Annotated in this window: 38 protein-coding genes and 1 tRNA gene (1 of these 39 running past the window's edge); 14 read left to right on the forward strand and 25 right to left on the reverse strand. The window is 43.3% G+C overall.

Annotated elements, in window-relative coordinates:
* The 13 genes from RIH33_RS20750 to RIH33_RS20810 form a co-directional block, all read right to left on the reverse strand.
* A partial coding sequence (locus RIH33_RS20750; RefSeq protein WP_406658727.1) for a hypothetical protein occupies positions 1-350 on the reverse strand: 350 nt, incomplete at its 3' end.
* A 660-nt stretch (positions 351-1010) separates the two neighbouring features.
* Positions 1011-1673, reverse strand: a complete 663-nt coding sequence (locus tag RIH33_RS20755) for a hypothetical protein (protein WP_406650644.1) — start codon at positions 1671-1673, stop codon at positions 1011-1013.
* The gene (locus RIH33_RS20760) at positions 1670-5254 is read right to left on the reverse strand and encodes a DUF6443 domain-containing protein (protein WP_406650645.1); all 3585 of its coding nucleotides are present in this window, start codon (positions 5252-5254) and stop codon (positions 1670-1672) included. The genes RIH33_RS20755 and RIH33_RS20760 overlap by 4 nt, the downstream gene beginning before the upstream one ends.
* A gap of 1 nt (position 5255) precedes the next feature.
* Positions 5256-8723 carry a hypothetical protein gene (locus tag RIH33_RS20765; protein ID WP_406650646.1) on the reverse strand — a complete coding sequence of 1156 codons (3468 nt, stop codon included), beginning with the start codon at positions 8721-8723 and terminating at the stop codon, positions 5256-5258.
* 223 nt (positions 8724-8946) lie between these two features.
* A complete protein-coding gene (locus RIH33_RS20770) occupies positions 8947-9405 on the reverse strand; it encodes a hypothetical protein (protein ID WP_406650647.1) in 459 nt (152 codons plus the stop codon).
* Positions 9402-10583 carry a hypothetical protein gene (locus RIH33_RS20775; RefSeq protein ID WP_406650648.1) on the reverse strand — a complete coding sequence of 394 codons (1182 nt, stop codon included), beginning with the start codon at positions 10581-10583 and terminating at the stop codon, positions 9402-9404. Before RIH33_RS20775 ends, RIH33_RS20770 begins: the two co-directional genes overlap by 4 nt.
* A 52-nt stretch (positions 10584-10635) precedes the next feature.
* Positions 10636-11148 (reverse strand): hypothetical protein, encoded by a 513-nt coding sequence (locus tag RIH33_RS20780; RefSeq protein WP_406650649.1) that lies wholly within the window; start codon positions 11146-11148, stop codon positions 10636-10638.
* Positions 11138-12220 (reverse strand): hypothetical protein, encoded by a 1083-nt coding sequence (locus tag RIH33_RS20785; protein WP_406650650.1) that lies wholly within the window; start codon positions 12218-12220, stop codon positions 11138-11140. Before RIH33_RS20785 ends, RIH33_RS20780 begins: the two co-directional genes overlap by 11 nt.
* Positions 12221-12315: 95 nt before the next feature.
* Entirely contained in the window at positions 12316-14196 is a 1881-nt protein-coding gene (locus tag RIH33_RS20790; protein WP_406650651.1) for a type II secretion system protein GspD, read from the reverse strand.
* The gene (locus RIH33_RS20795) at positions 14193-15584 is read right to left on the reverse strand and encodes a GspE/PulE family protein (protein ID WP_406650652.1); all 1392 of its coding nucleotides are present in this window, start codon (positions 15582-15584) and stop codon (positions 14193-14195) included. The genes RIH33_RS20790 and RIH33_RS20795 overlap by 4 nt, the downstream gene beginning before the upstream one ends.
* Positions 15553-15999, reverse strand: a complete 447-nt coding sequence (locus RIH33_RS20800; RefSeq protein ID WP_406658728.1) for a hypothetical protein — start codon at positions 15997-15999, stop codon at positions 15553-15555. Before RIH33_RS20800 ends, RIH33_RS20795 begins: the two co-directional genes overlap by 32 nt.
* A gap of 41 nt (positions 16000-16040) precedes the next feature.
* The gene (locus RIH33_RS20805) at positions 16041-16454 is read right to left on the reverse strand and encodes a type IV pilin protein (protein WP_406650654.1); all 414 of its coding nucleotides are present in this window, start codon (positions 16452-16454) and stop codon (positions 16041-16043) included.
* A gap of 266 nt (positions 16455-16720) precedes the next feature.
* Positions 16721-17725: a hypothetical protein gene (locus tag RIH33_RS20810; RefSeq protein ID WP_406650655.1), complete on the reverse strand. Its 1005-nt coding sequence runs from the start codon at positions 17723-17725 to the stop codon at positions 16721-16723.
* Positions 17726-18242: 517 nt separating this feature from the next.
* Here RIH33_RS20810 and RIH33_RS20815 point away from each other — a divergent pair.
* Positions 18243-18665: a hypothetical protein gene (locus tag RIH33_RS20815; RefSeq protein WP_406650656.1), complete on the forward strand. Its 423-nt coding sequence runs from the start codon at positions 18243-18245 to the stop codon at positions 18663-18665.
* Positions 18666-18708: 43 nt separating this feature from the next.
* Here RIH33_RS20815 and RIH33_RS20820 read toward each other — a convergent pair whose 3' ends face one another.
* The 7 genes from RIH33_RS20820 to RIH33_RS20850 all read right to left on the reverse strand — a co-directional run bounded on the left by RIH33_RS20820 (position 18709) and on the right by RIH33_RS20850 (position 30210).
* Positions 18709-19011, reverse strand: coding sequence for a type II toxin-antitoxin system RelE/ParE family toxin (locus RIH33_RS20820; protein ID WP_406650657.1), 303 nt, complete (start codon positions 19009-19011; stop codon positions 18709-18711).
* Entirely contained in the window at positions 19005-19238 is a 234-nt protein-coding gene (locus tag RIH33_RS20825) for a hypothetical protein (protein ID WP_406650658.1), read from the reverse strand. Before RIH33_RS20825 ends, RIH33_RS20820 begins: the two co-directional genes overlap by 7 nt.
* A 631-nt stretch (positions 19239-19869) precedes the next feature.
* Complete coding sequence (locus tag RIH33_RS20830; RefSeq protein WP_406650659.1) at positions 19870-20208, reverse strand: transposase; 339 nt, start codon at positions 20206-20208, stop codon at positions 19870-19872.
* A 309-nt stretch (positions 20209-20517) separates the two neighbouring features.
* Positions 20518-21231, reverse strand: coding sequence for a hypothetical protein (locus tag RIH33_RS20835; RefSeq protein ID WP_406650660.1), 714 nt, complete (start codon positions 21229-21231; stop codon positions 20518-20520).
* A complete protein-coding gene (locus RIH33_RS20840; RefSeq protein WP_406650661.1) occupies positions 21221-26272 on the reverse strand; it encodes a DUF6443 domain-containing protein in 5052 nt (1683 codons plus the stop codon). Before RIH33_RS20840 ends, RIH33_RS20835 begins: the two co-directional genes overlap by 11 nt.
* Before the next feature lie 5 nt (positions 26273-26277).
* The gene (locus tag RIH33_RS20845) at positions 26278-29790 is read right to left on the reverse strand and encodes a hypothetical protein (RefSeq protein ID WP_406650662.1); all 3513 of its coding nucleotides are present in this window, start codon (positions 29788-29790) and stop codon (positions 26278-26280) included.
* A gap of 344 nt (positions 29791-30134) precedes the next feature.
* Positions 30135-30210 (reverse strand) — tRNA-Lys (locus RIH33_RS20850).
* Between the two features lie 82 nt (positions 30211-30292).
* Between RIH33_RS20850 and RIH33_RS20855 the strand changes: the two genes are divergently transcribed.
* Positions 30293-31012, forward strand: a complete 720-nt coding sequence (locus tag RIH33_RS20855) for a hypothetical protein (RefSeq protein ID WP_406650663.1) — start codon at positions 30293-30295, stop codon at positions 31010-31012.
* 64 nt (positions 31013-31076) lie between these two features.
* Here the strand turns inward: RIH33_RS20855 and RIH33_RS20860 are convergent, their stop codons facing one another.
* The 3 genes from RIH33_RS20860 to RIH33_RS20870 all read right to left on the reverse strand — a co-directional run bounded on the left by RIH33_RS20860 (position 31077) and on the right by RIH33_RS20870 (position 34827).
* A complete protein-coding gene (locus tag RIH33_RS20860; protein ID WP_406650664.1) occupies positions 31077-32087 on the reverse strand; it encodes a glutamine synthetase beta-grasp domain-containing protein in 1011 nt (336 codons plus the stop codon).
* A gap of 235 nt (positions 32088-32322) precedes the next feature.
* A complete protein-coding gene (locus RIH33_RS20865) occupies positions 32323-33366 on the reverse strand; it encodes an outer membrane beta-barrel protein (RefSeq protein WP_406650665.1) in 1044 nt (347 codons plus the stop codon).
* 123 nt (positions 33367-33489) lie between these two features.
* Positions 33490-34827 (reverse strand): ammonium transporter, encoded by a 1338-nt coding sequence (locus tag RIH33_RS20870; RefSeq protein ID WP_406650666.1) that lies wholly within the window; start codon positions 34825-34827, stop codon positions 33490-33492.
* A gap of 443 nt (positions 34828-35270) precedes the next feature.
* On the opposite strand from RIH33_RS20870, the gene RIH33_RS20875 reads away from it, so the two are divergent.
* Positions 35271-36434, forward strand: coding sequence for a trans-sulfuration enzyme family protein (locus RIH33_RS20875; RefSeq protein ID WP_406650667.1), 1164 nt, complete (start codon positions 35271-35273; stop codon positions 36432-36434).
* Positions 36412-38940 carry a DUF5686 and carboxypeptidase regulatory-like domain-containing protein gene (locus RIH33_RS20880; RefSeq protein WP_406650668.1) on the forward strand — a complete coding sequence of 843 codons (2529 nt, stop codon included), beginning with the start codon at positions 36412-36414 and terminating at the stop codon, positions 38938-38940. Before RIH33_RS20875 ends, RIH33_RS20880 begins: the two co-directional genes overlap by 23 nt.
* A gap of 2 nt (positions 38941-38942) precedes the next feature.
* Here RIH33_RS20880 and RIH33_RS20885 read toward each other — a convergent pair whose 3' ends face one another.
* On the reverse strand, positions 38943-41504 hold the full coding sequence (locus tag RIH33_RS20885) for a gliding motility-associated C-terminal domain-containing protein (RefSeq protein ID WP_406650669.1): 2562 nt from the start codon (positions 41502-41504) through the stop codon (positions 38943-38945).
* Positions 41505-41587: 83 nt separating this feature from the next.
* Here RIH33_RS20885 and rlmD point away from each other — a divergent pair, with 83 nt between their 5' ends.
* The 6 genes from rlmD to RIH33_RS20915 all read left to right on the forward strand — a co-directional run bounded on the left by rlmD (position 41588) and on the right by RIH33_RS20915 (position 52961).
* A complete protein-coding gene (gene rlmD / locus RIH33_RS20890; protein ID WP_406650670.1) occupies positions 41588-42982 on the forward strand; it encodes a 23S rRNA (uracil(1939)-C(5))-methyltransferase RlmD in 1395 nt (464 codons plus the stop codon).
* A 704-nt stretch (positions 42983-43686) separates the two neighbouring features.
* Positions 43687-46170 (forward strand): cellulase family glycosylhydrolase, encoded by a 2484-nt coding sequence (locus RIH33_RS20895; protein ID WP_406650671.1) that lies wholly within the window; start codon positions 43687-43689, stop codon positions 46168-46170.
* 267 nt (positions 46171-46437) lie between these two features.
* Entirely contained in the window at positions 46438-50649 is a 4212-nt protein-coding gene (locus RIH33_RS20900; RefSeq protein WP_406650672.1) for a two-component regulator propeller domain-containing protein, read from the forward strand.
* Positions 50650-50885: 236 nt separating this feature from the next.
* Complete coding sequence (locus RIH33_RS20905) at positions 50886-51248, forward strand: hypothetical protein (protein ID WP_406650673.1); 363 nt, start codon at positions 50886-50888, stop codon at positions 51246-51248.
* A 43-nt stretch (positions 51249-51291) separates the two neighbouring features.
* Positions 51292-52122, forward strand: a complete 831-nt coding sequence (locus RIH33_RS20910; protein ID WP_406650674.1) for a mechanosensitive ion channel family protein — start codon at positions 51292-51294, stop codon at positions 52120-52122.
* Positions 52123-52247: 125 nt separating this feature from the next.
* Complete coding sequence (locus tag RIH33_RS20915) at positions 52248-52961, forward strand: hypothetical protein (protein ID WP_406650675.1); 714 nt, start codon at positions 52248-52250, stop codon at positions 52959-52961.
* A gap of 3 nt (positions 52962-52964) precedes the next feature.
* On the opposite strand, the gene RIH33_RS20920 is transcribed toward RIH33_RS20915, so the two are convergent.
* On the reverse strand, positions 52965-54239 hold the full coding sequence (locus RIH33_RS20920; RefSeq protein ID WP_406650676.1) for an amidohydrolase family protein: 1275 nt from the start codon (positions 54237-54239) through the stop codon (positions 52965-52967).
* A 65-nt stretch (positions 54240-54304) separates the two neighbouring features.
* On the opposite strand from RIH33_RS20920, the gene pxpA reads away from it, so the two are divergent.
* The 4 genes from pxpA to RIH33_RS20940 form a co-directional block, all read left to right on the forward strand.
* Positions 54305-55006, forward strand: coding sequence for a 5-oxoprolinase subunit PxpA (pxpA, locus tag RIH33_RS20925; protein WP_406650677.1), 702 nt, complete (start codon positions 54305-54307; stop codon positions 55004-55006).
* Positions 55003-55728 carry a 5-oxoprolinase subunit PxpB gene (gene pxpB, locus RIH33_RS20930; RefSeq protein ID WP_406650678.1) on the forward strand — a complete coding sequence of 242 codons (726 nt, stop codon included), beginning with the start codon at positions 55003-55005 and terminating at the stop codon, positions 55726-55728. Before pxpA ends, pxpB begins: the two co-directional genes overlap by 4 nt.
* On the forward strand, positions 55721-56593 hold the full coding sequence (locus RIH33_RS20935; RefSeq protein ID WP_406650679.1) for a biotin-dependent carboxyltransferase family protein: 873 nt from the start codon (positions 55721-55723) through the stop codon (positions 56591-56593). Before pxpB ends, RIH33_RS20935 begins: the two co-directional genes overlap by 8 nt.
* Positions 56594-56956: 363 nt before the next feature.
* Positions 56957-57671, forward strand: the beginning of a protein-coding gene (locus tag RIH33_RS20940) for a M4 family metallopeptidase (protein ID WP_406650680.1). The gene runs 2564 nt beyond the window's last position; the window shows 715 of its 3279 coding nt (coding positions 1-715); it begins with the start codon at positions 56957-56959; the stop codon falls past the right edge of the window.

A 57671-nucleotide genomic window follows, 5' to 3' on the forward strand; every position in this document is an offset into this window, starting at 1 on the left:
CTTAACGTCCCCTCTGTGCCTCCCACTTTCAAATCAACCTTCACTGAATTCGCCGTGGCCTGAAACTTATACCACACGTTCGAGTACGGACCACTCGGCCAACCCGAAGGGCGATTCTTGTCTGGTGTGGCCCCGAGGTTATTATACTGGCCTTCGCCAGAGCAAAATCCTACCTGACTCGGTAAAACAATCGCATTCGCATAATGGTCGTTGCTCTGGGCACTGGAGATGGTACTCCCGGCTATCAGGCTGAGAAAACAAGCAAGGAATAGGATAAATCTGGAAGCGCTGCGAAAAAAAAGACTACAGCAAATGGCGCACTTTCTGCGCGAAAAAAATAAGGTCATCATGCGGTTAGGACGTTGGACTAAAAAACGTCACCAAAATCGGTTTTTTTTTTCTAAAAACCAACGCATTCAGTTGAATACAACGCACTTCAAATGGGTATATGCAAAAACCCTCCTCTGGCATCAGTTTGAAACTGAAGCCGACTGATTACAGGAACGCAACATTGAGTAGCCCTTTGGATCCAGCATAAGTGCCTGATGATCTGATATGGTGCACTTTGAGGGCATTCACCAAGTTATTAAACCTGATTAATTTCTCCTTTTCCTCAGGCCGCATTTACTGAAGCTTACTTTTTTATCCTTCTTATTTTGCCAGTTACAAACTGACCACTTATTTTTAGGCTTAAGTAAGCTGCGCTAAACTTAAGCCAGGGAGGGGCGGCCAAGAAGATCGCTGACGCTTTCGGGGTTTCCCTTGATTTCTTAGTGGGCGAAGGGCAGAACGCTTCTTTTGATAGAAAGATGGTTCAGCGTATGCAGGAGATTGAGAGCATGGAGCCTGAGTTCAAAGACAAGCTCTTTTCGGTGATCGATTCGGTGATCAGGGACTACAAAACTCAAAAGGCTTATTCATAAAAAAGCCCTCACATCGCTGCAAGGGCTTGCTATACTTTCTTTTCTTGGACACGAGCGACACGCTCGCGCCAGCTAGGGGATTAAAACTCACATAGACTTATACCAATTACCATCATCAGTAAAATAAGATTCAGTAACATTACTATCAACTTCAATTTTGCCTAATCTATCAATAGTATATTTCACTTTTGTTTCTCTGGCGTACATGTTGTAATTGGTCTTATCTGGGCCCTCAAGCAATTGATAACTATATGACAGTATATCAAAATTTTCATTTATTAACACAAATTGTTCGATTTGATCAAACAAATAGCCAGCAATAGTTACTCTTGACTGAATCTCTCCTGCATAATTATAAACTATTAACTCAAACCAAAATTCTTGTTCATCACTGTCTTCCTTATGATCTTTAATTACAATTACGGCAATCAATTCATCATTTATCTCATACTTTAAAAAGTAACGATAGTCATAAAAATCATTGTATGATTGAACAAAATTGAAAAACTGACTAGTTATATCTGCAAATCTATTTTTCTTATGTTCACCCGAAGATTCATCATAAATCATTCTGTAAAATGAAAAGAGGTTTTTTTTATTTATTACCAACGGCAATACACCTTTTTCAAAATTCCCTAAATATTCACTGAAAAGCTTCTCATTTGTCGGTTTGCACCCATTACATGACATAGCTGCAATTGATATCAATAAACCTAATATGGTCAATTTAATCTTCGAAGTTAATTTCATGGCAAGTTGACTTTGTTTTTTCTGACTTGTGTCAATGTATAAACCTTACCCGAATAATTTTTGCTCGTGAAGAACCCCGAACTATTTTTTACGAAATTATTTGAAGAAGCAGTTCCTTTAGACGACCATTTAGTTCCAGGATCATAAAATCGATAGGATTTACTACCTGTAGAAAGATTGGTTATTCTCGAAGAAATTGCTACCCAATGATCTGTAACTCCGTCACCTGTTTTTGAGGACTGTCCTTTTTTATAATCAATCCCAATTAAAACAGATTTCCCATTATCGATTTCCGAATCAAGATAGCTCATCGCATTATTTGCATCACCATGTTTCTCGATACTATAGCCTTTTTCAGTCGCTTTTTCAGTTGATACCTGTATACCTGAAAACCAAGGCCCAGGTGTACCCCCTTTTAAAGCTTCTGCACTCGATTTTGCTACCATTTGAGAAGAAGCATCGAAACATTGTAATGTCCTCTTTCCATTTTCATCATAAACTTGATCGGTAACAAAATCCCCTTCATCTAAAACATGTTCTTCCATAGTGGAAAGATTATTTTGATCATATGTGTAAGTCACATCTCCTTGGCGGTATGAGTGAGATGAACCAATATTGGTGTAACCTTCAATCTCATCGCTTCCTTCTCTCCACATGGTTGATGTTACGTTACCATCTTTATCATATGAAGAGTACCAATCCATACCTGTTGGATCTATCATAGAAATAGGATTATTACCTGCCCAACTATATGTTGACCAAGCGTAGAAGTTTTCTGAGTGAGGATCAATTTGCCAAGTTCGTCCTAACCACTGATCGTACATTCTGGCTTCAAAATCGTAGGTGGCCAGTTCCTCTTGTTCTTCTTTAGATTGGTAGAGATAAAGGTTTTTATCCCCAGAAGTATAGCTATTAAACGTGCCACCGAAAGGGTAATAATCATCCCGCTGGATTACATTTCCTCCATCGTCTACAGTCACCCGCACGTTGCCCAGGTGGTCGGTAAGGTTGTACTCATACGCAAAGCTGGCGCCACTCTTGCGCGCCCGGCCCTCCCCGTGCCGGATGAAATCAAGGGCTTCGCTATTATACTGAATGCCACCCACATAGTCGGTGGTCTCGTCAGCACCGCTGGTTTTGTCAAAGAACTTGCGCAGTTTTACACCCAGGGCATTGTAGGTATAATAGATCGTACCCTCAGGAACGACCACCTCCTCGGGTAGGTTCAGATAATTATAGCTGATGTTGGAAATTCCCTTGTTCGCATCGCTAGTCATGTTGCCATTGGCGTCATAGCGATATTCATTGGCCAGATTGCCTTCGCTGTCTTCTTCATCGAAGAGCGCATTACTCGCACTATCCCCCACACTGGTCAGTTGATTTCCGAGATATTCATAGGTCAGATTGTCTTCCAGGGTGCCCTGATACTTTCTGGTCAGTTTCTTAATGTTGCCATTCAGGTCATACCTGATCCCGTTATCATCGCCAGATACGGTATACTGATCTGAATAGCCAGGGTTAACCGAACTGTGCTCCGCCTGCTTCAGCCTGTTCAAACCATCATAGGTAAAATCATAATACTGAAGATCATCAAAAGTGGTAGGTTGCTGATCCAGACTTTTCCAAAGTATGCGCCCAATGTTACCATTGTACTGCTCATGGCCGGCAGGACTGTCATCGTACTTCAGCTCTAATCCAAACTTATCGTTACCGTCATCATGATCGAAAGTACCCCCATTAATGGTTGTCAGCCAACCCCGCTCGTTGTAGCGATAGTCCACGGACTGTGCGCTGCCACCCAGGTTTTTCTCTATCAGTTCACCTATGGCGTTATAGTCATTGGCCACCAGGGTCACAGGAGTCTGACCATTGATCTGATGGGTATGACTCAGCAACCTGTCCATGTGATCATAAGTAAATCCCTCTGTGATGGTGGTGGTATTGCCATTGCTCTCATGGGTGGTGACCGTGCCAGATAGCAGTGAGGAAACCTTGTTCTGGTAGGTATTGATCACCTTATTGTAGCCATTCAGGTGATGCTGGCTGATGGCGGCCTTCATCCGGTAGCGGGCATCATACCAGGTGCTGGAATAAAGGAAATCACTGGTTCCCAGTGTCTTGATCAAACTGCCTGTCTGATGCCCCCTGGCTTGTGGTCTGCCCCCGGCATATGCATACTCTGTCGGCCAGGACAGGTCCTCCAGAAACTCGTATGAATCATAATAGGAGACAGTGTACACCTCTACCTCCCCAGGAGTACTGGCATCCGGGAAAGCCGTGTTGGTATACCCGTAGAAATCACCCGAGCCATCATACATCTCCGGGAGATTCTCGTGCGCTTCCACTGCTGCAAGCATTTCCTCATATCCGTCTTCAGTGTACAATGCACCGGTGATGACCGGCCGGTTTTGGCCGTCATATTTGGTAAACATCCATTTATTGGCATTGACCTTAGCAGGATCAGTACTCACCAAAAGCGAACCATGCCCTGCGGTAGTAAAGTTGGGTTTGATGGTCACGGACCCGCCCTCACCGATCAAATAGGTACTCCTATCGTATGAGTTCAGGATCAGGTCACCTGTCACTATGTCATTGGCTCGCATATTGGCATCCTGGGTAAGCACCAGGCGATTAAATTTGTCGTAGATCATGAAAACCTCACCAGCACCGGGCACTTTTTTCGCAATCATTCTTCGCCGACTGTCATACCTGTACGTAAACAGCCATTGATCTCTAAACGTTGAATCATTGAGCATGGACCAATGTCCAGCTGCCACCATCAATCGGACCGCCTCTGGAGGGACAACCATGGTCAGCAAGCCAAACTGATCATATGCGTAAAGTGTTCGGACATCACCATACTCAGAGGTCAGCTGCTTGCAGACAACCTGACCATTCAGGTTGGTGTAAATAGTAGAAGTATTCCCATTTTCATCTGTGGTCCTCGTAAATCTCAATTCACTGATGGGATAAATGGATTTCGTGATCTGTTGATCTGATGTAAGGTCTACCTCCAGCTTGACCACTTCATGTCCACCTTCATCATTCACGCCATATTCATACCTCACCACGTGGGTACCGCCTTCAGCAGAAGGTTTCCAGGTCTCTCCGGGAGAAGACTGTTCCAGTACCCGCTGTAGTGGGGAGTTGTCGAAAGTCTGTTTGGTATAGGGATAGGTATTGTTGCTAACTGCTTCTGGAGGATCTGCATAAAACCCCTCCAAATCCAAGGTGAAATCTGTCTGAAAACTACCGTCAGTGGTTGAAGCCTCATACCCCAGTGGTTGCTTATCAGGCCTCCCGTAGTTATCATACAGTTTTCCCATGACCACATCCTTTGGAACCAATGAGCCGGATCCCTTCCTGATAAGGGTCTGAATGGGTCGACCAAGCCCATCAAAGTATGAGAATTCCGCGATGACCTCATTTTCATTGACATTCCCTGTTAAGGCAGTAGTTTGCTCTGTTCGGGCCGTGTACTTGGCTACAAAATTTTTGGTGGTGGTCTGTGCAAAAATCCCTCTCAATGGCACTAAAACCAGCAGCAATAGGATAAATCGAGTGTAGATAGTCTGGCGCATATCAGTTACCAATTAGGTTATAATCATAATTCTGAAGGTGGTAACCTTCCTGATCCTTCACTTCCTTGAGCCGTCCATTGGAGTCATACTGGTAGTTTATCACCGAGCCGTCAGGGCCAATCATCGATTCTGTACCGTAAAATACATGTTGTATATAGTTGGTAAAAGCTGCGTCATAAGGATAGATACGTACCACATCGATATGCGAATTACCCGAAAGGCGCACATTGAAAGTCGCCCCTTCGGCCAGGTGGCTCCAGTCCAGAATTCCAAATTTTCTACTCCAGGTACCATATGGCGGGTCATCTACAAAGGTCATGGTGACTTGTGCTCCGCCCGAAGAGGTAGAGGTAACCTGGGTGTTGGTGGTAAACGACTGGTCTTCCCAGTACTCAACGATGTATTTACCTTTTGCCAGGTCTTTTGAAATCAAATCTCCATACGCCAGGCCATAGGACCATCCGCCAGTAAACGGATTGTCATCTATGTGACTGCCTACACTATAGAAATTCGTGGGGGGACATCCAAAATCATAGAAAGCCACTTTATTGGATGCGTCGCAATTGGAAATAGTCGCAAGAAGTTGACTGGTATTGTTCCACAGATAAACCGTACTCAGGCCGCTTTCATCATGAACCACGCGTGGTTTGTAATTCACATAATCTACCACTATGTCCGGCTCTCCAGGATATCCATCATCCGAATTAACACCATCAAAATTCGAAAAACCCCCATCGGGCTCAGCGCCGCGCCACTGATAAACCCGCTGTGGCAATGAAAGGAGGTAGTCCATTCGCTTGGCTGCTATAACGTCCTCTCCCAACCTAACCCGGTTTTCTCGCATATTGGTAGGTATCCCCGGTCCTCCCAACTCATATTCATAGGTATATTCCTTTTGGTAAATCTGGGTCCCTTTCGTCGTTTTAACCGATTTTAGCAACCGATAGGTGTCATCCGATGTATATAAGTAGTCCTCTATGGTCGTATCAGACTCATTAAGAGCGAAATGTTCAATGGTCGTTTTTTTAGTGATTCTACTCCTGGATAATTCTCCAACATTGTAAGTAGCATATAAGAATCTCAGCATGTCTTCACCTGGCTGGCCACATCCATCCTGTGATGGGTCGTACGCTCTGTTTTTCATTACCACGGCACCATTCAGGGTTCTGGAGGTGCCCCATGAAGCATATTGGTAACTCACCTCACGCTGAAGACTACCTTCCGCATCATATATCCAGCTATTGGTAAGTTGCCCACGCTGATGGCTGCGGCTGATGGATGGTACCTGCGGGTGATCACCAAACTCAGGACGTGCAATATAACCTGAAAACACATCGGGAATCATGTAATACTTATTGACGGTTCTTCCCAGTGGGCCTCCACTTTTTGTACTTTCAGTATATTCGGTGACGTATTCATACCCTACGGGTGTTCCCGTGCTAAACCTTGACGAAGGGTTGTCGTGCACAATCACACGGTTCGGATATTCAAGTTCTTCACAAAGTTCATTGTAAGATCTCTCCACCATCCCATAGTAGCTGTAGTAGGCCGACTTATCAGTAGCGTCTTCGAGTCTTCCGTCCAGCAGCTCACCAGATTGCACTGTTGCACCTTTTAAGTTGGATGGCAACTCCTCATCCGGAATGACATATTTGTAAGTTTTCTTTGACAAAAGTGCACCTCCCTTGTCATAATTCTTGATCGCCTGAATGCGCAGGCCGCCCACCAGGATGGCAGAACCTTCCGTAGGCTTCTCATAATAATAGCCGGTGCGAGTGATGGTTGCCTTCACATAATTCTGAGGTCCTGAACCATTATAGTCACCAGAGGTTAACATAAACACCGTTCCATCCTTTTCATCATCCGTATAGCTAGCCGCACCAAAAGTTTCATGAAAGGTTTTATACCTGATGTCATAGGTCGGATCATTTACATCATCTATAAAATCATAGGTATTATAATTGGTATTGACCAGATCACTTCCATTCACCGTAAAGATAAACTTGGGTGTCTTTGGTAAAGTATACCCCTTCAGTACAGCATATTCTAATTTAATCTCCAGCTCTGGATACCAGCGAACAGTCGGAGAACCCGTACCTCCTGCACCTTGAGGATCGTCGAGTAAAACAGGTATTGGCCAGTCGTAATTTTCCTGCGTATCTACGCCATTCCCATCATGTGAAAGTTTCTTCACAAAGGAAGCATCAAATTCAACCCGCTGGCCACCTTCTGACCAGTTTACATCTGACACCCGATTGGATTCGTAGGTATATAATGAATATCCGCCAGTGGGGTAATCGACACGCTCGAGGATTCCAAACTTAGCAAAAGTCTCATTCACCTCTCTATCCGCTCCGCCCCCTAGCGTCTGAGTTCCCCACCTGACATCTGGGATAGGAGAGCTATTGTCTGCACCATTATAATAGCCCCAATGATCTTTGTCGAAAGTGTTGTAAGGTGGTTGTGGGATGGAGTTGTAGGTAAATGAGTATTCCTGGTCGTTGATCGAAACCTGTGTGAGTTTCTTTCTGTCACAATTGCTCACTCCTGAAGTGGAACATTCCGATGATTTAGCAAACGTATTGATGGTGAAATTTATGTCATAGCAAAGCTCAGCTGGGCTTTGATTATCATTAAAAACATCTATCCCTGCAGGGTGAATTTCGGCATGGCCCCCTGCAAAATCGATTTTCTTAATGCGTTTGGGCCCTACAACCCTCGTACTGTATGCCTGGCTTTGCAAACCATCCTGTCCGTAATTGTTATACTCAGCTTTATAATTTATTGAATGAATATTAACGGGCCTGGTAATCTTATCGGCCAGGGTTTCATAAGTAAAATCGATTCTGTCGGAATTGGGATGAACGATACTTGTGAGGTACCAACTGGAGACGTATGCTTCACCGGAAGCTCCCTCAGCCACCTCAGGCTTTTGAGACTCAGAATCCGAAAAGGTATAAATGATCCTATCTGGTGTCTCGATTACAAACTTCACCAAATGACCTGACTGATAAGTGGGAGTGATTTCCAGGGGCTGATAGGGAATGAGGAGAGGAACTCCTCCAGAGCCAAAATAAAAGGTGCCAGAGTATCCTGGAAAGTTGAAAGAAAAGAGATCCGCCTGAGTTTCAATACTCCCAGCGGCGGCTGATTGCAATTCGCTAAAGCTAGGATCGCTTACAAACCATTCATCATCGTGCTGAATATTGTATGTAATACGTTCGTCCACTGCTCCTCTCACTGTCCGGGAAACAACACCAGAGGCATTCAAGGCCCAACCCAGTCCAACCCAGGAGCCCTCATCAGCTACTTTATTTCCACCGGCATTATAGGAAAGTGAAACCGGTACGGAAAGCGCCCCGCTACGCACCTCAAAAAGAGGAATACTTATCCTGGGTGTTCCATAGGCCATATCCACCTCATGATTACCATAAGTGCCAAGGGAGGCTGCTTCAGGTGAAGGTGGCATTTCAGGAGCTACTCCAATCTTATCTAATTGGCTTAATTCCTGCGCTGATACTTGAATAAATACAACAAAAACTAAAAGGTAAAGGATGGATCGAAAGGTCATGTGGTCGGTGAACTATCTCCTAACGGAGTTATGGCTAATTTTTCGGAGGCCAAAAAACATAAAAGTTACAAATAAAGCAACTTAATTTTTAAAAAAATCACCCAAAGGGCTATCGTAAAAATCAGTTGGAGGATCTAATAGTGAGCGTACTATCCAATGAAATGTGAAGGATTCGGAGTTCGTAACGCGCCACATCAAGTATTCTATATTCATCGATTGTATCTCCTTCTTTGATGATAATGGATTTGTTGTTCAGCATGATGATTCCTGCTGCACTCCCATGCCCTGAAACCATTCCTTTATATTTCACCGCGAATGCCTGGGCTATTTCCACATTTTTTATGGCTACTTCTTCCTGGGGTGGTTTGGCTTGTTCTTCTTCCTTCAAAAAGGGATCGGCATAATTCAGCTTGAACCGATAGCTCTGAGAACTCTCCTCAGTAAGACCCGCCGAACGTACCCTAATTGGTAAAAGGGTTTCGTCCGAATCTGGCGAAAAATTGACAAATCTGACTACAACCACACTCCAGATGGTAAATACCAGGCCCAACAATAACCATTGTTTCTTTTTATCCTTCAATCGCCGCGAATAAATAGTTTTCTAATTGTAAGGTCTGTTTTATAGGCCTTGTTTCGAGCCCTGATCCCCCATTCATAATTCCCACTATCGAGGATCACTTGAAGCTGGCTGTCGAAAATCTCCTGCTCCATCAATAAAACTGTAGCACTGTCAAAAGATGGTGTCACCAGAACAAACTCATACGCGTCTGCATCTTTCAATTCCTCCCACCAGAAAATAAGTTCCTTGGTATTGGTGGTCAAACCGTCGGCAGGAGCCAGAAGCTTCACTTTCCGATCGGAGATATCAACATCAGCATCTAACGTGAATCCACCATAGGTCCAGATGGATTGAGATATCCTATTTTTGCCCCGCACCCGCCATTCGTACGCCGATGGATCCAATATTAACCTTACCTCATTAGATGTAAGGGTGGTGTCCAAATGAACCTCCTCTGGATCCTCGAAATTTGGGCTGACAACTCTCAGCTCATACTCTACTGCACCCTCAAGTGGCTCCCACCAGAAATCTACGGTATCTCCGATTACCAAGCTACCATTGGGTAATATCTGACTGATCTCCGTTTCACTAAGATCTTTCACCTTCACAGAGTCCAGGGTGAAAAACTGTCTCGACCACCCTGTAAAGTAAACATCATTTCGGCCTCTCAATTCCCATTCATAACTGCCTGATGGGATTTCCAGTTCTACTTTATTGGTCTGAATCATTGTATCTAAGTGTACTTGTTGCAAATCGATAAATGAAGGACTCACCAGTCTCAGATCATACCCTGTAGCACCGCTGACATGCTCCCACCATAGTGTAACGGTCTTCCCTACAACCGCCGATCCGTCAGTTGGGTACCTGATTGTCATCGCCAACGACGAAATATCTGTTTGCTGAAGTGTATCCAATTTGAAACTGCTATAAAAATAATCGGTAGCGTACCCTGCATTAAACGCCCGCACTTCCCACTGATAATCCCCTTGGTTGAGTTGATAGGTAAGTCTCGTAGATGAGGAAACACTGTCAGCAACAAGAGACTGTGCTGTTTCAAACGACGGGCTAACCAGGTGAAACTCATAAGATCTGGCTCCATCCACCGGCTCCCACCAGAAGGTGACCGAATTGGTCGTCACTACTGCGCTATCTCCCGGGGCCATGAGGATCACAGGCTCTTCAGAGATATCTCTCTCCAAAACTTCCCCACAGCTAAAAAGAAGCAAACCAATCAATAGAATACAAATACAATTAGAACTGGCCATTTTTTTCTATCAAAATTAATTTCAACTTTAGTTCTGACTTATTGGTCTTTCGATTGAACTCCTTGTGAAATTCCACAGTTTCTAATGTAACTGTTTTGAAATCATTTTCCATCAATCGGATGAATTTAACCATGTTCACATACAGACCTGAAAAAATGCATTCATAGCGCTGAACGTCCTTCTCATTAAATTTATCAATCGACATTACCCTGAGGTTTAGACGCTCCGCATCTTTTACCAGTACAGAAAAAATCTCTGCGGATGATCCCTTTATTATCCTGAGTTTCAATGAATCAACTACAGCTTTTTGTCGTCCCAGAACCTTTATCTCATCGATCAACTGATGCTCCCCTTTGAGGGTTAGTCCATTCAGGTATTCATTCTCCTGATAAAGCTCATAGGTCTTCTTGAAAGACCAAAAATAACCCAAAAAACAGATCAGGGCAGTTGAAGCCAGTAGCAGGTAGACTTTATTTCTGAAAAGTAAACTATTCCACATTCCTGAGAAGTATGAGTCTGAAATTCCCTTTGGTCATGTCCTCATCGGATCGATTGTATTGTTGATAGGCCACTGAGCTCACCCAACTCATTTGTCTGACATTATCTACCCACCTTGCGTAATCTGTGGGGTCACCTGCTTGTCCTTCGATGACTACCTCGATCATCCTTTGTTCAGGGTCCTTCTTCTTTGTCTGCCGTGGTCTAATCGCAATCCTATCTAGCTCAATGGCTCGGGGAACTGAGCTACCGATCATGTCACAAAGGGCGGCAACATGCAACTCAGACCTTCCTTCAATCAATTCTTTATTCTGATCAACATATTTTTGCAAAGCCCCCTGTTTCCCTGCCAAGCCCTGTATCATCGCTGAATGATCCCTAAATTCCAGATTTCGATCGTTTAAGTATACGAAAAACAGAGCGTTACACAGAAACAAAAGAAGCAGCGTAATAAGGATGGGTAAACGGGCATTTAAGTAGAATCGTTTGAAAGGCAAGTCCCTGATACTGGAGTTAATCTCGGAAGCTCCAACCAACTTAACTGATCCGGTTAAGGCATTTAACGCTGCACAAAATGCCGGAACGTAAACCCTCTCAATTATCCGGTTGTCTAACGTCATATCCTGAGGTGGCCTGACTTCCACTGTAAAAGGTGACAACCCCAGGTCAAACTGAAAACAACCCACCTGCAGTATCTCGCCCTCCTTTTCTTGCTTATAGCGGGCCATCAGAAGTTCATTTACTGGCCCCAGATTCAATCCAATAATCTGATCTCCAAAACCCTCCATTGACTGTAAAATTTCCTTAATTTCTCTCTTTCTGGCAAAGGCATACAATTCTCCACGAAAGGTGACCAAAAAATCATCCAATTCACCATGAAAAACTTCATCTCCGAGAATCGAGTAAATGTTGTCTTCCTCTATGTCAGTGAGATGTACTCCAAACAGAACGTCATCGGAATAGATGGCCAAAGAGACCGCAAGTGTGGGCCTCTTCTTAATAAATTCTACTATGGCGTCAAGGCCAGAAAGTTCATCTTTAAAATGGATTTCTCCACGAGAATCCCTACTCACCAGAAGACCATGAAAGCTTAATCCATCAGCGTACCTAATAATACCAATGCCCAAGCACTCTTGAATAAAGAACCGATCAAACACACCAAAACCCATTAGTACACAACAGTTGGCTTGATGAAAATTAATAGTTTATTATCGATATTGTCTTTGGACCTTGAGCTAAAAAGCCATTTAATGATAGGTATGCGCGACAATAAAGGAACACCACTGCCGCTCTCTGACCTGCTGGCTTCTTCTAGCCCACCTATGACTACCATCTCTTCATTTTTCACCCTGATTTTAGAAATAAATTTCCGTGTTGAGTTTCCAGGTGGCGCACCTTTCGCTTCGGGCGGAATGAAGTCGCTGAATTCAGCTTCTATGCTCAAGGTGACATCTTCCATATCACTCACAAACGGATTGATTTTCAAATCCAGATTGGCTTCTACTTTTTCATATTTTGGAGTGACTGTAACAATGGGATTTACGCCCCCGGTGACGTTCTGGGTCTCAATCAGATAATAAACCGATTGACCAATAGTAAGGCTAGCTTCATGCCCGTTGAGTGTTGATAATTTTGGAGTGGATCGAATATTGATATTGTTGTTGGCTTCCATTGCTTCAATTGTCGCATAGAAGCTGGGTGTGACTCTTCCTAAATTCATAATTCCACGGCTATCCAAATTGTTAAGGACGCGATTGAAGGTGGCTGAGCTAACCGTCAGATCCACTCCCGAAAAAATCTGACCCTGGGTAGTCGGAACCGAGTCAGCCAGAAATGCCTTTATACCCGTCCTCAAAGAGCTCCCTTTGCGCACCTCTACCACCATAACTTCTATCAGTACATTAGGAACCGATCGATCTATGTCTTTCAGGAAATTCAAAAGCTTATTGGTGGCCTGTTCACTACCTGTGAGAATCAATGCATTGAGGTCATTAAATGGTTTGACCAGCACCTGTTTCAATAGAGGTTGAGGGATAATCTCCTCCACACCCTGAACTGAACGATTCTTAAAGGAATATACCCTTGCTTCATTCAAAATTCCTTTTTCGGTTTCTCCAATTAGGTAAATGCCATTTTCAGTAATCGAATAGCTCTGACTGGAGGACTCCATAGCGATACCGAGAAAATCCTCGAAGGCCACAGAATCAAGATAGCAATTAATCAGCCCCTGAGTGGTACCAAGCATGATATAATTAATATTCAGCTGCTCACTTACCTGTCTGATGAGATCGGATGCTGGGGTCTGGTTGCAGGTTACAGACATAAAAGGACGCCCATGTTTGTAATATGTGGTGAATTTGAGATCAGAGCTTCCGCGTGTTCCTGCCCCACTCAATTGGCTCCCCCCTCTACCACTCTCGGATGGGACGGGGATCGGACTGGATATTTGATAGACCCTATCCGCTCTCTTTATTAATTTAAGGTTATTGGCCTCAGCAAAGTTTTCAATGGCCTGAGCAATGGGCAAGTTGTTGATAAACGCATTCACGGGTTGGTTAGCAACTGACTGATTAACGATGAGGTTATATCCTGATTGGAGTGTTATTTCTTGCGCTACTACTCCCAGAAGATCATTGTGAGCATTAATCGACAAGAGCTGCTGACTTGAGTCTAACACTGCAATCACCTTTGGTACTTCAGGAAGTTTCTCCTGATAAAAGGAGAAAATATTGTTGGTGAATTTGATTTGCAGATGGTATTCATCACAGATAAACAGCAATAAATCCTTTACCAACACATCATTGAAGTTGTTGGTGATCGCTATCTGCGGGATATTGCCCAGGTTCACGTTCAGTTGATGCGTTTCTGCTACCGCCCTGAGCAACTCCGACAAGGGGGCGTCAACCAGTGTAAAATCCACCTTTTCGGTAAGTCCGGGTACTTCCTTACTCAGGGTATCAAGCCGCTCTGCAAGACCAACCGTGCCTTGCGCCTTCCCTAAGTAGACGGCAAACAAGATGAGAATATAAAATATAAGTGATTTGCTCAAAGTAAGTACGTAAAAATTTCCTCCAGAGAGGTTTCCCCCTGCTCAAATTGTTCAATTGCGCTGGTCATCAGGCTGCCATTTTCGGGTTTGTATTGATCCGGTTTTGAAAAAATCAATTCCTTATTGAACTCCGTGATGTTGACCATTTCGTAAATGGCTTTCCGCCCTTTGTAGCCGGTTCCATGACACTCACTACATCCCACAGGGGTAAAATAACAATCTATTTGCGAATTCTTCAAAATTTCTGGTAAGTGGGACAAATCTGATTCCCTGGCCTTGCAGGTGGGACATAACCTTCGCAATAGTCGCTGGGCCACAGCCACATTCAAGGTGTCTGCGATGAGGTACTCCGGGATGCCCATCTCCATGAGCCGGGAGATAATCCCAATGGCCGAATTGGTATGTAATGTGGACATGACCAAATGACCGGTCATAGCTGCCCTGATCGCTATCTTGGCTGTATCCACATCCCTAATCTCACCCACCATAATGATATCCGGATCTTGCCGCAAAAATGTTCTCAGCGTGGTAGCGAAATCCAAACCCACCTTCTCATTCAATTGCACCTGATTAATTCCATCGAGCGTGTACTCGATGGGATCTTCTATGGTGAGGATATTCGTAGTAGACACATTGAGGTACTTGAGTGCACCATATAGCGTGGTGGTTTTGCCGGATCCTGTTGGTCCACTGATGAGCACCATGCCCTGTGGTCGGGAAATGGACGCCAGAAAAAGTTTTAACTGATCGGGATTAAGGCCAAGCTGTCGTATATCCAGATTGGAAGCATCACTGGAAAGTAATCTCAGTACCACCTTCTCTCCAAACAATGTGGGGAGTACCGAAACCCGGATATCGTATTGGCCTTTTGCATTTTTAATCAGAATACGCCCATCCTGAGGCAATCGCTTTTCTGCAATGTCCAGGTTGCTGATGATCTTGATCTTATTGATGTACTCATGATATTTCTCCTTTTTGAGCTCATAGCGCTCGACCAGCTTACCGTCCAACCGCATTCTGATCCTGGACCGATCCTGATATTTTTCTATATGAATATCACTGCACCCAAGCTCGTTGGCTTCCGAGATCATTTCACCAATAAAGTCATCGGAATTTACGTTTAGTGAGCGGATGGAATCTCCCTTTGATCTAAGGTAATATTTAGTGAGTTGACTATCTATCCATTCCTTATCCGCATGCTCTATGTGTATTTCCTTTCCTGTGATCACCGAAAGCTGTCGGGTCAACACATCTAAGTCCGGAGCGTCGGAACACAGCACCAACCGCTTCCCTTCAGCTGCCCTCGGAAAAACCCGATATTTCCAGGCAATCGAAGTTGAAAGCTCATTGATCAGATTAGAAGAAATAGGCGCTGACTGGTCCAACATGAATATCAATATATAAAGCAACGGTAAATATAGGGGTCAAAAACCCCGCAAGCGGAATCAAATTCCTCTTTTTGTACTTTTCTGAAAAGCGTTTGGCCATCAAATGAATACCTAATGCAGCCATCAGCCCGATGTTCAGCCAAATGACAAAATCCGGAAAATCAAAATAAACAGACACGATCATCAGATATAAAACATCCCCTAGTCCAAACATGCCTGAGAAACTCAGGTGATTGCGCCAGCGAATCACCAACATAGACAAACCTATGGCCACAGCAAGGAAAACCCAATTAAAAACAACACTGGAAGGATCAATGGGACGAACCAAGAAATGAAAGAATACTGGCAGCAACGCAAAAAAAAGGATCAGATAAAGATGAATGCTTCTGCTTTTCAAATCCTGCCAAAAAATCATCAATGAGCAACAGGTGTAAAGCAGAAATAAAATCACATACATCAGTCCTTTTGGGTCTCTAGCATGTTTCCATCCTGATCGATTTCCCAAATATTCATCACGCCATCCCCATCAAAATCCACCTGCGCAGTGGCTCTGGCCACGTACGTAGTGGGTGTAGCCTCTATGATTTCTATCAGGTAGTTGGCATTTCCTGCTTCCTCACTCACCAGTCCCTCCTGCTCAAACCCAATCTGATCCAGGTTGTCGCTAAACCGGGAGTACTCATAGTAATAAGTCTTTTGCAGGGTATGCACATGCTTGAGGGCCTGCTTGGCTTCAATAGACCTGGTACGGGTAATAAGTGGCATCAGGGAAGGCAGGGCCAATAAAACCAATATCCCAATGATCACTAACACTACCAGTAATTCAGATAGGGTAAATGCCGCCAGCCGCTTTTGATTCAGTTTACTCATAGATTTGTTTGGACTTTCGTCAAATTTAGGAAAAACCGCATTGGTTTAATCATTGAGCAACTCCAATTTAGTGAAGATGATCCGTAACCTTACGATATTTCCGGAGCTGAACTCAGATGCCAATGAGTGATTATTTACTGGTCTAGTGCAAAGTCTGACTTTTCATGCGGTAGCCTTACTTAACTGGTAAGGCTTCAATGCCAATTAAGTCAGTTACAAACTGACTGAAGTTATGCTGTGTTAAACTTAAGCCAGTAAAGGGTCCTTCAGTCCCCAGATGTATTTTTGTTTTGCAAGGCGGAAATTTGTTTTTCAAGTTTTTCAACCCGCTCATTTTGTTCAATAAGATGGAGAGTCAATTCCTCAATCTTTTTCAAAAGCTTGATATTCATATCACCTAGATCAATTCCATTTTCTTCCATAGTCATTGCAGATGGAATTTCTGGAAGGTGTCTATTTTCCGCGATATACTTCTTAGTTGCATTTAGGGATAATAGTTCATAATCCTCATCAAACACATAGTCTGGACCTGGCACTAATAGATCTACTTTTACTTCGTTAGCGTGAATATTCCCTTTAACGGTAAGCTTGGAGTCAGGAATTGTGGTGCCAATTCCAACCTTTCCATCGTAAGTAAATCGAGTGCTGAAATTCTGATTTCCGGTATAAAGATCAATATGCTCCAGGTAATTATTGTCATTAACAAAATCAATAGATTGATGATTCGTATTATCAATTATTGCCTGAAGCTTTAGTGTGGTGTTTTTCCATTCAGTTCCGTTAGCAGTTCTTATTGACTTAAATTCCAATTTTTGCCTTCCCACTTCAAATTTTGCCCCTATTTTGATATCATCCACTGAGGTTCCAACTGCAGCAGATTTTGTATGCAAAGCAGCTATGGGATTCACAGTTCCAATTCCCACATAACCATTAATGTCAATGATAAGGTCTTTTCCCTGTTGCCAGGTTTGTCCTCTACCAATTACAAAATTATTATTTACTGATTCATCTATACCTGTCACCCACCTTTGTTCTCCCGTGCGCAAATACTGAACCAGAGCATTCCCAGATCCACTTTGCTCTACTGTTAACCCGGCATTCTTATCTTTCTCAGCTGAGTTTTCTTTAATATGAACTAGACTAATTGGATTTGAAATTCCTACTCCAACTCTGCTGCCCGTATCAGTAATTATTTGCGCTTCTCCAAATGAGACTAAGACACAGATAAAAACTAAACTAATTGGGCCTTTAATACTTGATAGATTTACCATAGCGGATTGTTTTTCTAATAATTCTCGTTTTTATTAATAATAAAATGCTAAACTCTAATTCTGGGACCTGCTGACATCCCACGTACATGGCTTTAAGTTTGGTTATTCCTTTTAGACGTCCATTTTGCTTCTCTAGCTCAATCAGATGACACATCAACTCTACTACTTTCTTCAACAACCTGGCTTCATTTCATCCAATAACCAACCACCGGTACATATGACCAACAAAACAAATAAAGGAAATTCTCAATTCGAATCAAATCTTTCATTGTGAATAACATATGCGTTACAATTGAGACAAAAAACTGTACTCTGTACTGAAGCTAGTCCCCGTCCCAGTTGATGCTTCCAGTGGTTTCAAAACGTTGATTCATTTTAAATAACCCAATCATATAGAAAGCTCTATTGCTATGTATATAAAGTTGTTTATGACAGTATTAAGAGACAATAATTATTTATCAACCTCAATTTCATTTGGTGAAAATTCAAATTACATTCACAAAATTTATATTGTACTATGAAGACTCTTTTGGTTATTTGTATTGCGGGTGCGTTGGCTTTGAATGCTTGTACTACGGAAATAATTGCGCCAGCAGGTTCTCCGGGACAGGATGGAATTGATGGGCGCGACGGGAACGCAAATGTTCAAATTACAATTCACGATGTGACTTGGTCTACGCCAGATACTGTAATTTGGGTTGCTGAAGTTCTGGAAGCAAACATCATGTTGGATATCTTGGAAAATGGAACTGTGCAAGTCTTTCTCTCAAATGATAAAAAAAACTGGTTACAAATTCCGTTCACTTTTGACTCCTACCAATATTTGTTCTGGTACAATAAAGGAAAGGTTACCCTAAGAGCAAAAAATGGGGGTAAAATTATGCCGTCTAATAGATTATATAAACATGGGAAAATTGTAGTAATAGAAGGAACAATCTAGTCTAGACAAGGCAATCTATCCCGCGGTATTGACTTATGTGGGGTTAGTACTGTTTGGGTTCTTGTTTGACATGCCGAACTCTTAAGATCCTGATCTCTTTATCCGTATGTCTATAAACAACCCGATAAGAATGTTTTTCAAAAACCCGGTAGTTCCCTGAGTTATCATTCTTGAATTTATCAGGTGGGTACATTTCGGGATGATCAGCCAGCTTCTTAGTCTCCGTTAAAATCTCATCCCTTACTTTCTTCGCATTATTTAGGGATTCTTCTTTTATCCGTTTGTATGCGTTTTTGAGTGAAGCTTCCGCCCCTTTATTCCATACCACAATTGGTTTTTTCACCATGACTTGGATCGCACTTCAACTTCCTCCTGGGTATAAAATTCTTCTTTATCGATTGCTTGATCCGCATCGTCCAATTCTTTGTTGTACTGTTCTAAACTAATGTGCTCATGCTCCTCTTTCCACTTAGCAAGTTCTTTGATCAATGACTTATCATGAACAGTCGCCAGCCACTCCATCAATTCCAGTTTTAATGCCTGTGTTGTACTCATATCAAAAAGCTTTTTCACAAATTAACGATTTATTTGCATGATTTGATCCATAGAGAGACGATGATATTGCTCAACTTCCTCTGTTAGTCCCGATATTTCATTCTGAAAATAGCTTTATGAGTGGCTGAGACTGGTACCCTCCTCTGGCTTCAGTTTGAAACTGAAGCCGACTGATTACAGGAACGCAACATTGAGTAGCCCTTTGGATCCAGCATAATCCATGGCACTGGAGTATGGATAATATTCAGCTTCGTATACCAGGCCCTCTGTCACCGGATTATTATGGCTCAAGCAATATTTGTGTGGGTTAACACTATATAGTATATTTTGTAAAACCGATTAATACACTTGTGAATTCAGAAAAGTAAGGACGTAAAGGCGGGCGGGACATCCAAGCCTTGCCCGGCCGGGACAAGTGTGAATCATTTTGACTCCAACAATTTCCAAAAAAAACCAAACACTATGAGTCAAAATGATTTTTTGTGTGCGACCGGCTAGGTTGGTGCCTCTGTCATCTAACCAATTGTTTTCTTTGCCTAAGCGGCCCGACCTACGCGGCTCGGGGCAAGCAAAGAAAATGAAGGGTAAGTAGCCAATCAATTAGATTGAGGTATATTAAGGTTTCAGATCACTTCCTCACCATCCATCTTTAATGCAATCTCCCCACAGGAATTCTGCTTGATCCATTATTATGCAAATAGTCCAATCGTTGATCTTTCATCTCGTTGGTTGATAATTCAACCGGCCGATTATCTTGCTGCCAAAACTGATACTTTACATTATTGCTATTCTTCTCTCCTGCCGATCGAAACAGCCACAGCATCCAATTTTTCCTGCTCTCCTGCAAGTTCTCCTCTATCTCTTTCAGTATTTTCTTGCTGGTAAATTTCTTAAAGTCCCTCAGGATCTCAGAGAGATTGCCACCTTCCTGAGCAGCAACGATGAGATGAACGTGATTGGACATCACACACCATGCATACAAGATCAAACCCTTTTCGTTTTGACAATACCGTAAAGACTCCACAATTATATCTTTATACAATGGTCTGGATTCCACCCATTGAACAGTGCAAAGGTGATAAAGTGGGGGGCCTTATGATCTGATATCGTGTACTTTGAAGGCATTCACCAGGTTATTAAACCTGATTAAGATTTCCTTTTCCTCTGGCTGCAATTACTGAAGCTTCTATCCTCCTTATTTTGCCAGTTACAAACTGACCACTTATTTTTAGGCTTAAGTTACGCTCCGCTAAACTTAAGCCAGGGTGGGCTTCATACTTTTGTCTACTATTAATTTTCACTGATTTGGGGTATTCTCCAGATTCTTCTTTGATATAATGTATTCCCCCAATGAGTCATATTGATGTGCTATTTGCCACTTTCCTTCTTTAAACAACACACTATCCTTAATTGAACCATTAGAATAATTCCTAACAAACCACCCAATCCTATCACCATCCTCATATTCTCCAACCTCATCTATTGTACCATCTTCAAAGTAAACGGTGTATTTCCCATTTCTTAATTCACCCTCTCTTTCTTCATCTATGAACAACTTCCCGTTGGGGTGGTAAACCTTAAACCAAGTCTTCACACCATCCTGATAAGTTGTGGTTGTGTACAAATTACCCAAACTATCATACTCAATCAGATCTCCATCAATTTTTCCATTTAAATATTTGAAAGTCTTGTTCAAATTGCCATCATCAAAGAATATCTCTACTGGCCCTTCAAGAGTATCGTTTGAGTAGCCATATTTTCTTTTGACCATACCATTTGAATAGTAATCAGTTGCATTACCATTAAGAAGCCCGTTCTGATAGTTTAGAGATCGCTTTAATTGACCTTCTTCATAGTATTCCTGGAACACGCCATGTAGCTTATCATCCTTGAGCTCCCCCTTAGCTAACAAATTACCATTCGGATAATGCTCTTCCTTGATCTCATATTTTGAACATGCCAAAACACCTAGTAGTATCAATATTATGACAATAGATTTTCTATTTCCCATTCTTCAAATAATAAGATGCAGAATCTGCGTCAAAATAATCAGATGTATCCCTCAAATGTCTGTAATACGGACGTCCTTTTTCCTGCGGATTCATCTCAATGCTATCTCCAAAGTTCGGAACATTGTGCCATTTTCCAGTGGGATAGCTACTTTTCACTACGCCATTTACAACCTTGGTTGCAGTAGCCTGATCCATCACAATTTCAGTGACTTTACCTCCAAATTCAAATAAGTATATACCGTCTGATAAAAATCCGGCTAATTGCTTAACTGTTGAATTTGGCATTGGGGTTCTACCATCCCATTTGAAGGTTTTGCCGTTTTCTCTGAAATCCACTAAACCCTCTGCAGGATCGATTATTGCATGTGACGCCTTTCCTTTTCTCTGCAGAAAGATAGGTTCTCCTGTAAGTCCTCCAGATGAATTATAAAACTCAATTCCGCCCCCGGCTTCTGTCAAACGATAAACCAGTTCATCAACCCAATTCCAAGCACTTCCTGAAACCTCAACCTCATCCAGGCAATTACCATCCTTACATGGATCGGTTCCTCCAGTATTCGCGTTATCACCATTGCCATTAGCACTTCCAGCTATGTATGGAATGAAACCAAATTGCCTTTCAAACATATTCAAATAGTCCTTGACATCCCTTGCTGGATCACCTGTTTTTCCACCACCCTCGTTTGGATCGTCAGGAAACATTCCACTTGGGTCATTCAATCTTATCGGATTATTAAATGTGTAGTGATATGGCGTCCAACTATCCATTGCTTCAGTTAATGGGTCAATTGTGCTAAACCTTCCCAAGGCCGCATCATACATTCGAGTATCAAAATCGAGCATTGCCCATTCCTTTTGTTCTTCCTTATTTCCGAACTTATAAAGGTTTTCAGTCCCCGATGTGAAAGAGTTAAAGGTAAGCCCGAAGGGATAGTAATCATCTACCTGCATCACCTCAGACGCTACATAGGAATGGGTGGTGGTGGAGGCAGAGTGAATGGCCAGCTTCACGTCATCAAAATACGCCATCCCCTGGGTACATTTTAGGCTCACATACAGGGTGCCATCATCGGGTGCGGTAAGGCCGTTGGTGGTCCACTCCGCATAAGTGGGGGTAGCGGTGTAGAGGTTGTGATAGTCCTCCCGGGAGGCCAGTATGGTAGACTGCCCAGCCCCGTTCACTACTTTTAGTTCCATGTAAGCACGGTCTGTACTGTAGTACCTATTGCCATACCAGGCAGTGAAGTCTATCACATCGCCACTCTTTACACTGTAGGTCTGGGTAAAGCCCCCCCCACCCGCCACCTGCAGGCTGGTGGGTGCAGAACGTACGTAGGTAGAAAATAAGTTGGAGGTATTATTCGCAGCACCAGCAAAGGATGGATTTTCGTAAGCCGTGAAGTGATACTCATAGTTGAACTCCAGTGGCTCGGTGATGTCATAGGAAGCTTCAGTCACCCCGGGCCTGAAAGTGGACCTCACATTTCCCAGGTGATCTTTCAGGTCGTACTCATAGCCTCCTCCTCCAAAGCGGTATCGCCCTTCTGTATGCTGTAAAAACTGTAAAGTAGATGCAGATTCACCCACATCCTTGGTATACTGAAATCCACCCACATAGTCCATCTCCAAGCCAGTGTTGGTTTCCTTTCGCAGCTTCACGCCTCCACTACTATAGGTATATTTCACCCACCTGCCATCTGAAAATGATACGGTCTGAGGCAGATTTAAGTAATTGTAACTGATCTCGGCTATCCCTTTGTTTTGGTCGCTGATCATGTTGCCGTTATGATCATAGGAGTATTCTGTGGTCATGCTAGCACCGTTCACAAAGCCATCCTCTACGGTCAGGCTTGCTCCATCCACAGCATCTTGCACAGCCAGGAGCTGATTGCCATTTGCGTAAGTATACGTTAGGTTGTCAATGAGGCTATTGGCCCTTGATCTGCTAAGTCCCAGGATGTTTCCGTTGAGGTCATAGGATATGCTACCTACGCTAAAATGCCCGACATCCGGCATACCTGTATTGTACACGGCGCTGGTGAGTCGGTTGAGTTTATCATAGGTGAATGTATACTTTTGGCTTTCCAGGCCGCCGGATACCGTACCGCTGGCCCAGCTCATTTCTCCAATATTTCCGTTCCAGAAACCGGCTGTTTCGTATCGGAGTTCCATTCCAAACCAATCATGTGGATCATTTACGACCGCACCACCATTGATGGTGGTGAGCCAGCCTCGCTCGTTGTATCTATAATCCACCTTTTGGGCATATGTCGTTTGGCTGGTTGAATGTAAATCTTTCTGTACCATCTCACCTATTGCATTATAGTTGAGTTTTGACAGACTGATCACTCCTCCATCGTCTACCTGATGATCTACCCTTAAGAGCCTATCCATGTGGTCATAAACATAGGTCTCTGAGGCTACTACCTCCAAAGGATCAGATAAATTGTGGGTAATCTCCATCTCTTCCAATCGGTCATGTACCTCGTTGCGATAGGTATTGGTAACCCTATCTACTTCCCCCAGATAATTATCTGATATCGAAGCGATCAGTCGGTATTTAGCATCAAAGTAGCTAACACTCTTCAGGAAAATATCTTCTTCCAAAACACGACTCATGCTTCCGGTAACCTGATCTGGTGCGAGAACCTGCCCGGCAGCATACTCAAAGTTCGGCCCCCATGAAAGATCTAAAAGAAAGTCATAGGTGTCGTAATATGTTACAGCATACACGTCTGTCGCCTGTATTTGTGGAAATGACAAATTGGTATAACCATAGCATGCGCTGGATCCGTCATACATCTCGTCAGAAGCTGCTTCCGCCAGAGTTCTCAGATCTTCCACACTCTCTGACAAACCGATCACACCAGTGAGTATTGGACGATTGTACTCATCATATTTGGTGAAGGACCACTGAGGAGTAGGCTGGATATTCTGAGTACTTGCATGAAAAAAGGAAGTCCCTAGTGCCTGAAACTCGAATGACGGGGACAAAATTAAGGAACCATTGTTGATCACCTGATAATTAGTTCCCTTATACTCGGTGATGGTTTTGGTCACGCCATTGATCACTTCAGTGTTGGTCACAGAGCGTTGGTTTCCGTCCTGAGTGAGTACAAGTCTATCGCGCTCATCATAGATCATATACACCCAATCAGCTCCGGGTACCTTTTTTTCAATCATTCGGTTATTCTTATCGTATTTGTACTGAAAAAACCATTGATCTCTGAATGATTGATTGTTGACTTCTGCCCAGGAGCCACTCATTAGGCTTACGGCTTGTGGAGGGATGACCAATGCGAGTTGATCATACTCATCATATACATAGTAAGTAAGCGCATAGCCGCTTTCAGTCTGCACCGCCTTCACTCTTATGTTACCGCCAAAGTCTTTGTACTCCTTTGTGAGGTTTCCCTCCTCATCTGAGGTATTGGTTACCCACCACTCATTATCGAGTGCATTACCTACTGTGACCATATAATCCACTTTGAGTAGTGTAAGGCGCTTAAGATTATCGGTGGCACTGTAAGGAAGATGAGTAAAGGTTGTTTCGCGGCCTTGTCCAATCATCCATTTCCCTGAAGCGGCAGTTGCCTTGACCCTATTGAGTGGGGAGTTGTCATATACCGTATAGCTAAATGGATAGTCATTTGAAGCCATGTCCTCATTGGGATTTTCGTAGAACTCCTGAAGGTCAAGAAAGGGGTCATTTTGTATAGCTCCAGAATTCGTAGATGACTCATAAGGCAGAAAGCCGCGGATCTCTCGACCCACCTGGTCATACTCATGCACCTGTACCATATCACGAACATTTGGAGAAGCCTTCTTATTGATATTTTGGAAAGGCCTTCCCAAGCCATCGTAGCCCGCTATGGTCTTCACGACATCCTCAGGACTAGCCGCATTCAGGTTGGCAACCTCCGCTTCTGTTTTGTAACTATAGGTGATTACCTTGTTTAATTTCGAATCAATCTGGCTGGTAAAGTCATAAATGGAAAGATCAGGCACTTGGACGGAGACTGCCTTACTAAAGCATCCACCGTAGACATTCCTTGACCTGATGTAATATGTTTTGCCATATTCAGATTCTCCTAAAGTTAAGAAGTTTGCAGGTATGCTGACATCCTCAGATTTCGGATCAGTCATCCAAAAGTACTCATAGTTGGAGTCATTGGTATTCTGAGGATTTAGAGTAATACTACCGTTATTGTTCCTATAAGCTGTTGGTTGGTTAGGAATACTGTAATTTGGATTGCCCACGGAAATAGGTACATCCTGTGAATAATATGTGCCATCAGCTCGAAAGGCCGTTACCCGGATGGTGGTAGATTGTGTGATTTTCGGTGTGGTGTAAGTGGGGTTAACTGAGAGCAGTACCCCCGAACTTAAGTCTACCCAGGTATACGCTACAGAAGTAGGTTCATAAGCTGTGAGTGTGGTGGCGTTTCCATAGCATACCGAGAGGTCTCCAATTAATACAAATTCCTGAAAATCTATTTCCACAGTACCATATGCGTATTTTATTTCACCACAAGCATTGACCACCACTATTCGATATTCCCTGGGCTGCTGTATATTCAAGCCATTCGCTACAGAGAGTACCGTATTTGTGGTATTGATGCTTTGCCATGAATCCGAAGATCCCAGGGGTCGAGATTCCCACCGCTGAACACTCCCTGACACACCAGTGGCTACAAGTTGGGCACTATTATCATTCGGTTGGATAAAAATATTCTGAATCGTACCTGCCACATCTCTGGAGGAAACCGTTACTGTGGTAGAGACGGTGCCGCATGAGCAAGCAAAATCAATCCCGTATGTACCGGGAGTAGATCCCCAGGTCACAGTATTACCCGAAAAAGAATTATTCCCACCAGCAACATACCCAAGTGAACACCCGGAAGCTCCGGTGACCCAATAAGTCACTGACTGTCCAGTACAAACATTGGTACTTCCTCCAATGAACGCACCAGAGCACTGAGCGAATGAAATATTAGCCCCAGTGACAATAAAAATGAAAAAATAAGCTAAATATCTCATGACAACTAGTTGGCGGATTGATAGATAATTTTCTTCAAAGTGTGGCTATTCCCATTGGCTAATTCCATCACGAATTTCTCAACCCTTCCTAACCCGTCATACTCAAACTCCTCTGCGGCACCATTAATCTGCTTTTTGTAAACGACTCCTTTCAGAGGATCGTACAGAAAGGTTGATACCCGCAAGCCTGATCCTTCCAAAGGGGCCAAAAATGTACTGATGGTTCCATTATCAAATTCATCCATAATGCCCGATACTCCTTCAGGGTCCCCGGTGAGAGTCACTATTGCATCAAACTCACTGCCTTGGACAATTGCGACTGGAAAATTTCCTCCATAGGCCCACAGAACTGTATATGGCACCAAATCCCTACCAACAAACTCTTTAGGCTTCCCATTGGTATAGTAACTAATGGCCATTGTGGGATACCAGTTCCCATTTTGATCCCAAGCTTTTATGGTGTCAAGGTGCGCTACACCATCGTCCCCATAATACAAAAACCTTGTTCCTCCGACCTTTGAGCCGTTCTTGTATTCGACTTTTTCAATCAATGTTTGATGACGATTTTGTGTGAGGAGCTCCGGGGGCACCAACTCAGGAACATCAAGCGGATAACTATATTCGGTTTTATAGGATTCACCAGATTTCATCTCTTTGGCATCCTCTGTCAGCATTTGATAGTGCGCCGGGCTATAGGTGTAATTTGTCTTGGTCTCCAAAAACTCCGTAACATCTCCCGGATTATAAATCTTTTCCGTCTTCTCGGTTAGGTACTTCCAAAGTCGTCTTTCTTTCGAAAACTTAAAATATAAATCTGGTACCGGCGATTGAGCCTCTAAATCGTAGGTGTCACAATTCTCCAAATAATAGTGCAAAAAGTAAGCTGACTCAAGCTCTTGAGTTTCATAAACGAAATCTACTTGTTTTACCATGCGACCATCTATATCCCGGTAAACCTCTCTGTTTAAATAACCATTCTCCTCTGCATTGGTAATGATGGGGCTATTTGGAATAAACTTATTCGATGGGTCGTCAGGAGTGTTTTCATAAAAATGCTCAATAGCCCCCCCCTCGCCATACTCCCCAAAATATTCAGTAACCTTATCATACCCCACAAAATGTCCTTTGGCAGAGGTTCCTAACGGTACGTTTGATTCACTATTTACATAAAACCTCGTAACACCGTATTTGTGATTATCCTTTGAAATATCAGGGAAGAAGATTCCATAAACATACCGTGGGTAGGTCATCAATCTTCCCGATGAAATGGGCTTTCCTGAAATATTAACATTGTTATATTCGAACCTCCGGATAATCTTTTTATCCGGTCTAATACCGTCCGAATGCTCAATTTTCTTAATCCTGAGTCCAGCCATTTTTGAACTCGTATTTACCAATTCAGATGAGGTGCTGACACCATGATCCAGAGTAAATGATACCGAAGGAAATAAATTGTTCTTAATGACCGACTTAACAAGGTACTTCCCTGGTTGCAGAATTTTCTTGACTTTTAAATTAATTCCACAAACCCTTGTTCCATTTGAACCTGAAGCCATGGTTTTGTAAATAATGGGTGAATCACACGGGCCTGTATAATCATCATCAGCGCAAAGAAAATCAGCAAACATTCTGGTAAATGATCCACCACCACTAGAGACATGAATTAGCTCAAAGTACTTCTCACTATAATTTTCGGTTTCCAATGTACACGTCGATTGACTGGATGGATCCGTAGAGAAACAATTTTCAGGCCCTCCACAATAAAGAGATAAATTGAATTCCACCTCACGACCAGCTCCAGCCACTTCAAACGCGGCATAATCATCCCCTTGAAGACTAATAAAAGTAGAAGACTTTGAATTTATTGATGACGTCTCTACGTTAACATCATTACTCTCGAAAAAAAAGTTGGTTGTACCTCCAGTGGGGTAGGTAATTGAATTGAGCACCCAGGCCTTGGCATAGAGCTCATTCGGCTCCCTGTTAGCACCACTTCTCACTTCAAGCAAAGCATTATTTGCATAATAAGATATCGATGGTGTTAAGCGGGCTTGATCTCCCGCACCATTGGCATATCCCCAGTGATCTCTGGAAAAACTAATTTTATGAGGCAATCCATTAGCTTCATAACCAAAAACATGTGGATTATCACTAATACCCCCTCCTTCATGCCTCAAGCTTAACAATTTCAATCTCTTGGCTAAATAATCCGGGGCTCCTCCTGAGTTAAAATAATTAAAGTCAAACGTCCATCTCTCTTTCTCCTGACCTGTTCTATCTAATAGCTGGATGAAATCCAATTTTTGTGCTGCATCATGAACGTAGCCAGTCGCCCCATCTGTATGCAAAGCCAGATCAGCACGATCGCTGGTTACAAACTTCAAAGACCCTGAAGAAAACGAAATCTCATCCAAGTACTTACTAAACGAAGTAAGCAAGCTACCAGAGAGTGATAGAGACATTCCGATGTTAATAGCAGGAAAAGGTCCTGTTAGGGCATCGGGAAGACAGCCCACATCCACAGATAATGAATACCCGTCATCTTGCTGTATATAGAAATGTTCAGCTTCAATGTTCTCGCTATTCGCGTCAAATAAAGCACAATCAGAGGACTCATCGATTCCTCCATATGTACCTGGTATATTGTTATATGTTTGAGTTTCGCTAAAATTTGGTGCCGATCTCAAGCAAAAGGTGTTTCCGTCAGGATCAGAGTCTTTATAACTAAATGATACCTCACTCCCATTAGGAGAGACAATTTTAGTCAGGTACCATGTGGAAATATAAGGATCGCTTGCAGCGTATGGAATTTCCACAAATGGAACACTAAACTTATCACTAAATGATCCCTCTGTATACAAAACTTGAGAAAATTCCTTTTCTCTGAACTGATAATTAAATCCATCGGGAGTCACAATATCCCATGTAAGGTTGTCAGTGTTAAGTGTAATCTTGTAATTGCCAATGGACAATAACAACGGCTCATCAGAATTTGGTTGGAGTATAAACTTCCCCTGATGCCCATTAAAATTAAAGTAAAACAAATCTGCCAGAGGATCAATAGTATGAGAACATGCCGTGGATAAATAATCATAAACCAGGTCATCGCCAGGGCTCTTTGGAAGGTAGCCTGAGGCTGGGTTTAACCAACCAAATTGAATGTGATCTATAAAGTCATCAAGCCCTCTCTTAGACCTAGTAATGACACCTCCAGTAAAAAGTGTCCAACCTAGCCCCACCCAGGTAGCTTCTTCCTCTACCTTGATACCGGATGAATGATAATTCAAACTTATTGGAACTTCGATCTCATTTTCCTTTACAGTGTAGACCGGAATATTGATATCAACCATTCCATTGTATTTGGAAATCGGATTTTCAATATATTTCCCAAACGCTGCAGCTTCAGGCGAGGGTGGGATTATTTCCTGAGGTGAATTCTGAGCATTCGCGCAGAATGTGAATAAAAGAAGTGAACAGACCATGAACACATTTGGGGAAGTGTTTTCTGCATTTAACATACGAGAGCTTGGTTGGTACAGCATAAATGAAGACGGTAGATTGGCTTACAAAAAAATTCCATCACCCTTTTCATAACGATCAGGATAATAGAAAGAGAATCATACCGAGCTTTGACACACTGCTAAATAAAGCACTTTTCCGTTAATAGTCAACTATAATTTCCTTTCACCTCAATCTTTTGACCTTGAGTGCAAGTCTTGGGGTAGTCAAATGATAATTTATAGTCTGCAATTTTGGTAGCCTATATGCAAAATACAGATTGATCCCAGGTTTTGGATCAATCCAAATTCAATCCTCCACGTATACCAACAAAAAAACCTTACCGAAGTGGTAAGGTTTTTGGTGGTGATCCGCCTGGGGCTCGAACCCAGGACCCACGCCTTAAAAGGGCGTTGCTCTACCAGCTGAGCTAGCGAATCGTGTGATTATTTTGCTTTTTTTTAAGGCCGTTTCCTTAAATTGCGGTTGCAAAAATAGGAAGCTTGTTTTCAAAATACAACAATGAAATACTTTTTTATCAGAATAATTCAGACATTGTTTCTAATCCTGGTCATCGGCCTTCCGATTTATGGCCAAAATGCCGAATTGTTAACCGCAGATTCCCTTTTTGCCAATCAAAAATACACAGAAGCACTGAAGAAGTATGAGAATATTTTTAATCAGGATAAAGCTTCACCTGCCATGCTCACTAAGATGGCTTTTATACAGGAAGGCCTGGGCAACTATGCCGATGCGCTATTCTACCTCAACCTTTATTACCTGAAAACCTCAGACAAGGCCGCACTCACCAAAATGCGTGAACTGGCTGAGGAGCATAACCTGTCGGGCTTCGAGTATTCAGACTTTAAGTTCATGGCCAATTTTATTAGAAATTATGAAGTGGAGATACTTTGTGTCCTGCTGGCCTTTTCGCTTTTTCTGCTCATCTACGGCTACAGCAAACGCAAAAAAGATGAGCTGCCCAGAGTGTCTCTTTTTCTGCAAGCACTGACACTCGTGCTCATAGGCCTGCTGAGCAACCAGCTTTTTCTGGCCGATACGGGTATCGTGAGCCACGACCATGCACTGCTCATGACAGGCCCATCAGCTGGCGCGGAGCCTATAGACTACATAGAAAAGGGCAATAAAGTCACCGTGCTGCAATCGGATGTCCTCTGGACCAAGATTCGCTGGCAGGAAGAGGTGGCCTACATCCGTACCAAAAACCTCAAGACCTTATAACAAAAACAGGCGCCCGATTACATCGGGCGCCTGTTTTATTTCTGCTCAATTGCCTGGGCAATTATTATTTTACCGGCTTCACCGTTTTGATGATCCTTGCGGCCACTTTGTACGGATCTGCGTTAGAGGCTGGTCTTCTGTCTTCCAGGTAACCACTCCATCCGTGAGTCTTGGTGTAAAGAGGAATACGGATAGAAGCGCCTCTGTCTGATACTCCATAAGAGAAGTCATTGATAGAGGCAGTCTCGTGCTTACCAGTCAGTCGCTGATCGTTATAAGCTCCATAAACCGCAATGTGTTCTTTTACCAATGGTCTGAAGGCCTCACATACCTTTTCTACCTTCTCTCTGGAAGCAGCTGTTCTCAAGAAAGAATTGGAGAAGTTGGCGTGCATCCCTGAACCATTCCAGTCAGTCTGACCAAGTGGCTTAGGGTGATACTCGATAAACAGCCCGTATTTCTCTACCAGTCTCTCCAGCAAGAATCTGCCAATCCAGATTTCATCACCAGCCTGCTTGGCACCTTTAGCGAAAATCTGAAACTCCCACTGTCCGGCAGCTACTTCACCATTCGTACCTTCTACATTCAAACCTGCCGCGATACAAAGATCGAGGTGCTCATCCTTAATTTCTCTTCCGAAGACATTTTGTCCACCTACTCCACAGTAGTAAGGTCCCTGTGGTGCTGGGTATCCATTGGCCGGGAAGCCCAAAGGCTTATCCGTAGCAGGATCCCAAATGAAGTACTCTTGCTCAAAGCCAAACCAAAAGTCATCATCCTCATCGTCGATGGTCGCTCTGCCATTAGACTCATGAGCAGTACCGTCAGCGTTCATTACCTCAGTCATGACCAGGTAGCCGTTTTCGTGCACCGGATCCGGGCAAACAAATACTGGTCTCAAGATACAATCAGAAGAACCCCCTTCTGCCTGCTCAGTAGAACTACCGTCGAAAGACCAATCATCCAGATCTTCGAGTTTTCCACTGAAATTACTCACCACTTTAGTTTTACTTCTTAATGATTGGGTAGGCTTGTAACCATCAAGCCAGATGTACTCCAATTTTGACTTAGCCATGTTAATTCTGGTTTATATTTTAACTTGTTTAACTAAAAAATTACGATTTAATTAGTAAAATATCTATTACTCCAAATTTTAAAAAAATAACTGAATTATTAAACATTTTTCATCATTATTTATGAAAAATTGTTAATAAACCAATAATTCTATAAAAATTCAATACAAAATCCCATTTCCGAAAGACCTTGAATCTGGTCGGAAATGGGATTTGTGATGTCTTAACTGCTGACCCTTAGAAAGAGTATACTGCAGCAATCACGAATGAAGACAAAGAGCTACCGGTTTTGAAGTCAGTAGGGCTGTTGAATTCTGTAACTACCACATCATCTTCTGAGAAAGAATCCAATCTTACTTCAGGGATAAGTGTCAGGCTACCCACTGTATAGTTGGCTGACAAAGTCAGGTCAATTACACTCTCGTCGGTGGTCAATACACCTACACCTTTGTCACTGAAATACTCACCTCTTAATCCCATAGAGAAAGCATCAGAGAAAGAATTTTGCAGGTAAAGTGCTGCACCAAAGAAGTTGTCAGAAGCGCTGGTTGCGTTCACACCCAGGTAAAAAGACTCAGACAAATCCCATCCGGCAGTCAAATCAGCCTGAAAAAACTCATCATCAAACAAGAAGTTCAGGTAAGCTCCACCGTAACCAATCTGCGCACCACCCAGGTAGTCACCTGATGGGTTAAAGTCTGTAGCATCGGTAGGGTTAAACACACCCACCATGAAGCTCACATCACCAGCAGAAATGTCTGCTTTCAGTCCTGAGTGAGAGAATGGCCCGTATGAGAACATGTATGAAGTAGAGTAGTTGAAGTTAGCAGAAGGAGAGATCACCTCATAACCCAGGAAGGTATTGAAGTTACCTGCAGTTATAGTTAACGCATCACTTACACTCCAGTATACATACAACTGATTCACGATGTTCAAAGCTGGTGCAGATCCGAATACAGCATCCGCTCCTCTGGGTCCAAATACCAAATCTCCAACGAAACCTACTTTTTCTCCTTCGTAAGCCGCAATCAAATTAACCATACCCAAAGAGAACCCTGGAAGGTTAGCAAAAGATGATCCTGGAGACTGAATTTCGTTCACTCCGTCATCATCAAAATCGGTATAATTTGCAGCGTTCAGGTTAGTTCTGAAATAAGTATCTACAGATCCACTCAGTGAGAAAGAAGGCTCTTCCTCCTCTTGTGCTTTCACGGTCACAACTGCCAGCAACAACATTGCAGCAATCAGAAATCTTTTTGATAGTTTTGTAAAAGTGTTCATAAGCTTTTTAAATAAATGAGTTTGGAAAGTTTTTGAAACAGGCCTCTGAGTACTTTAATGGTTCCCGCCTTAGAGCTCAGAGGCCTATTTGTTTAGAAGTGTTTTTTTTGAACAGAGGAGCGATTACTCCTGAATGATGGTGTATCCTCTGATGCCATGCTCGTGGCTATCAAGACCTTCTTTTTCGTGCTCTTCAGATACTCTGATGCCGATGGTCAACTTCAATACGTAGAAGATCACAAACGCACAGACGAAAGCAGCAACACCACAGATTAGCACTCCTTTGAGCTGAGTCATGAAGGTATGCTCGGCATTGATAGAGAAGATACCCACAGCGAGTGTTCCCCAAATACCGCAGGTAAGGTGAACTGAAACTGCACCTACCACGTCATCCAATTTGAATTTGTCCAGTGTGATGGCTGAGATTACCACAAGGATACCAGCGACTATTCCTACTACGATGGCATTACCTGGCTCAATCACATCGGCGCCTGCAGTGATCCCCACAAGTCCGGCAAGAATACCATTCAATACCATACCCAGATCCAATCTTTTGAAAACAAGGTATCCGGTAACGAATCCACCCAAACCACCAGCACAGGCTGCCAGAGAAGTAGTCACCAATACGAAAGACACCAACCCTGGATCAGCTGAAAGAACGGATCCGCCATTGAAACCGAACCAACCTAACCAAAGCAGGAACACACCGATCACAGCCAATGGCACACTAGAGCCTGGCTTGTCGATTACTTTGCCATCTACATATTTTCCAAGTCTTGGACCCACGATCATGATACCGGCAAGTGCACCCCATCCACCTACTGAGTGTACGAGTGTTGACCCTGCGAAATCATAGAAGCCCATCGCATCAAGTGCTCCACCACCCCATTTCCAGCTACCAATGATCGGATATACAATACCCACGAAGATCAAGGTGAAAATGAGATAAGCACCTAACTTTACCCGCTCAGCTACTGCACCAGAAACGATAGTGGCAGCTGTAGCAGCAAACATCGCCTGGAACAGGAAGTCTGTCCAGTAAGTGTATCCGGCACTGGCATACTCCGCAGAGATATCCGCAGTGGCAGAAGTTTCAAGACCGAAACCTGCAAAGCCGAACCAGCCAGGAACGTCAAAGCCAGGATACATCAGGTTGAAACCTACTAGTGCATAGGTAAGAATACCTATAATAGGAGTCAGTGTGTTTTTGAAAAGGATGTTAACCGTGTTCTTGGACTGGCCAAATCCTGCTTCCACACCGGCGAAACCCAGGTGCATAATGAAAACCAGCGCTGTGGCCATCATCATCCAAATGTTATTGGCCGTAAGTAGGTTGGCCGTAATGTCCGCACTGTAATCTGTTGCCACCGCAACAGTCTCTACAACCTCCGGAACTACCGCCGCAATGGTGTCTGCCACGGCTACCGAATCTTGTACAATCATCAATAGGTTGGTGATCATGTTCATAAGTTTTTAAGATTAAAAATTCGTTGCGAAGATTCGGCTGCCGGTTAGCACAAACCGGGGAATTAGCCTCTTTCCACACTCCAAATAAAAGGACATAATCACGAATTATCAAAATCGAAATTTTAATACTTACACATTTTTGTCACCTTATTTTAAGCTGAACAGGGTCAATTTTTAAATTTTCATTATGAAACCATCAAAATATTAATAATTATATAATCGACCCGTATTTGACGGCAGACATCTTATTCATATTGTAAAAATGCGTTTTCACGAAATAATTTGCTTTTTTTCACAATTTTGATTTCAATTTTTTAAATATTCCTATTATTTCTCCAAATAATATATGGAAATATCAAAGACCCTCAATAATCCCATGTGGTTTCATAATTTCAGATGTAAAATAGGTTGTGCCCGATATGGCCTATTTTTAGCCTATGAACATAGATGATATCCTCTTTCACCTGGGTGAAAGCACTTCTTTTGACGGGACCGCAGCCAGCCCACCGATCTACCAAACCAGCAACTTCATTTTTCCCACCCTGGCGCATATGAAAACCGCCCTGGAACACGAGGATCACATCCCTTTCTATACACGTGGGGCAAATCCCACTGTGCAGGTACTTCAGGAGAAAATAGCCGCACTGGAGGAAACCGATCATGCATTGATCTTTTCGAGTGGTAGTGCAGCCATCACAGCAGCCATTATCTCCCAGGTCAAAGCAGGTGATCACATCGTGTGTGTATCCAACCCATACAGTTGGACCAAAAAACTGATCGAAGGTATTCTAGCCAAATTTTATGTGGCAAGCGACTTTGTGGAGGCTTCGGACGCTGAGGCCATCATCAAACATGTAAGGGACAACACCAGACTGATCTACCTGGAGAGCCCCAACTCCTGGACCTACGAAATGCAGGACATTGAAATGATCACAGCTTTTGCCAAACAGAAAGGCATCCGCACCATCATGGATAATAGCTGCGCCTCGCCACTGTATCAGAAACCCGCACGCCATGGTGTGGACATCATTGTCCACTCTTCCACCAAATACCTGTCCGGACATGCGGATGTGGTTTCAGGGGTCTTATGTACCTCCGCTGATCTATACCTCTCCATTTTCAAAAATGAGTACATGACTTTCGGCGCCATTATCTCACCGCTGGAAGCCTGGCTGATGATACGATCACTGAGGTCGCTGGAGCTCCGCATGGAAAAAGTGAGTAAAAATGCTCTGGAAGTAGCCCAAGTCCTCGAAAAGCATCCTAAAATTGCCAAATTGTATTACACCCATTCTGAATCCTTTGCTCAGCCTGAACTCGTAAAGAAATACCTTTCCGGAAATGGCGGACTTATGACGATAGACCTCAAAACCAACGATGCACATCAGATAGAACAATTCTGCAATGCCCTCAAGCGTTTCAAGCTAGGATGCTCCTGGGGTGGTTTTGAATCGCTCGCGTTTCCGGCCATCACCACAATGAGCTCACTCAACTACAATAAACCCGATACGGCCATCAACAGAATAAGACTTTATGTAGGTTTGGAGGACGCGGGTCTTTTAATAGCGGATCTCATCAATGCTTTGGAAATTATCGATTAGTCTTTTCACCTTCTGGCTTTATCCCATGCTCCTACAAGGGCAAAATACCATTTCCGGTATGATCCAGAATGAATCCGGAGAGGCTTTACCTTTCGCCACTGTATATGAAGAAGGCAGCACCAATGGTACCACCAGCAATGCGGACGGACGTTATCAACTCACACTCAGCACCAGATCTGCCACCATAGTGGCGCAATACATCGGCTATGCACGGCAGGCACAAACCATAGACCTGCCTCCGGGTGAACACGCGACACTCAACTTTGAGCTGGCGCCCGAAACCCTGGTGCTTAAGGAAGTGGTCATCTCAGCCAGCGAAAAGGATCCGGCACGACAGGTGATCCGCAATGCCATCAAAAAACGAAAATACTTCGCTGATGAAGTGAGTGCGTACACCTGCGAAGTGTACATCAAAGGCCTTCAGCGGCTGGACAAAAAGCCAAACAGCCTTCTGGGCATGACCGTGACCATCGATACCGGGATCGTGTACCTCTCTGAGTCCATTTCCAAACTGAAGTACCTGCATCCGGACAAAGTCAACGAAACGATGATCTCCTCTAAGGTGAGCGGAAACAACAATGCTTTCAGCTATAACCAGGCTTCCGAGATGAGAATCAACCTTTATGAAAACAGTTTTTTCATAGAGGGACTAAGCGAGCGCTCGTTTATCTCACCCATTGCCAACAATGCATTTCTGTACTATGACTACCAAATGGCCGGCACCATAGTAGAAAATGGGCTTTTTATCAACAAAATAAAAATCATACCCAAGCGTAAGACAGACCCGGTGTTTAGTGGGTACCTGTACATCATCGAGGACAGCTGGCGCATCCACAATGTGGACGTGAAGCTAACCAAAGACAATGGAATCGAGTTTTTGGATTCGCTCTCATTCCGTCAGGTGTTCGCTCCCGTTGACTATGACATCTGGATGCCCATTTCACAGCGTTTCACCTTCAAGTTCAGGGCTTTTGGCTTCAAAGGCAGTGGACATTTTTCAGCCATTTACAGAAACTACCGGGTAGAACCCAACTACTGGCAGCCACGAAAAACAGAGCCAAAAGCAGAGGTGACACCCACTAAAAAAGCTGCAAAAAAAGCCCGGAAGGAGCCAAGCCAGGAACCCCTCCTCTCCAAAGAGGATTTTTCCAACGCTGTGGTGACTGTGGTAGAAGGAGCAAATGAAAAAGACTCTCTATACTGGGCGACTGTTCGCCCCATTCCCCTGACCGAAATAGAGGTGCGAGACTATCAGTTGAAAGATTCCATAGGGGTGATCAAAGAATCCAAGCCGTACAAAGATTCTCTGGATCAGGTAAGAAACAAGTTCAAACCAGGCAATTTATTCTTTAATGGCTATACTCACTTCAATAGCTACAACCGCAGGTATTTTGGCTTCCCTACCCTGGTGGAGGGGCTTCAGTACAATTCCGTGGAAGGGCTGGTAACTAACCTGGAGTTTTCTTTCCAGAAAAGAACTGAACAGTCTTTTGACTATACCATCAAACCCGGTCTGCGGTATGGGTTTGGCAATAAGAAGCTTCAGGCTAAGGTGGAAGTAGCCAAAATGATCAACCTGAAAAAACGACTGATCCTCACCGGAGGTCTGGGTAGATACGTCTTCCAAATCAATGAGCAGGAGCCCATCACTCCCTTCAGCAACAGCTTCTTTACGCTGGTCAGAGGGGAAAATCATATGCGCCTGTTTCAAAAACATTTTGCCTATTTTGGATATCAGAAAGAGCTCCTGAATGGACTCCTCCTCAATGGAAAACTCAGCTATGAGCAGCGCGAAACACTCCAAAACACGGCCTCCTACAACCTGTTTGATAAAACCTTTGACACAAATACACCCTTCAATTACGAACTGGCAGCGACTGACTTCCCCAAACATCAGGCCTTCACAGCAGCATTTCGCCTGCGCATCCGGTTTGCTCAGCAATACATTGAGCGCCCTGACCGCAAAATCATTCTCAGTTCCATATACCCGGATGTGTATGTTTTCTACAAAAAAGGAATCAACCTCCTGGGGGGCGACACCAACTACGACCTGGTGAAACTGGGATCAGAATACAGTCTTAGGGTAGGTCAGGTGGGAACAAGTAAAATCAGCGCCCAAACAGGATTGTTTCTGAATACGCAACGAATGTATTTCCCGGATTTTCATCACTTCAATGGCAACCTCACCTACCTCAGGCAAACAGATGGAGAAAATCAATTTCAATTGCTGGATTACTATCCCTACAGTACACAGGATCGTTTTCTCCAGGCGCACTATGAGCACCATTTCAATGAATTTATTTTTAATAAAATCCCTGGGGTAAGGCGTCTGAACCTGCAGGCAGTAGGGTCAGTAAATTACCTCACCACTCCTGTCTTAGGCCACTATTTTGAATTTGGAGCGGGCATCGAACACATCCTGAAGTTTTTCCGGGTCGATTTCTATACCAGTGTGACCAACGGGCAGCACTCCAGAGCCGGAATCAGGTTTGGGGCGGGATTCTGAGGTTATCGGAGTACCTGAAGGAACCCTTTGTATTGGGTTTGATCATATTTGATCACGTAGTAATACACCCCGGCAGGCACATTCTTGCCATCCCACACAAAATCCCTTTGTTCACTGCGAAAAACACTGGTGCCGCTCCGGTCATGAATGCTGATGTACTGAAAAGCATCATCACAGTTATCCGGAGGTAGATTTTGCCGTGGCTGTGTCAGATTGGTCAGGGTATAGGTATCATTGTGCCCATCTCCATTGGGGGTGAAGACATTGGGGGGTTCAAACCCCAAAAACAACTCATCAGTCTCCCTAATCTCAAAGGTGATGCTCATGGTGTATTGCTTCTGTACAGGGCAGCCATCATCATAGGCCAAAAAGGAAATTTCGAACAAGCCAGACTCCTGTCCCAAATCCAGCAAGGAGCACTCGGGTGTCCAGTAAAGGGTGGAAGTAACCTCAGCAAGCCCTGTTTTGCGCTCGAAGAAAAGAGACTCAGACCTGGGCAGCCGGGAGGGATTCAAAAATTCAATGGTCACCGAATCACCTGCGTCGAAATCGAAAGCAGAAATATCCATCTCAAAAGGCACATTGATTTTTAACACCGTATCGGCATACTCCTGAATCTCAGGACGGTTATTTTCAGGAATGTCCAGGTTCACAGTGAACAACACAGTGTCCTGATTGACCACATCGCATCTGTCCTGATCCTCTGCAATAAATAAAAATTCGAAAGTCCGTTTCTCTGTCAAATCCAGCAGACTGCAATCCACCACCCATTGAAAAGGAGAATTGACACTGCCCACGCCACTGGCATCTGAGAAATTCACCCCGATCCCCGATCCCTGAAACCCCCGCGGCTGCAAACTCAGGTTGACAGTGTCCTGATCTAAATCTGTGGCAAGCACGTCAAAACTGATCACATCACCATCCCGGGCAGTAACCACCAGATCAGACCCCAGCGTGACCTCCGGGCTGGTATTTGGAGGCAAAACCACCCCCATGTTCAGCCATGCCACATTGGGGTTTTCCACCTCACAGATATCAAAATCCTCAGGAAGGAGCGCCAACTGAAAATTCTGAAAGCTGGAAAAATCATATATCTGACAGTTAGTATCCCAGGTAAGTGTGCCCTCCATCAGCCCACTTTCTGATCGGGTCACCTCCACGAATAACCCCAGGTCAGCCGGGTCTTCTATGCCCGGCACATACAGGATCATTTCCAGGCTATCATTATCTGCATCAGTGGCAGTGAAACTGAGCGTCAGTACTTCATTTTCATCGATGGTGTAGCCCGGACTAAAGGATGTGAAATCCGGAAACTGATTGGGCGGTGGCTCTACATTGATGGTAAGCCTTGCGGTATCCATTTGCGGCAGCGGACAGGCATCATCACTGGCGATCAGGTCTATGATGAAGGGACCATCTCTTACTGGCGGACATCCCGGCGCGCACACCTGCACCACCAATGTATCCTGACCAGGGTTCACAAAAGACTGAGTGATGCTAAATAGATCATCCAGCTCTTCATCAAAATTGACCGGAACGGCCCTCAGCGTGATTTGCTCTCCGGCGGAGATGTTGGTAATGATGAAATCAAAACATTTATCGTCCTCGAGGGCATAGTTGAGTACGTCCACTTCCGGGTCGAAGCTGTCATTGCCGGGTATTTTGATGCCCACTTCCGGAGGGTCAGGTGGATCACAACCCTCTTCTCTGACGAGCATTTGAAAATCGCGTTGTACGGCCCCGATTTTTACCTGATCCCGCCACTCTTCCACCAACACAGAAAACACATACAACCCCTTGGTTTTAGGATTAACCGTCAGCAATCCTTTATGGGTAATGCGCAGCGGTGGATTACCCGGCACAGTATTTTCCAGAGAATATCCTTCTGCCCAGTAGACGGGAATATGCGGTTTAGCCTGAGGGATCGGCACAGGATCTGGAGCCGAACTATTGAGGGGCGTCACCAGTCGATAAACGAGTGAATCACCGTCCGGGTCAGTGCCAGTGAAGTTGGTATAATAAAGTTGATTAATGCAGGCATAGTCACTCAGCGGCTTCAATAGAACCGGAGAAGAATTGATAAATGGCTTCCCGTTTTTCCAAAGTGGAGGAATCTCTACCACGTATTTCATACCCGTCTGACCGGGATTTTCTACATTGACAATGTCCAGGTTGCGGCAGCAGCGTTCCCATTCCACATAATATCCCTCGGCATCCGCATAGGTAGAAGGTTCCAGGTCTATCACGTTGGTATACACCACCCTGGAGGTCTGCAACTCCTCTATGGAACATTCAGGATTGGTGTAAAACACCTCGCTTACGGTTGAAAGCGGAAGTAAATGAGTGGAAATGAGTCGGTTGTCCTTGTTGGAGTAGATATAAACCGTCACCGAGGGGTCATATTCAGTATTCTGCTGCTGAGCTTCGTCCCGGTATTGAATGAGGTTGATCCTATAGACACCCGGTTCAATGGTAATGAACTCAATTTCTCCCCCCACGATGTGGAAAGCCTCCAGGCCGTAAAAAAGCAACCACGCGCAGATGAAAAGAGAAATCTTCTTCATACCAAGTCTTAATCTTATAGAACAGTGTTTTTGCTCCAAACCCCAATAGAACGCCTCAGAAACTCTTAGTAGCTTTGCGCCCAATGAAGGCAAGTAAAGTTATCGAAAAGCTGGAGATTACCGGTGTATCATCTGACGGAAAGAGTGTGGGACGTCATGAAAACAGAGTCATTTTTGTAGCCAATGGTGCGCCCGGTGACATAGTGGATGTGCGAATAGTGGGTAAGCAAAAGAAATTTCTTCTTGGTGAAATCATCCACTTTCATGAAAAATCAGCCGATCGGACAGACCCGTTCTGCGAGCACTTCGGCACCTGTGGTGGCTGCAAGTGGCAGCACATACAGTATGATGCCCAGCTGAAGCACAAACAAGACCATGTGGCACACAATCTGGCAAAGATTGGCAAGACCGCCCTCCCCGACCTTCTCCCCATCAAGGGATCTGCGCAGACCACCTACTATAGAAATAAACTGGAGTACACCTTCTCCAACATGCGCTGGCTCACACGGGAAGAGATAGAAGATAATGACGAGCTCAGCCGAAATGCACTGGGGTTTCACATCCCCAGAAGGTTCGACAAAATCCTCGACATCAATCACTGCTGGCTCCAGGGCGATCCCTCCAATGAGATCCGACTGGCCGTAAAGGCGTATGCCGAGAAAAACGAACTCACTTTTTTTGATCTGAAAAAACAGGAGGGACTCCTGAGAAACCTGATCATCCGAACTTCCACCACAGGAGATCTGATGGTGATCCTACAGGTATTTTATGATGACCAGCCCGCCCTATCTGCCCTGCTAAGTCATTTGAAAGATAGCTTTCCGGAAATCACGTCTTTGCTTTACATCATCAATCCCAAGCAAAACGAAACTTTCTTCGACCTGCCGGTTCATACTTTTCATGGAGAAGGCTTCATCTATGAAGAGATGGAAGGGCTCAGGTTTCGAATCGGGCCCAAGTCATTTTATCAGACCAATAGTATTCAGGCCTACGAATTGTACAAAGTAGCCAGGGAATTCGCAGGTCCCACAGGTGATGAGGTGGTTTATGACCTCTACACCGGCACTGGCACCATTGCCAACTTTGTGGCCAAAAAAGCCAAAAAGGTCATTGGGGTAGAGTCTGTGGAAGAAGCCATTGTAGATGCACGTATCAACTCGGAGCTGAACAACATTACCAACACTACCTTCCTGGCGGGTGATATGAAAGATATGATCAATGCCGACTTTGTGAAGAAACACGGACACCCGGACGTGATCATCACCGATCCGCCTAGGGCCGGCATGCATCAAAAGGTGGTGGAGATGCTCAATGAGATAAAACCGAAAAAGCTGGTATACGTAAGCTGCAATCCCGCTACTCAGGCCAGAGACCTGGAGCTGCTCTCACCGGTTTTTGAAGTGGTGGCTGTTCAGCCAGTGGATATGTTTCCGCAGACTCATCATGTGGAAAATGTGATGTTGTTAAAGTTGAGATAGGAATTTATTTGCCCCTATCAGAAGATGATCTATAAACCATGGTTTTATAGATCACTTTTATAGGATATATTGATCGATAAACGGAAGATCAACCCTTCTCAGGACATCTCAATGATCGTCAGCTCAAGGTTGTTGATCGTATATTTAGTGAAGGCATATCGGGTTTCAAAGGTGGACTTAGCGCCAAAAACTACTGTTCCATTACCGGTGCTCCAAGTGCCACCACCACACGAGACTTAACCAAAATGGTGGAAATTGGTGCTAAGAAAACAGGAGCGCTTAAGAGCACCCGATACTACTTGAATATTAAGAGGGTCTAAATCACTTCATCCAACAAATTTTAGCAGGATCATACCCGGGATCGGAGGTGCCTCAATGGTGATTTCTTCCATTTCCACCACTTTTGAATTTTCAAGTACTTTGACAATTCGAGGATGAAGGGGGAGGTTTTCGGTCATTCAATGATAAAACGTCATTTTCCCCAGACAACACTAATAAAAAAATTGATACCAAGAAAAACCCTCTAACAAACAAGCTTGGCATAATTATGTATTTGTCTTGATTTCTTAATCATTTGACCGAAATACAGATATTAATACAAATAATTAAAACCCTAAAACATCAATTCTTGCGGTGATATTTTTTTAAAATCATCTATGTAGTCTGGTTTATTTATCACAAAATAATCTCTAAACACTATGAAAATGATTGGATCTAAAATGACTGCAGGAGCAGTACTAACAAAAATGATTTATTGGTACCTACCAATATTCGTTTTCCTAAGTTGGACTAATATTTATGGATCTACTGCGTATACGGGTATGCGCAACATCACATCCATGGAATTAGTAGCAGATATGGGTGCAGGCTGGAATATTGGAAACAGCTTAGATTCTTATGCTGCTGATGAAACAGGCTGGGGAAACCCAGTTACAACCAAACCGATGATCGATTTAATCGCCTATCAGGGATTTAAAACATTGCGACTTCCTGTCACCTGGGAATTTCATATGGGGCCAGCTCCCAACTACACAATAGATCCAGTCTGGATGGATCGAGTGGAAGAAGTGGCTAATTACGCCTTTGATAACGATATGTATGTGATCATCAATATACATCATGACGAATGGATAGTTCCAACTTACGCTGAGCTAAATGTTGTTAAAGACCGCCTCACCAAAGTTTGGACTCAAATAGCCAACCGTTTCAAAAATTATGGCGACTATCTGATTTTTGACACGATCAACGAACCTAGACTTAAGGGTTCACCTGAAGAATGGAGTGGAGGAACAGCAGAAGGCCGTGACGTCTTAAACCAATATCATAAGGCGTGTGTTGATGCAATAAGGGCTACAGGAGGAAATAATGCAACTAGGCATTTAATGATTTCCACGTACGCTGCCAGTTCTACGGACAATGCCATGAATGATTTTGTCTTGCCGAATAATGATAACAGAGCTATTGTCTCCATACACACTTACTTTCCATATCAGTTTTGTCTTGAGGGATCAGATGCTACTTGGGGAACAAAAAGAGATAAAAACTCACTGGATTATGAACTTGACAGGGTGTATAACAAATTTGTCGCAAATGGTATTCCGGTAGTTTTAGGTGAGTGGGGATCAACTCATAACAATAATTTGTCTGATAGATTAGCTCATGCAGATCATTATGTGAAGGGAAGTATTGCTCGCGGAATGTGTCCGGTTTTGTGGGACAATGGAAATGTTGCGGAATTTGGCATAATGGACAGAAATGATGTAAGCTGGGTTTTCCAGGAAATTGCAAATACTACCATTAATGCCGCATATGGTGAAAACACTACATATCACCTCACTGTGGTTAATGGGTCTGCTGATGGAGATTATTTGCTAGGTGAATCTGTTAACCTGGTCGCAAATAGTGCCCCAGCCGGAATGATCTTTAGTAAGTGGATAGGCCAAACCCAGGGTATTGCGGACATTTTTAATCCGAATACCACTTTAACCATGGGCGGTAAAGATATTCAGGTTGAAGCCTTATATGTATCCAATACCACATATAGCCTAACGGTAAACAATGGCAGCGGGGATGGAGATTACATTGAATCCGCAATTGTCAATGTTACAGCTGATCCACCATTAGCTGACAAGGTTTTCAGTCAATGGTCAGGTGCTATTGCCTATATTGATAACATCAATAGTTCCACTACTTCGGTTACCATGCCTGCTCAAAATATTTCAATAACAGCAAATTATTCACCAGCGACTTGCTTTGCCATTTCAAGTAGAATTGAAGCAGAAAATTACAAAAACATGTTTGGTATCCAAACAGAACCATGTTCTGAGGGAGGTGAAAATGTTGGCTATATAGATGTTGATGACTGGATGGACTACTGCATAGACGTTGCATCTGAAGGTACCTATAAGCTGGATTTAAGAGTAGCTGCGGTTGATGCTACCGGTCAGGTACAGGTACAAATAAATGGCACTACTGAATCTACTGTAAATATTCCTGCTACAGGTGACTGGCAATCTTGGACAACCATTTCCTCGGGAACTTTCAATCTTGGTGTAGGGAAACATACATTGAGATTATATGCAACCGGGCCATTATTTAATATAAATTGGATTGAAGTAGTAGGCTCAAACCCTGGAAATGATACCGAGGCGCCATCTGCTCCAACACAATTATCAAAAACTGGTTCCTCTACAACGACAATTGATATTTCCTGGAATGCTTCCACGGATAATGTAGGTGTAATCGGCTATAATATGTTCCTTGACGGGGTTTCTGTGGGATCCACTGCAGGAACCAGCTATCAGTTTACTGGACTGGAAAGAAATACCAGTTATACTTTGGGCGTGAGTGCGTACGACGAAGCAGGAAATGAATCTGCAATTAGCACAATCACCACCAGAACCAGGGCTAATGGGGCTAGATTAGGAGAAAGTGCATTGACGGTTGAGTCAGCAGCTCCAGTAATTGTGTATCCAAATCCAGTAAATGAGTCCCTAAAAATTCAAATGCCGGAGGAGCTTGGCAGTGGAGTTCTGTCTATTTATGACTCCTATGGAAGAAAGGTGTTTGCGCAAAGTAATCTTATTGGAATTGTAAACGTAGATATGTCCCAATTTGAAACAGGAATCTATGTTTTGAAGGTTACCCTCAATTCCGAAACCTCTACTCACAAAGTATACAAAAAATAACCATCACATAACAAGTACAATAAACCTGCCTAAACGAATTTGTTTAGGCAGGTTTACCTTTTCACCTATGTGATAACAATGACCTCAAATATGCCACTTCGGCACCCACAATACTATAATCAGTGTATAAAAACGTTTTTGAGCATGCATGATTAAATCCAATCGTCAAAATTATTGATACCAATAAGAAGTAGTATAAGGAAGAATTTATTATTACATTAGACCTTGACAGTAAGCTACGGGTATCCTAAGAGGAGGGGATCATCAATGATTTTTCAAACTAGAAGAAATACTGTGGAGTTGTTGCGATATGTAATACTATGCAGCGTCTTTTTCCATTGTAATTCGGTTGCTTTTGGCAATCCCTTCAAATCAAAAAATTACACTCAAGCTCAAGGACTGACATCAAATACCATTACCCAAATCTTCCAGGATCATTACGGGTTTGTCTGGTTGGGTACACCAGATGGCTTAAATCGCTTTGACGGCATAGAATTTAACTGCTTTACCCACAACCCTACAGATTCCACCAGCATCTCAAATAATGAGATTCAATTCATTTTTGAAGATCAGCACAATGACTTATGGGTGGGCACCAGATATGGATTGAGTCAATTCAACCGTCTGACGGAGACTTTCAGAAATATTTACTTTAACAAAAATCAAAAGGATTCCAGCCTTTTTGATGTGACATATCAGCGAACCAATAATCTTAGATTTTATGCCTATTTCGCACCTCATGATAGCAGTGTCTGGCTAAGTTCTGATTACAGCGAATTGATTCATTACAAAATAAATTCCAGGCAGGCGAAACGATATCGCCCTTATGAGAACACTTCTGCGTCCGTAATTACCGGGCATAGCCCTGGAAAATTGTGGATTGGCACAGCAAACAGAGGTTTATTGCTGTACGATTACCAAAATCAGCGCATTACAAGATCGTATTTAGCCAATAATCAAGATTCAAAGCAAAAAGCCCAACATATACTGAGCATTGAACCATATGGTGAAACGTCCTATCTGGTCGGGACAAACGGAGGTGGTTTATACATTTACAAAAGTCAGAGTGATGAGTTTGAGCGGATAATCATCCCGAATTCTACAGAGAGTAGTAAAATTTCAACTTTCATTTCATCTATAATTCATTTGAAGGATCACAAATACCTTCTTGGAACTGATGGCGCAGGCATTCAAACCATTGATATTAAGAACCGGAAGTTAATAGAAACGACCCACTCGAAAAGTATAAATACGTTTATTAGCAATCCTATTATACGCTGTTTATTCATTGATCGCGATAAAAATTTATGGGCCGGAAACTACCATGGAGGGGTAAATGTGATTGACTATTTTACTAATAACCAGATTGTACACATCAAGCCCAGGCGAGATGAAATTATTTACACAGGTGCCAATATGGTTAATTCACTAATGAGGGACACCAGGGGTAAATTATGGGTCGGAACTGATGCGGGCACTATCCTTATTTACAATTCAGACTATAGCCTCCACAGAACCATTGACGGACCGAAGCCTTCATCAGGTGAAAAGAATGCTATTTTATCCTTGTATCAGGATTCTCAGGGTCAAATCTGGGTAGGTACCTTTTTGCTTGGACTGAGTAGGTTAGATACAGTACGCCAATCTTTTCAAAGTTATTCATCCAATACTTTTGACGAAGGAAGCATTCCACACAATGATGTTAGAGCCATTATTGAAGACTCTCAAAAGCGATTATGGGTCGGAACCAATGGAGGCGGTATAGGGATTCTAGATAAAACGACTCATAGCTTTCAAACAATTTCACAATTCAAAAACAGCGCGGACTCCAGTTTAAGAATTTATTGTGATAATGTAACAAGTTTTTATAAAGATAAGCAGGAGAATATATGGATTTCTACCATAAACGGCTTATATGTTTATGTAGATAAAACCGGTGTAATACACTTTTTTGATTCGGACATTCCTGAAAATTCATTGTACGGAAAAAAGATCAATGCAATACTTCAGGAAAATGAAAGTGATTTCCTTATCGGGAGTTCTGTGGGACTGTTTAGGCTCCGAATGCCAAATGGTCCTGGAGAAAAATTTTATCTAGAATCCCCACAGAACAAACTCAGCAACACCAATATAAAAAGTATGCTATCAGATGAAACTGGAAACTTATGGCTTGGCCACAATAAAGGTATCACCAGGTTAGATAAAAAATCTCAAACAGTTCATCTGTTTAATCAGCAACACGGGTTTCAATTAGAAGGGTATAATGTCAATGCAGCATTAACTTTAGCATCTGGCGAATTATGTTTTGGCGGGGTAAACGGATTTAACGTGTTCTCACCTCATCAAATAAGGTTGGATAGTTCTGTTGCTGAAGTTATTCTTACAAACATTGAAGTGGGAGGTAAAGAATTAGCCAAAATTGAAGAAAAGCTTAAAACAAAAAACCTCAGATCAATTCATGAGTTGGAAAAAATCATCCTATCCAGCAAAGATTATATTCTCAAACTAGAATTTGTAGCCCCGAATTATCGTTATCCAGAAAATTTAAATTACACATACAGACTGGATGGATTTGATCAACCGGAACAATGGACTGAAGTTAATGCAACCCAAAGATCAGTTACATATACCAACCTGAATCCCGGGGAATATAATTTCATTATTAAGGCGTCAAATAATAATGTCTGGAGTAGCAAAACCACTTCCCTTAATATTATTGTTACACCACCATTTTGGAAGACAAATATATTTTACTTCATGTTTGTACTGGTCATCGTAGCTAGCTTGCTCTGGCTACGAAATTCGGTCTTGAAAATAGAAAGACAAAGAGTTCTTAAAAACAAAATTGACCATGAAAACCAGATAAATGAGCAGAAGTTTAAATTCTTCACAAACATCTCTCATGAGATCAGAACTCCTTTAACGCTGATAATTGAACCACTTAAGAAAATTCTGGGCTCAGAAGAATATCAATACCAAAACAATGTGAATAAACCTCTGTCACAGAATGAGGAAAACTTACGGCTTATCTACAAAAATGCAATTCGATTACATCGAATAGTTGATCAACTAATGGATTTTAGGAAGATGGAAGCTGGTGTTATGCCTTTAAATATTGCCGAAAATGATTTGGTAGGCTTCATAAAGGAAACCTGCAATCTATTTAGCCTGCTTGTTGACCAAAAGAAATCAAGCCTGATTTTTCAAACTACGCATAACAAATTGCTCATGCCATTTGACTTTGATAAGCTTGAAAAAGTTCTTCTGAATCTTTTGTCAAACGCGTTTAAATTTTCATTTCCTGAAGCAAAGGTTGTTGTAAAACTTGATGTGATTATTACAGAAACTGAACAACAATTTGCCAGTATCACTGTCAGAGATAATGGGATAGGAATCCCCAGGAATGAAATAGAGAACATTTTTGAACGATTCTATCAGGTAAAACATGATAACTACTTCCACCATGGCTCCGGGGTTGGATTATCTTTTGTGAAAGAAATAATGGAACTACTGAAAGGCAAAATTGAAGTAAGAAGTGACGTTGGAAAAGGGACTGATTTTACAATTTTGCTGCCTTTAGGTGATCATGAATATGAAAAAGCGAAAACGGTAAGAAATCACACCATTTACAATACCCTTTCACAAAATGACCTTGCAGAATCCGAAAAGGATTCTAACCAGATCAAAAAAACACATAGTGATAAATACTCCATACTACTAGTAGAAGACAATGACGACATAAGACGACTAATTTACCAGGCTTTGGAAAGTGATTTCAACATCGAAACCGCTAAAGATGGAAGGGAAGGGGTGATCATGGCAAAGAAGAATTACCCGAACCTGATAATATCAGACATAATGATGCCCTATTTAGACGGTTATGAGCTCTGTAAGGAGTTGAAAAAAGATGTAAACACCTGTCATATCCCAATAATTTTGCTTTCAGCTAAAAGTTCTGATGAAAGCGTGATCGAAGGGTATGAAACAGGAGCTGATGAATATATACCTAAGCCATTTAGTTCAGGTGTTCTGAAAACCAGGGTCAATAACCTCATCAAAAACAGAACTATTCTTAGAGATCGTTTTCTCAAAGAAATTGATATTCTACCCGGGGATTTTACTAACATAAAAAGAGATGAGAGGTTATTAAACAAGTTCATCCAGATAGTGGAACAAAACTGCCACAGAAGCGACTTTAACGCCGATAAGTTTGGACAAATGGCCGGTATGAGTAGATCGGTGTTGTATAGCAAGGTTAAAGAGATTACAGGGCAAACCGTAGCAGATTTTATTAAAATAATCCGTCTGAAAATGGCCGCTAAATTATTAAGAAGGAAGGAGTACTCAGTTCAAGAAATTTCTGAAAAAACCGGATACAAATATCTATCTCATTTCTCAAGAAGCTTTTCTGAATATTTTGGCGTCTCACCTAGCAAATTTATAGAGATGACTGAATTTAATGAAGAGCGATCAATTTAGAGAGGATAAGAACAAAGTTTCCTTTCTCGAATTTGTACACCCTATCATAATTGATAGGATTAAACTAATAATAATGACAAGTTTTGCATCCTCAGGTGCACAGCCATTAATTACTAGGCCGGTAACAACCAATGACACCGTTGATTTGAAAACAAAATTGATATAAACACACTTTTACCTTTCCTTTGCCCGATACCAATTCCTGCGAGGAACCTGCTCGATAAAAGCAAAATAAAATGCAAAACGATCCTACTTTAGACCCCAAATACCTTGGCAAAATCTCCTCTGATTTTGTGAAAGTCTCTGAGTACCTCAAAGAGGCTTCCTATCTCATCAGGAAGAAGGGTTTTTCGGAGTATCCGGTGTTTCCGGTATCCAAAGAAGATGTACCCATAGGCCAGTTGCTGTACGAAAAAGGCAAACTGGAAAATGAATGGAACTACTACGCTTCTTTCATGGAGGAGTTTGCCCAGCGGCAGCTCATTGCCGAAGAACAAAAATTCAAAGAAGCATATAAAGACCCGGATGAGTACTGCTGCCTTTTCATCGTAGATCGGGAATTCACAAACTTCTTATTTATCCCTTTCCCCGAAGATTGACATTTTTCATAACAAAATCACCGGTTAAAATATTACTAACTGTATGGAAGAACAAGTAAATCAAATCACAGACCTATCTGCTATAGCGATGGAGTATGCATGGGAATATGGACCTAAAGTTGTCCTGGCCATTATCACCCTTATCATTGGTCTCTGGATCATTGGGATGGTATCACGTGGGTTTGAGAAGGTCATGAAAAAAAGAAACTTTGACCCTTCTCTCACACCTTTTCTAAAAACCCTCCTCAGTGCTTTACTGAAAGTGATGCTCTTCATCTCTGTCATAGGCATGGTGGGTATAGAAGTCACTAGCTTTATCGCCATTCTGGGAGCCGCTGGTCTGGCGGTTGGTCTGGCCCTGCAGGGTACGCTCCAAAATTTTGCCGGTGGGGTGATCATCCTCCTCCTGAGACCCTTCAAAGTAGGTGACGTCATTGACGCCAAAGGCTACATGGGTACGGTCAAAGAAATTCACATATTCTACACCATCGTCAACACCTTCGACAAAAAAGTGGTCTACATCCCCAATGGCACACTCGCCAATTCGGACATGACCAACCTCTCACAAGAAGAAGACAGACGAAATGAATGGAAATTTGGCATTGCGTATGGTGACGATGTAGACAAAGCCAAGACCCTGCTTCGAAAATTTATTGATGAAGACGAGCGAATACTGAAGGAGCCTGAACCATTTATTGCAGTACATTCTCTGGGTGACAGCTCGGTGAATCTGGTGGTTCGCACCTGGTCCAAAGCGGGCGATCTCTGGCCTGTATATTTTGACATGAACGAAAAGGTATACAAGCAATTCGCAAAAGAAGGCCTCAACATTCCCTTTCCGCAAATGGATGTGCATGTGCACAACCAGAAATAGCGAATTAAAGAATAGAATGCGCTCCTCAAATTTTTGAGGAGCTTTTTTTTACCCCTTTCAGAAGTGAAATAGGGTTCGGAGAATGAAAATTCATATATTTTCGAAATCTCAAAATCAAATACCCCATGAGAGTACTTCTTGTTTTAAGTCTACTAATTACCTCCACACTGCATGCTCAGGCTCAAAGCGACTACCTGGTCACTTCCTCAAAGGACACACTTCGAGGCAAAGTATCTCTCCTACTTCAGGAAAAACTGACAGAAAAAGTAACTGTAACCACAGAAGACGAAACACGAACATTTCATTCGGGTCAGCTGATTGCTGCCCGTATCAATGAAGTCACCTACAAAAGCATAAAACATGGCGATAAGTACCGGATGATGAAAGAAATCACACCGGGTTATCTTGGTCTGTATTCCTTTCGTTTTGAAGACAATTATGATTTTGATCCCAAATTCCTGTATAAAGTCACCGGTGAGGGCCAGGAAATACCCACTTTTGGTTTTCGGGCTGTGGCGGCTGACTTTCTGAGCGAATGCCCCTCTATCGTGCAAGCCATCAAAGACAAAACCTATAAAATCTCAGAGCTTTCCACACTGGTAGATGACTACAATACCCGATGCCTGAATACCCGAATGAAGTCCAAAGGAGCTGAAGTCAAAGAAATAAATACGCTTCTGGATCAGATCGCCGAACTTCAGCAGCTACTTCGGGATATCCAAGCCAAAAAAGATGCAGGTGAAAAAATCCCCCAGTATATGATCAAGGCATTGGAAGCACATGCCAATCATAACCTCAGTGGAGACCTGAATCTGCTACTGGAGCAATTGACTCAATAAAGGTCAGTCTTTATAGACCACACCTTCCTTCATGACAAAATTGATCTTGCCCATGTTGTCAATATCTTCGAGGGGATTGCCATCCACAGCCACAATATCTGCAAACAGACCGGGGCGAATACTCCCCAACTGATCTGAAACACCCAAAATAGCCGCATTCACCGAAGTAGCACACTTGATGACCTCCATGGCAGGCATCCCGGCCTCCACCATGTAGATAAATTCCTTATAGTTTTGCCCATGGGGAAATACCCCGGCATCCGTGCCAAACCCTATGGGAACACCCTTTTTATAGGCTCGGGTAAACGTTTCACTGATCTGCGGACCTATGACGGCAGCCTTCCGGGCCACCATATCTGGATAATAACCAGCCACCCTGGAGAGTTCAGCCACTGACATCCCGGCAGTGATGGTAGGAATATAATAGGCATTCTTTTCCTTCATGAGCTCCATGGTTGCTTCAGACATGTAAGTCCCATGCTCTATGGTTTTCACCCCTGCCCTTACTGCCCGTTGCATCCCTTCATCTCCATGTGCATGAGCTGCCACCTGGAAACCTAGATCATTCGCCGTTTTCACGATGACCTCTATCTCTCCTTCGCTAAAATGAGGTCCACTTCCATCTTCAGCCACGGAAAGCACACCGCCGGTGGCGGTAATCTTGATCAGATCAGCCCCATCTTTATACCTCTGCCGAACAGCTTTCATAGCGTCTGCGGCACCATTTACCACACCTTCCCTCGGACCGGGATCGCCCATCAGGTCATTTCTGTATCCATTGGTCGGATCTGCGTGTCCGCCTGTGATGGCCAAAGACTTTCCTGCCGTAAAAATCCTGGGCCCTACAGTCACCCCTCTATTGATGGCGTTTCGCAATGCAATATTCACACCCATTCCCCCTAAATCCCTTACCGTGGTAAACCCAGCCATTAATGTGACCTCTGCAAAGACCGCCGACTCAAAAGCTACATCCGCTTCGTTCATCGTGAATTTTTTAAGGTATCTATCCTTGCTCGTCTCATGCTCCAGGTGCACGTGCATGTCTATCAGGCCCGGCATCACCGTCATGTTTTTCAAATCGATCACCACATCTCCGGATTCGGGAGGCTGATACCCATTGACCACTTTCACAATCTTCTTACCCTCTACTATAATCGTCTTTTGAGTCTGCACTTTATCCCCCACCCCATCGATCAATCTCCCCGCATAAATGAGCTTTTGCTGCGCCATTGTTACCTCGCAGAAGGCTATGAGAATCAATGCAAATAGACTTTTCATTGTTGATGTTTGTTTTTCTCTTTAAAATACAACTAATTTCTGACACAGATTCACAACTAAAGACAATGAAAACCTGGACCATCAACAGTGACATGGGTGAAAACATAGGGAATGACCATCTTCTGATGCCCTTCCTGAATGAATGCTGCATAGCCTGTGGCGGGCATGTGGGGGATGAGAGTTCCATGCAAAAGACAGTGGATCTCGCACTGAAATATGGCGTTTCGATAGGTGCACATCCATCTTTTCCAGATCAGGCCAATTTTGGTCGGCTCCCCATGCGAATGGAAAAAAATGCGTTATCTGATACACTTCGCACTCAGATAGATGCCCTGAGAAAAATCTATCCGGACATCGAACACATCAAACCGCACGGAGCACTGTATAACATGGCAGCAGTAGATCCTGAAATCGCCTGGACTGTGCTGGAAGTGATTAAAGATTATCCTGGCACCGCGCTGATGGCTCCATGGAGAAGCACAATAGCACAAATGGCGGAAGAACAAGGCATCAAAGTGCGCTTTGAAGGCTATGGGGACAGAAGGTATCATAGCAACATGGCACTGGTTTCACGAAAAAATCCTGCCGGCGTGATCTCTAAACCCAATGATGCAGTAGAGCAGGTAAAATCCATTACCGACAGAGGTATCTTCATCTCCATAGAGGGGGATGAAATAGAATTTGAGGCAGAAACCTTTTGTGTGCATGGTGACAATCCTGATGCCCTGAAAATCCTGCAAGCCCTCCATCATCTCAAAGTGTCATGAACCCGAAAATAGTTTTCCGTACACTTGGTCCGGAAACCTTATTGATGGAATGGCCGGAGGTCATCAGCAGTGAAACGCTCGGTTCAGTCACGGCGCATTTCAGGGCCATTTCAAACGAACTGGCCGAACAAATAATTACCTGCTATCCGGCATACTGTAGCATTGCCATCCTTTTCGATACAAATCAGATTTCGGCGGCAGCATTGCAGGAAAATATCCTTGAACTGGACATTAAGGAGGAACAAAAATCAAAAAGGCTCTGCTGGGAACTACCGGTGTGCTATGATGACCCTTATGGAGTGGACCTTCTGAGGATGGCAGAAGCCAAAAAAACCACTCCTGAAAAAATCGTTCTCCTCCATACCCAAAACAGCTACCCTGTCTACTTCTTTGGGTTTCTCCCGGGTTTTATGTACCTCGGAGGTCTGCCCACTGCACTACATTACCCCCGAAAACAAACTCCCGTACGTAAAATTCCGCAAGGCTCAGTGGCCATAGGCGGAAACCAAACGGGCATCTACCCCGCTTCATCTCCGGGTGGCTGGCACGTCATAGGCAATTGTCCCGTTTCCATGTTTGATCCCTCCCAAAATCCTCCATGCTTTATCCAGACAGGAGACGCTGTGAAATTCACTGCTGTAGAGGCAGATGAGTACCTACAGATTAAAGAACTCGTAGCACAAGGCCAATACCGCCCTCAAACCTCTACGATCGATGGGTGAAATAATCGTCAACAAAACCGGATTACACACCTCCATTCAGGACATTGGACGAGAGAACTGGCGGCATTTCGGTGTCCCGGTGAGCGGAGCAATGGATCTCAGAAGCGCACGACTGGCCAATCTGCTCACCAACAATGAAGAGAATACCCCGGTCATCGAAATCACGATGATCGGACCTGAACTCCAATTCACAGAACCGGCCATCATCGCCCTTACCGGAGCGAACCTCTCTCCAAATTTGGATGGAAAAATCGTGAGGGTCAACCAAAACTTACAAGTGATGGGTGGGCAAACACTCTCCTTTGGAAAACCAATACAGGGCATCCGAACCTACCTTTCCATCAAAGGAGGTTTTGATTGCCCGAAGGTGTTGGGGAGCTATTCACAGTTTCCCATGGTCACCTTATCAGGAAATCTTCAGGAAGGGGATCGGGTCACTTACAGACCACAGATTGGATCAAGTAAAAATCACGCTATTGTACATATAAACCCTCAGCACTTTACCAGCAAAACCCTGAAAGCACACCCTGGGCCAGAATTTGACCTACTCAGCGATCAGGCCAGGCAGATGCTCCTTAATAAAGGCTTTCACATCAATGCCAATAACAGGATGGGCTATCAACTCACCCATCCGGGTATGCCTCCTCATCAGCTGGAAATAGTCACAGCTCCAGTCATCCCGGGCACTGTACAGCTTACCCCCTCCGGACAGCTCATCGCGCTTATGAGAGATGCGCAGGTAACCGGCGGATACCCGCGTGTACTCCAACTCACAAAAGAAGGTGTGGATCAACTCGCACAGAAAACCAATGGCCAATCGATTCTATTCCAGTTGATTGAAGTCATTCCTCCCGTGTATAATTAAAAAACATGGCGGGTAAAATTCCCTGCATCGACCAATCCTGCATGTACCTACACACTTCTCGATTCCCTGAAAAACATTCGAAATCCACAAATTAAATTTCACAATCGGACATTTGCCGGAATAAAAACCAACCACACATGGCTTTCGCAAAACATCATAAGGTAGCTTGATTGGTATTAAAAGTTTTCTATACATTTGACTGGCTACCAGTATGATTACCGACTAAAAATCGACTCAAACAACTTCCCGCTTGTTGAAAAATTTTGAGAACCACACAAAAGACAATATGACTATGCAGAATTAATTAAACCGTTAAATTCAACCTAATTCAAAACGTAAGTTCAAACCTAATTCAAAACACACATGAGAAAACAATTACTTGCAATGACCCTTATGGGGGCATCATTGCTAACCTATGCCCAAAGTGAGCGTAAACCTGCAAAAGATTTCAAATCCCCCCAGTTAATTTCTGTGCAGGAAGTTCCCAACCAAGACGCCAAAACCCTTCTGAGAGACCAGCTTCAGCTTCAGGAATCGGATGACATGAAGCTTATAAAGTCTGAAATGGATCAGATTGGCATGACGCATGAGAAGTATCAACACTTCTATGAAGGAGTCAAAGTATTCGGATCAGAGTATACGGTACACTCCCAATCAGGGAAAATTTCCCACCTTTCCGGAAAACTGGCCAAAGTAGAAAATGTGGATGTAAAGCCATCCCTGTCTGAGCAGGCTGCTTTGGACAAGGCTGCCTCCCGGATCACAGCGGAAAAGTTTATTTGGGAAGAGGACTTCTCAAAGAAACCTAAAGCCGAACTGGTCATACTGGATGCTACCACTACTGGCAAAGAGGCCCGATTGACCTACAAGTTTGAGATCATCTCCTTAAGACCTTACCAGCGGTATGATGTCTTTGTGGATGCCAAAAACGGGGAGACGCTGATGATGTACAGCAAAATCCATTTTGCGGATGCCGTAGGCTCTGCAGCTACCCGATACAGTGGCACACAAACCATCCATACGGATAGCTACTCCGGTAGCTACAGACTGAGAGACTACTCTCGTGGAAACGGGGTGG

The organism is Marinoscillum sp., from assembly GCF_040222955.1.
In the GTDB taxonomy this organism is placed as follows: Bacteria; Bacteroidota; Bacteroidia; order Cytophagales; family Cyclobacteriaceae; genus Marinoscillum.

Bases quoted from the DNA above. Each gene is read 5' to 3' on its own strand.
- RIH33_RS20755 (WP_406650644.1), bottom strand. From the start codon at position 1,673: ATGAAATTAACTTCGAAGATTAAATTGACCATATTAGGTTTATTGATA.
- RIH33_RS20760 (WP_406650645.1), bottom strand. From the start codon at position 5,254: ATGCGCCAGACTATCTACACTCGATTTATCCTATTGCTGCTGGTTTTA.
- RIH33_RS20765 (WP_406650646.1), bottom strand. From the start codon at position 8,723: ATGCCACCTTCACCTGAAGCAGCCTCCCTTGGCACTTATGGTAATCAT.
- RIH33_RS20780 (WP_406650649.1), bottom strand. From the start codon at position 11,148: ATGTGGAATAGTTTACTTTTCAGAAATAAAGTCTACCTGCTACTGGCT.
- RIH33_RS20795 (WP_406650652.1), bottom strand. From the start codon at position 15,584: ATGTTGGACCAGTCAGCGCCTATTTCTTCTAATCTGATCAATGAGCTT.
- RIH33_RS20800 (WP_406658728.1), bottom strand. From the start codon at position 15,999: ATGATTTTTTGGCAGGATTTGAAAAGCAGAAGCATTCATCTTTATCTG.
- RIH33_RS20805 (WP_406650654.1), bottom strand. From the start codon at position 16,454: ATGAGTAAACTGAATCAAAAGCGGCTGGCGGCATTTACCCTATCTGAA.
- RIH33_RS20810 (WP_406650655.1), bottom strand. From the start codon at position 17,725: ATGGTAAATCTATCAAGTATTAAAGGCCCAATTAGTTTAGTTTTTATC.
- RIH33_RS20815 (WP_406650656.1), top strand. From the start codon at position 18,243: ATGAAGACTCTTTTGGTTATTTGTATTGCGGGTGCGTTGGCTTTGAAT.
- RIH33_RS20820 (WP_406650657.1), bottom strand. From the start codon at position 19,011: ATGGTGAAAAAACCAATTGTGGTATGGAATAAAGGGGCGGAAGCTTCA.
- RIH33_RS20835 (WP_406650660.1), bottom strand. From the start codon at position 21,231: ATGGGAAATAGAAAATCTATTGTCATAATATTGATACTACTAGGTGTT.
- RIH33_RS20840 (WP_406650661.1), bottom strand. From the start codon at position 26,272: ATGAGATATTTAGCTTATTTTTTCATTTTTATTGTCACTGGGGCTAAT.
- RIH33_RS20845 (WP_406650662.1), bottom strand. From the start codon at position 29,790: ATGTTAAATGCAGAAAACACTTCCCCAAATGTGTTCATGGTCTGTTCA.
- RIH33_RS20855 (WP_406650663.1), top strand. From the start codon at position 30,293: ATGAAATACTTTTTTATCAGAATAATTCAGACATTGTTTCTAATCCTG.
- RIH33_RS20860 (WP_406650664.1), bottom strand. From the start codon at position 32,087: ATGGCTAAGTCAAAATTGGAGTACATCTGGCTTGATGGTTACAAGCCT.
- RIH33_RS20865 (WP_406650665.1), bottom strand. From the start codon at position 33,366: ATGAACACTTTTACAAAACTATCAAAAAGATTTCTGATTGCTGCAATG.
- RIH33_RS20870 (WP_406650666.1), bottom strand. From the start codon at position 34,827: ATGATCACCAACCTATTGATGATTGTACAAGATTCGGTAGCCGTGGCA.
- RIH33_RS20875 (WP_406650667.1), top strand. From the start codon at position 35,271: ATGAACATAGATGATATCCTCTTTCACCTGGGTGAAAGCACTTCTTTT.
- RIH33_RS20880 (WP_406650668.1), top strand. From the start codon at position 36,412: ATGCTTTGGAAATTATCGATTAGTCTTTTCACCTTCTGGCTTTATCCC.
- RIH33_RS20885 (WP_406650669.1), bottom strand. From the start codon at position 41,504: ATGAAGAAGATTTCTCTTTTCATCTGCGCGTGGTTGCTTTTTTACGGC.
- rlmD (WP_406650670.1), top strand. From the start codon at position 41,588: ATGAAGGCAAGTAAAGTTATCGAAAAGCTGGAGATTACCGGTGTATCA.
- RIH33_RS20895 (WP_406650671.1), top strand. From the start codon at position 43,687: ATGATTGGATCTAAAATGACTGCAGGAGCAGTACTAACAAAAATGATT.
- RIH33_RS20900 (WP_406650672.1), top strand. From the start codon at position 46,438: ATGATTTTTCAAACTAGAAGAAATACTGTGGAGTTGTTGCGATATGTA.
- RIH33_RS20905 (WP_406650673.1), top strand. From the start codon at position 50,886: ATGCAAAACGATCCTACTTTAGACCCCAAATACCTTGGCAAAATCTCC.
- RIH33_RS20910 (WP_406650674.1), top strand. From the start codon at position 51,292: ATGGAAGAACAAGTAAATCAAATCACAGACCTATCTGCTATAGCGATG.
- RIH33_RS20915 (WP_406650675.1), top strand. From the start codon at position 52,248: ATGAGAGTACTTCTTGTTTTAAGTCTACTAATTACCTCCACACTGCAT.
- RIH33_RS20920 (WP_406650676.1), bottom strand. From the start codon at position 54,239: ATGAAAAGTCTATTTGCATTGATTCTCATAGCCTTCTGCGAGGTAACA.
- pxpA (WP_406650677.1), top strand. From the start codon at position 54,305: ATGAAAACCTGGACCATCAACAGTGACATGGGTGAAAACATAGGGAAT.
- pxpB (WP_406650678.1), top strand. From the start codon at position 55,003: ATGAACCCGAAAATAGTTTTCCGTACACTTGGTCCGGAAACCTTATTG.
- RIH33_RS20935 (WP_406650679.1), top strand. From the start codon at position 55,721: ATGGGTGAAATAATCGTCAACAAAACCGGATTACACACCTCCATTCAG.